This is a genomic window from Helicobacter sp. MIT 05-5294, from assembly GCF_000765675.1.
Classification (GTDB): Bacteria; Campylobacterota; Campylobacteria; order Campylobacterales; family Helicobacteraceae; genus Helicobacter_D.
This window is the reverse complement of record NZ_JRPA02000004.1, coordinates 57,672-114,613: the sequence shown is the minus strand read 5'-3', so window position 1 is coordinate 114,613 and position 56,942 is coordinate 57,672. Positions and strand designations below refer to the sequence as shown.

General features: G+C 38.5%; 61 protein-coding genes (2 of these 61 cut by a window edge). 34 read left to right on the top strand and 27 right to left on the bottom strand.

The window, feature by feature from the left end:
• Both tilS and LS69_RS03560 read left to right on the top strand, forming a co-directional pair.
• A protein-coding gene (gene tilS, locus LS69_RS03565) for a tRNA lysidine(34) synthetase TilS (RefSeq protein ID WP_238699116.1) crosses the window boundary here: on the top strand, window positions 1–233 show its final stretch. Its footprint begins 880 nt before the window's first position; 233 of the gene's 1,113 nt are visible here — the last part of the coding sequence; its start codon lies off the left edge, out of view; the stop codon is at window positions 231–233.
• Complete coding sequence (locus LS69_RS03560) at window positions 230–562, top strand: DsrE family protein (RefSeq protein ID WP_138122158.1); 333 nt, start codon at window positions 230–232, stop codon at window positions 560–562. Before tilS ends, LS69_RS03560 begins: the two co-directional genes overlap by 4 nt.
• Here LS69_RS03560 and LS69_RS03555 read toward each other — a convergent pair.
• The 7 genes from LS69_RS03555 to glyS all read right to left on the bottom strand — a co-directional run bounded on the left by LS69_RS03555 (window position 552) and on the right by glyS (window position 8,241).
• Window positions 552–1,619 (bottom strand): glycosyltransferase family 9 protein, encoded by a 1,068-nt coding sequence (locus LS69_RS03555; protein ID WP_138122156.1) that lies wholly within the window; start codon window positions 1,617–1,619, stop codon window positions 552–554. The two genes, LS69_RS03560 and LS69_RS03555, sit on opposite strands and share 11 nt — an antisense overlap.
• Window positions 1,616–2,548: a lipid A biosynthesis lauroyl acyltransferase gene (locus tag LS69_RS03550; protein WP_138122154.1), complete on the bottom strand. Its 933-nt coding sequence runs from the start codon at window positions 2,546–2,548 to the stop codon at window positions 1,616–1,618. Before LS69_RS03550 ends, LS69_RS03555 begins: the two co-directional genes overlap by 4 nt.
• Window positions 2,545–3,561, bottom strand: a complete 1,017-nt coding sequence (gene waaC, locus LS69_RS03545) for a lipopolysaccharide heptosyltransferase I (protein WP_138122152.1) — start codon at window positions 3,559–3,561, stop codon at window positions 2,545–2,547. Before waaC ends, LS69_RS03550 begins: the two co-directional genes overlap by 4 nt.
• A 4-nt stretch (window positions 3,562–3,565) precedes the next feature.
• Window positions 3,566–5,050, bottom strand: coding sequence for a Ppx/GppA phosphatase family protein (locus tag LS69_RS03540; protein ID WP_138122150.1), 1,485 nt, complete (start codon window positions 5,048–5,050; stop codon window positions 3,566–3,568).
• A 5-nt stretch (window positions 5,051–5,055) separates the two neighbouring features.
• The gene (locus LS69_RS03535; protein ID WP_138122147.1) at window positions 5,056–5,313 is read right to left on the bottom strand and encodes a YfhL family 4Fe-4S dicluster ferredoxin; all 258 of its coding nucleotides are present in this window, start codon (window positions 5,311–5,313) and stop codon (window positions 5,056–5,058) included.
• A gap of 151 nt (window positions 5,314–5,464) precedes the next feature.
• Complete coding sequence (locus LS69_RS03530) at window positions 5,465–6,175, bottom strand: hypothetical protein (protein WP_194145397.1); 711 nt, start codon at window positions 6,173–6,175, stop codon at window positions 5,465–5,467.
• Between the two features lie 8 nt (window positions 6,176–6,183).
• Window positions 6,184–8,241 (bottom strand): glycine--tRNA ligase subunit beta, encoded by a 2,058-nt coding sequence (gene glyS, locus LS69_RS03525; protein WP_138122143.1) that lies wholly within the window; start codon window positions 8,239–8,241, stop codon window positions 6,184–6,186.
• Between the two features lie 127 nt (window positions 8,242–8,368).
• On the opposite strand from glyS, the gene LS69_RS03520 reads away from it, so the two are divergent.
• From LS69_RS03520 to LS69_RS03465, 12 genes are all read left to right on the top strand, one after another.
• Window positions 8,369–9,751, top strand: coding sequence for an ATP-binding protein (locus tag LS69_RS03520; protein WP_238699110.1), 1,383 nt, complete (start codon window positions 8,369–8,371; stop codon window positions 9,749–9,751).
• A 208-nt stretch (window positions 9,752–9,959) separates the two neighbouring features.
• Complete coding sequence (locus LS69_RS03515) at window positions 9,960–11,549, top strand: methyl-accepting chemotaxis protein (protein ID WP_138122141.1); 1,590 nt, start codon at window positions 9,960–9,962, stop codon at window positions 11,547–11,549.
• A gap of 190 nt (window positions 11,550–11,739) precedes the next feature.
• A complete protein-coding gene (locus LS69_RS03510; protein ID WP_138122139.1) occupies window positions 11,740–12,558 on the top strand; it encodes a putative metalloprotease CJM1_0395 family protein in 819 nt (272 codons plus the stop codon).
• 45 nt (window positions 12,559–12,603) lie between these two features.
• Window positions 12,604–13,296, top strand: a complete 693-nt coding sequence (locus LS69_RS03505) for an AzlC family ABC transporter permease (protein WP_238699109.1) — start codon at window positions 12,604–12,606, stop codon at window positions 13,294–13,296.
• A gap of 23 nt (window positions 13,297–13,319) precedes the next feature.
• Window positions 13,320–13,661 (top strand): AzlD domain-containing protein, encoded by a 342-nt coding sequence (locus LS69_RS03500; RefSeq protein ID WP_138122135.1) that lies wholly within the window; start codon window positions 13,320–13,322, stop codon window positions 13,659–13,661.
• 9 nt (window positions 13,662–13,670) lie between these two features.
• Window positions 13,671–14,012 carry a Spx/MgsR family RNA polymerase-binding regulatory protein gene (locus LS69_RS03495; protein ID WP_138122133.1) on the top strand — a complete coding sequence of 114 codons (342 nt, stop codon included), beginning with the start codon at window positions 13,671–13,673 and terminating at the stop codon, window positions 14,010–14,012.
• Entirely contained in the window at window positions 14,006–15,409 is a 1,404-nt protein-coding gene (locus LS69_RS03490; protein ID WP_238699107.1) for an SH3 domain-containing C40 family peptidase, read from the top strand. The genes LS69_RS03495 and LS69_RS03490 overlap by 7 nt, the downstream gene beginning before the upstream one ends.
• Entirely contained in the window at window positions 15,399–16,142 is a 744-nt protein-coding gene (locus tag LS69_RS03485) for a metal ABC transporter ATP-binding protein (RefSeq protein WP_138122219.1), read from the top strand. The genes LS69_RS03490 and LS69_RS03485 overlap by 11 nt, the downstream gene beginning before the upstream one ends.
• An 8-nt stretch (window positions 16,143–16,150) precedes the next feature.
• Entirely contained in the window at window positions 16,151–17,509 is a 1,359-nt protein-coding gene (locus LS69_RS03480) for an FAD-dependent oxidoreductase (RefSeq protein WP_138122131.1), read from the top strand.
• Window positions 17,502–18,317: a metal ABC transporter permease gene (locus LS69_RS03475; protein ID WP_138122217.1), complete on the top strand. Its 816-nt coding sequence runs from the start codon at window positions 17,502–17,504 to the stop codon at window positions 18,315–18,317. The genes LS69_RS03480 and LS69_RS03475 overlap by 8 nt, the downstream gene beginning before the upstream one ends.
• Window positions 18,318–18,327: 10 nt before the next feature.
• Entirely contained in the window at window positions 18,328–18,555 is a 228-nt protein-coding gene (locus LS69_RS03470; protein ID WP_138122129.1) for a DUF5408 family protein, read from the top strand.
• 85 nt (window positions 18,556–18,640) lie between these two features.
• Window positions 18,641–19,561 (top strand): DMT family transporter, encoded by a 921-nt coding sequence (locus tag LS69_RS03465; protein WP_138122127.1) that lies wholly within the window; start codon window positions 18,641–18,643, stop codon window positions 19,559–19,561.
• 52 nt (window positions 19,562–19,613) lie between these two features.
• Here the strand turns inward: LS69_RS03465 and LS69_RS03460 are convergent, their stop codons facing one another.
• The 8 genes from LS69_RS03460 to tatB are packed head-to-tail and all read right to left on the bottom strand — an operon-like array spanning window position 19,614 to window position 25,158.
• Entirely contained in the window at window positions 19,614–20,954 is a 1,341-nt protein-coding gene (locus LS69_RS03460) for a type IV pili methyl-accepting chemotaxis transducer N-terminal domain-containing protein (protein ID WP_138122125.1), read from the bottom strand.
• A 2-nt stretch (window positions 20,955–20,956) separates the two neighbouring features.
• The gene (locus LS69_RS03455) at window positions 20,957–21,613 is read right to left on the bottom strand and encodes a Crp/Fnr family transcriptional regulator (protein WP_238699105.1); all 657 of its coding nucleotides are present in this window, start codon (window positions 21,611–21,613) and stop codon (window positions 20,957–20,959) included.
• Window positions 21,603–21,983, bottom strand: a complete 381-nt coding sequence (locus LS69_RS03450) for a hypothetical protein (protein ID WP_138122123.1) — start codon at window positions 21,981–21,983, stop codon at window positions 21,603–21,605. Before LS69_RS03450 ends, LS69_RS03455 begins: the two co-directional genes overlap by 11 nt.
• A gap of 21 nt (window positions 21,984–22,004) precedes the next feature.
• A complete protein-coding gene (locus LS69_RS03445; RefSeq protein ID WP_138122121.1) occupies window positions 22,005–22,223 on the bottom strand; it encodes a PP0621 family protein in 219 nt (72 codons plus the stop codon).
• Window positions 22,217–22,819, bottom strand: a complete 603-nt coding sequence (gene rsmG / locus LS69_RS03440; protein ID WP_138122119.1) for a 16S rRNA (guanine(527)-N(7))-methyltransferase RsmG — start codon at window positions 22,817–22,819, stop codon at window positions 22,217–22,219. The genes LS69_RS03445 and rsmG overlap by 7 nt, the downstream gene beginning before the upstream one ends.
• Window positions 22,816–23,943 carry a tRNA preQ1(34) S-adenosylmethionine ribosyltransferase-isomerase QueA gene (gene queA, locus LS69_RS03435; protein ID WP_138122117.1) on the bottom strand — a complete coding sequence of 376 codons (1,128 nt, stop codon included), beginning with the start codon at window positions 23,941–23,943 and terminating at the stop codon, window positions 22,816–22,818. The genes rsmG and queA overlap by 4 nt, the downstream gene beginning before the upstream one ends.
• Window positions 23,943–24,686, bottom strand: a complete 744-nt coding sequence (gene tatC / locus LS69_RS03430; RefSeq protein WP_138122115.1) for a twin-arginine translocase subunit TatC — start codon at window positions 24,684–24,686, stop codon at window positions 23,943–23,945. Before tatC ends, queA begins: the two co-directional genes overlap by 1 nt.
• The gene (gene tatB / locus LS69_RS03425; RefSeq protein ID WP_138122113.1) at window positions 24,679–25,158 is read right to left on the bottom strand and encodes a Sec-independent protein translocase protein TatB; all 480 of its coding nucleotides are present in this window, start codon (window positions 25,156–25,158) and stop codon (window positions 24,679–24,681) included. The genes tatC and tatB overlap by 8 nt, the downstream gene beginning before the upstream one ends.
• A 112-nt stretch (window positions 25,159–25,270) precedes the next feature.
• On the opposite strand from tatB, the gene LS69_RS03420 reads away from it, so the two are divergent.
• Window positions 25,271–25,597: a hypothetical protein gene (locus LS69_RS03420; RefSeq protein ID WP_238699103.1), complete on the top strand. Its 327-nt coding sequence runs from the start codon at window positions 25,271–25,273 to the stop codon at window positions 25,595–25,597.
• 121 nt (window positions 25,598–25,718) lie between these two features.
• Here LS69_RS03420 and purU read toward each other — a convergent pair whose 3' ends face one another.
• Window positions 25,719–26,549, bottom strand: coding sequence for a formyltetrahydrofolate deformylase (gene purU, locus LS69_RS03415; RefSeq protein WP_138122111.1), 831 nt, complete (start codon window positions 26,547–26,549; stop codon window positions 25,719–25,721).
• Window positions 26,550–27,443: a signal peptide peptidase SppA gene (sppA, locus tag LS69_RS03410; RefSeq protein ID WP_138122109.1), complete on the bottom strand. Its 894-nt coding sequence runs from the start codon at window positions 27,441–27,443 to the stop codon at window positions 26,550–26,552.
• Window positions 27,444–27,561: 118 nt separating this feature from the next.
• Between sppA and lepA the strand changes: the two genes are divergently transcribed.
• Window positions 27,562–29,352 carry a translation elongation factor 4 gene (lepA, locus tag LS69_RS03405; RefSeq protein WP_138122211.1) on the top strand — a complete coding sequence of 597 codons (1,791 nt, stop codon included), beginning with the start codon at window positions 27,562–27,564 and terminating at the stop codon, window positions 29,350–29,352.
• Window positions 29,353–29,476: 124 nt separating this feature from the next.
• Here lepA and LS69_RS03400 read toward each other — a convergent pair whose 3' ends face one another.
• On the bottom strand, window positions 29,477–31,594 hold the full coding sequence (locus tag LS69_RS03400; protein WP_194145396.1) for a cache domain-containing protein: 2,118 nt from the start codon (window positions 31,592–31,594) through the stop codon (window positions 29,477–29,479).
• Window positions 31,595–31,763: 169 nt separating this feature from the next.
• Window positions 31,764–33,200 (bottom strand): type I glutamate--ammonia ligase, encoded by a 1,437-nt coding sequence (gene glnA, locus LS69_RS03395; protein WP_138122107.1) that lies wholly within the window; start codon window positions 33,198–33,200, stop codon window positions 31,764–31,766.
• A 274-nt stretch (window positions 33,201–33,474) separates the two neighbouring features.
• On the opposite strand from glnA, the gene LS69_RS03390 reads away from it, so the two are divergent.
• The 15 genes from LS69_RS03390 to LS69_RS03330 all read left to right on the top strand — a co-directional run bounded on the left by LS69_RS03390 (window position 33,475) and on the right by LS69_RS03330 (window position 48,829).
• Window positions 33,475–33,843: an HMA2 domain-containing protein gene (locus LS69_RS03390; RefSeq protein WP_138122105.1), complete on the top strand. Its 369-nt coding sequence runs from the start codon at window positions 33,475–33,477 to the stop codon at window positions 33,841–33,843.
• On the top strand, window positions 33,836–34,459 hold the full coding sequence (locus LS69_RS03385; RefSeq protein WP_138122103.1) for a hypothetical protein: 624 nt from the start codon (window positions 33,836–33,838) through the stop codon (window positions 34,457–34,459). The genes LS69_RS03390 and LS69_RS03385 overlap by 8 nt, the downstream gene beginning before the upstream one ends.
• 2 nt (window positions 34,460–34,461) lie before the next feature.
• A complete protein-coding gene (locus tag LS69_RS03380; protein ID WP_138122101.1) occupies window positions 34,462–34,800 on the top strand; it encodes a hypothetical protein in 339 nt (112 codons plus the stop codon).
• Between the two features lie 3 nt (window positions 34,801–34,803).
• Window positions 34,804–35,136, top strand: a complete 333-nt coding sequence (locus tag LS69_RS03375) for a hypothetical protein (RefSeq protein WP_138122099.1) — start codon at window positions 34,804–34,806, stop codon at window positions 35,134–35,136.
• Between the two features lie 22 nt (window positions 35,137–35,158).
• On the top strand, window positions 35,159–35,548 hold the full coding sequence (locus tag LS69_RS03370) for a YtxH domain-containing protein (protein WP_194145395.1): 390 nt from the start codon (window positions 35,159–35,161) through the stop codon (window positions 35,546–35,548).
• Complete coding sequence (locus LS69_RS03365) at window positions 35,493–37,661, top strand: heavy metal translocating P-type ATPase (RefSeq protein ID WP_342747942.1); 2,169 nt, start codon at window positions 35,493–35,495, stop codon at window positions 37,659–37,661. Before LS69_RS03370 ends, LS69_RS03365 begins: the two co-directional genes overlap by 56 nt.
• Window positions 37,662–37,799 carry a hypothetical protein gene (locus tag LS69_RS10355; RefSeq protein WP_194145394.1) on the top strand — a complete coding sequence of 46 codons (138 nt, stop codon included), beginning with the start codon at window positions 37,662–37,664 and terminating at the stop codon, window positions 37,797–37,799.
• Entirely contained in the window at window positions 37,789–38,025 is a 237-nt protein-coding gene (locus LS69_RS03360) for a hypothetical protein (RefSeq protein WP_138122097.1), read from the top strand. Before LS69_RS10355 ends, LS69_RS03360 begins: the two co-directional genes overlap by 11 nt.
• 75 nt (window positions 38,026–38,100) lie before the next feature.
• Window positions 38,101–38,661 carry a DedA family protein gene (locus tag LS69_RS03355; protein ID WP_138122095.1) on the top strand — a complete coding sequence of 187 codons (561 nt, stop codon included), beginning with the start codon at window positions 38,101–38,103 and terminating at the stop codon, window positions 38,659–38,661.
• A 7-nt stretch (window positions 38,662–38,668) separates the two neighbouring features.
• Window positions 38,669–42,142: a homocysteine S-methyltransferase family protein gene (locus LS69_RS03350; protein ID WP_138122205.1), complete on the top strand. Its 3,474-nt coding sequence runs from the start codon at window positions 38,669–38,671 to the stop codon at window positions 42,140–42,142.
• A gap of 169 nt (window positions 42,143–42,311) precedes the next feature.
• On the top strand, window positions 42,312–43,697 hold the full coding sequence (locus LS69_RS03345; protein WP_138122093.1) for a major outer membrane protein: 1,386 nt from the start codon (window positions 42,312–42,314) through the stop codon (window positions 43,695–43,697).
• 141 nt (window positions 43,698–43,838) lie between these two features.
• Entirely contained in the window at window positions 43,839–43,991 is a 153-nt protein-coding gene (locus LS69_RS10350; protein WP_194145393.1) for a hypothetical protein, read from the top strand.
• Between the two features lie 131 nt (window positions 43,992–44,122).
• Window positions 44,123–46,078: a PBP1A family penicillin-binding protein gene (locus tag LS69_RS03340; protein ID WP_238699112.1), complete on the top strand. Its 1,956-nt coding sequence runs from the start codon at window positions 44,123–44,125 to the stop codon at window positions 46,076–46,078.
• A gap of 33 nt (window positions 46,079–46,111) precedes the next feature.
• Window positions 46,112–47,815 carry an ABC transporter ATP-binding protein gene (locus LS69_RS03335; RefSeq protein ID WP_138122091.1) on the top strand — a complete coding sequence of 568 codons (1,704 nt, stop codon included), beginning with the start codon at window positions 46,112–46,114 and terminating at the stop codon, window positions 47,813–47,815.
• A 54-nt stretch (window positions 47,816–47,869) separates the two neighbouring features.
• A complete protein-coding gene (locus tag LS69_RS03330; RefSeq protein ID WP_138122089.1) occupies window positions 47,870–48,829 on the top strand; it encodes a chemotaxis protein in 960 nt (319 codons plus the stop codon).
• An 89-nt stretch (window positions 48,830–48,918) separates the two neighbouring features.
• Here the strand turns inward: LS69_RS03330 and LS69_RS03325 are convergent, their stop codons facing one another.
• The gene (locus LS69_RS03325; RefSeq protein ID WP_138122087.1) at window positions 48,919–50,004 is read right to left on the bottom strand and encodes an ATP-binding protein; all 1,086 of its coding nucleotides are present in this window, start codon (window positions 50,002–50,004) and stop codon (window positions 48,919–48,921) included.
• Window positions 50,005–50,139: 135 nt separating this feature from the next.
• Here LS69_RS03325 and LS69_RS03320 point away from each other — a divergent pair, with 135 nt between their 5' ends.
• The 3 genes from LS69_RS03320 to LS69_RS10345 are packed head-to-tail and all read left to right on the top strand — an operon-like array spanning window position 50,140 to window position 52,301.
• Window positions 50,140–50,805 (top strand): response regulator transcription factor, encoded by a 666-nt coding sequence (locus tag LS69_RS03320; protein ID WP_138122085.1) that lies wholly within the window; start codon window positions 50,140–50,142, stop codon window positions 50,803–50,805.
• 6 nt (window positions 50,806–50,811) lie between these two features.
• Complete coding sequence (locus LS69_RS03315; protein WP_138122083.1) at window positions 50,812–52,119, top strand: HAMP domain-containing sensor histidine kinase; 1,308 nt, start codon at window positions 50,812–50,814, stop codon at window positions 52,117–52,119.
• Between the two features lie 17 nt (window positions 52,120–52,136).
• Window positions 52,137–52,301 carry a hypothetical protein gene (locus LS69_RS10345; RefSeq protein ID WP_194145392.1) on the top strand — a complete coding sequence of 55 codons (165 nt, stop codon included), beginning with the start codon at window positions 52,137–52,139 and terminating at the stop codon, window positions 52,299–52,301.
• A gap of 11 nt (window positions 52,302–52,312) precedes the next feature.
• Here the strand turns inward: LS69_RS10345 and LS69_RS03310 are convergent, their stop codons facing one another.
• The 7 genes in view from LS69_RS03310 to greA are tightly spaced (at most 28 nt apart) and all read right to left on the bottom strand, a layout consistent with a single transcriptional unit that may run on beyond the window.
• Entirely contained in the window at window positions 52,313–53,578 is a 1,266-nt protein-coding gene (locus LS69_RS03310; RefSeq protein WP_138122081.1) for a 3-isopropylmalate dehydratase large subunit, read from the bottom strand.
• An 18-nt stretch (window positions 53,579–53,596) separates the two neighbouring features.
• Window positions 53,597–54,205 (bottom strand): ATP phosphoribosyltransferase, encoded by a 609-nt coding sequence (hisG, locus tag LS69_RS03305; protein WP_138122079.1) that lies wholly within the window; start codon window positions 54,203–54,205, stop codon window positions 53,597–53,599.
• Window positions 54,202–54,840, bottom strand: a complete 639-nt coding sequence (locus LS69_RS03300) for a type III pantothenate kinase (protein ID WP_138122077.1) — start codon at window positions 54,838–54,840, stop codon at window positions 54,202–54,204. The genes hisG and LS69_RS03300 overlap by 4 nt, the downstream gene beginning before the upstream one ends.
• Before the next feature lie 10 nt (window positions 54,841–54,850).
• Entirely contained in the window at window positions 54,851–55,873 is a 1,023-nt protein-coding gene (locus tag LS69_RS03295; RefSeq protein ID WP_138122075.1) for a hypothetical protein, read from the bottom strand.
• Entirely contained in the window at window positions 55,863–56,453 is a 591-nt protein-coding gene (locus tag LS69_RS03290; RefSeq protein WP_138122073.1) for a tetratricopeptide repeat protein, read from the bottom strand. The genes LS69_RS03295 and LS69_RS03290 overlap by 11 nt, the downstream gene beginning before the upstream one ends.
• Window positions 56,454–56,481: 28 nt before the next feature.
• On the bottom strand, window positions 56,482–56,913 hold the full coding sequence (gene dut / locus LS69_RS03285) for a dUTP diphosphatase (protein ID WP_138122071.1): 432 nt from the start codon (window positions 56,911–56,913) through the stop codon (window positions 56,482–56,484).
• A 9-nt stretch (window positions 56,914–56,922) separates the two neighbouring features.
• Window positions 56,923–56,942, bottom strand: partial view of a transcription elongation factor GreA gene (gene greA, locus LS69_RS03280; RefSeq protein ID WP_194145391.1) — the end only. It continues 460 nt past the right edge of the window; 20 of the gene's 480 nt are visible here — the last part of the coding sequence; its start codon lies off the right edge, out of view; it ends in the stop codon at window positions 56,923–56,925.

The following is a 56,942-nucleotide window of genomic DNA, read 5'->3' as shown; positions in this document are numbered from 1 at the left end:
AAGAAGAGTTTTCTTTTGTTTTTCAGGCAAGAATCGCGATAGAAAAACGAAATAATAGAATATTTTTTTCTCCTGATTTGCAAGAATCTTTAGTAATCCCAAAGGCTGTGCGTGAGAAATATCGTAAGCTTTGGATTCCAAAACGATTTAGAATCTTTTTGTTTAAGGCGGCAAATTTAGGATTAGAACAAAAAATTTTAGATAAAATCCCAAAAACAAAGGAGAAAGAATGAATAAAGTTTTGTTGCTTACAAACGATGCAATTGGAGAGAAGGGTGAGCTTGGGCATAAATTGGTGATGAGTTTTTTAAGCACATTGCTTACGACACAAACGCCTTTTGAAGAGATTTATTTGCTTAATCGTGCGGTATTACTTGCGACAACAAACGCGGAGGGGATAGAGGTTTTAAAACGCTTAGAAGAAAAAGGGGTCAAAATCTATGCTTGTCAAACTTGTTTAGGGTATTTTAATGTGTTAGAGAAGCTAAAAGTCGGCAATGTTGGTAATATGCAAGGCACAATCCACGCACTTTTAAACGCGCAAAATGTGGTTAGTTTGTAGGCATTAGTGGGGAGAGAAAATTAGCCAAAGTTTGCAAGGCGCGTTCCTCGTTTAATTTGCTTAGCAGACAATCGCTTTTTTTGCTTCCATTGCAACCATCTCTCCCGCAAGGAATGCAATCTAGGGATTCTTGATAAACGCAGTGTTTGCCCATTTTTTGGATTCCTTTTGTCGCAGTATAACCAGATTCCATTAATGTATTATCCCATGGACCCCAAGTGTTGGGCGCAGAGGGACCAAAGAATGCAAAGGTTGGAATATCATTTGACGCGCTTAAGTGCATAATGCCGGTATCTACGCCGACGAATGCAAGGGCTTTGGAGTTTAGCAAGGAAACTTCAGATAGCGAGAGATTGCCATTAAAGTAAAGTGGCTTTGTGGTGGTGAGTTTTAAGATTGCTTGGAGTTTCTCGCCCTCTCTTGGATCGCTTGAAGCAGTTAGAACGCAAGGGATTTGGTAAGTTTTCCAAATCAAGTCTATTAGCTTAGCGCAAAAATCATCTCCTAAATTTTTAAAAAACCAACTACTAAAACAATGCAAATGAATGAAGTGTTTGGGCAAATTGGCAAATTTATCACAGGATTCCATCCTTGAAGCGGTTACGCGTTTTTCTAGGATTGGAATCCTAAGTGCTTGGAGTGCCAATAAATTATAATCAATTGTATGTTGTCCTCCTTTGGCGGTTAGCGGGTGTGTATAGATGTTTTTTGCCCAAAAGCTGCGAGGAGGAAATCCTACGCGAATCTTTGCACCACTCCAAAGACTTAAAAAAGCAGTGCGTTCCCCACTAGTCAATCCTATGACAAGATCATATCTTTCGTGATAAATTGCACTTAGAAGCGAAATTTCTGTGTAGAGTTTTTGCAAAGGGTTTTTGAGACGCTTTAAGGTATGGATTTTGCGCACAAATTGATGGCTTAAGATTCCTTGTGTGCCATAATTTACAAGCATATCTATTATGCAATCTTCACCAAAATGCGCTTTAAGGTTCGGGAAAAGCGGACTTGTTAGCAAGACATCACCGATTTTATTGAGCTTTATAATCAAGATTTTCATCGCCTCTCCTTATTTTGGTAAATATGTTTGTATTGATTTTTAAATTTTTTGTGGAACCATAGCCATTCTTTGGGATTTTCACGGATTACTTGTTCTAAAATATCGCTTTGGATTTGCGTTAAACTCTGAATATCCGCTTCTAAATCCCCTGTTTCTTGAAATGCAATAGGAGGCAGAATCTTAATGAGGATTTGGCGGTAGTCTTTAGAATAGTGCGCAAAAGCATGGACGATTTTCGCATTGTATTTTAAAGCTAAAATGGAGGCAAAAGGAGTATGGCGGACATTTTTATCAAAAAATTTTACCAAAAGCCCCTCTTTCCTAGCGGTGTTTTGGTCGGTTACCGCCCCGACAACTTTAGTTTTATTCAGTGCCTTGACGATTCCCAGCATTGCGCCTTTTTTGTCTAATATTTTGATTTGAAACCTTGAGCGCGTTTTGGAAAGATAGCTATCAAACAAATCGTTTTTTGTGGGTCTCGCAATTGCAACAATAGGGTGGTTAAAATGGCAAGAAAATGCCGGAGTTGTGTATTCCCAATTCCCATAATGTCCGGTAACAAAAATGATTTTTTCGCCTTTTTGGAGCAAGGATTCAACGATTTCTGGATTTTCAAAGCAAGTCATTTGCACAATATGCTGCTTTTTGCTAACAGAGAGCATAAAAAAGGCAATAGAATTATAAACAAGATTAAGGTAGTTAGTTTTAAGAACCTCGTGTTTTTGCGCTTTGGACAGAGATTCGCCATAGGCAAAATCAAGGTTTGCGAATAAATCAAATTTGCGCCTAGAATCCAACAAATACAAGACAAACGCGATTCCTTTTGCGAGATTAAAACGCAAAAAATGAGGCATATATAAAAAGAAATAGCCCAATAGCTCTAAGCTAGAAAAAAACAGCGTTTTTTTGAGATTTTGTAGAATTTTCATAATGCTTCTTTTGAATCTTGATTGACAAGCAATTCGCAAACAAGCTCATATAAGCTATTTGGCAGAATCTCGCGAATGCTAAAATCATCTTTTTGATAATTCGCCTTTGGGTTTGCACTTAGATAAAGATTATGCGGAGTGTGGAGGTTGAATCTCTGCGGTGGGGTCGCGCCAAATAATGTAATTGAGGGGCGATGCAATGCCCACGCAAGATGTGTAATGCCTGTATCCCCACCAATGACTAAATCCATCTGCGCCACAAGCGTTTTAACACGATTTAGAGTGAGATTGTTAATGCTTTGGAATTGCGCGTTTTTGGGATTTGGAATCTCTAAGCGAAAGCGACTTAAAAAAAGCGGAATCCAACCTTTGGTATTTAAAAGCGAAGCAAGGGCGACGAAAGATTCCAAAGGATAAGTCTTGTTGGGTTTGGAGGTTTCTAGCACGCACAGAATCTTTTTGCCCTGTGGCAATTCAAAGGGTAAAGGCGTGTTTTGGAATCCCAAAAAGCATTGAGGATTTTTTAGGGATTCCAAAGAGGGGGGATTTATTCTAAACGCACCTAATGCCAAAGTGGCATTGCGCAACAAAATATGCTCTTCATAGGAAATGGGAATCTTTTGGTTGTAAAATAGAGTTGCAAGGGATTCTTTGGTTTGTTGGAAGCCTACGATTTTATTCGTCCTTAAGAGTTTGCTAACCAAAGCAGACTTTAGCAAACCCTGCAAGTCTAGCGCGACATCATACGATTCTTGTTTGAGTGTGCGATAAATGCTTCGGAGACATTGGAAATCTTTGGACGCAATTGCGCGTTTGAGTGGCAATGCGATGAGTTTATCAATGCAAGGTGAATCCTCTAAAATCTCACCAAAAATGCTATCAACATACCAATGCAAAGTTACTTCATAGGTTGCTTTTAGGGATTCCAAAAGCAGTGGCAAGACACTTGCACTATGGATAATATCCCCTAATGAGCTCAAACGAATAATAGCGATTTTAAGAGGAGTTTTCATGAGCTCATTTTAAAGGGTTTTGCGACGAAGCAAATATAATTTTTGTGATTGGATTGGGGAGAATCAATTTTGCAATTTGCTCACGCACAAGATAGGAGGGATTGGGGTGTGAGATTTGCAAAGTAAATTCTTGGTTTTTCAAAACAAAATCAAATCCAAATGCTTTGGGGGTTTGGTTTTGGCTTAAAATCTCGCAAAGCCCGACAAAAAAGCTAAGAATCCTAAGGGTTTTTAAATCGGGCAATAAATTGGCATATTCCAAAGAATCCGGAATCTTCTTAGTGGAAAATCGCACAAGAGTAGCAATCAGTAAGCGGTCTTGATGGCTTAAACCATAATTGAGTGCGTGAAATAAAAGGTAATTGCCATGATGACTTTTTTCGTAGAAATTCAGCGCGATTCCGATATTGCACAATTCCGCGCTAATGCCCAAATGCTGATGATAAGAATCGCTAAGGAGTGAATGGGGTTTTTGCGCTTCAAAAAGCCTTAATGCAAGAGTTCTTTGCAAATTGGATTTTTTAAAGTCGCGAATGAAGCGGTCTTTTAGATTCCGCACACTAGGATTGAAATTTGGAGGAAAATGCCCATTTTCGTGGCGTAATAAATCTTCTAAAAACACACCCTCGCGCACCCCAACTCCGCTTGTAACAACGCTTGAAGCTTTAAAACTAAGCAAGGCAAGGTGAAAGATGAGTGCGCCACCTTGTATGGAATCAATCCTATCTTCTTTAATACCTAAACTTAGCAATTCATCGGGCTTTGCAGTGTAGATTTGGCGGAAAAATTCAGTGTGTGCTTGGAAGTCGTATTCAAAAGCGTGTAGAGTATCTAGCGGATAGTCGGTTTTCTTTTGAATCGTTTTGCTTAGTGCTCTTGCAGTGCCTCCGATTCCAAAAATACGCTTATGGCGAAAGTGGGGCGGCATTTGTGCGAGGGTTTGCTGGACAAATGCAATTGCACCCTTTAAATCACCCTTGTCAAAAAATAATTCTTTTAAACGAATTGTTCCGATATTAAGCGAGATTTTGTCAATGACTTTGCAGTTTTCTATCAAAGCGCATTCTGTGCTACCTCCGCCAATATCAATCGTTAGCCCCTCACGATAAGAAAGCAGATTAAGCGCACTTAATGCGCCAAAATACGCTTCTTGCTCTCCTGTAATAACTTTGATTTTTAGCCCGATTTCTCTTGCGAGTTTTAAAAACTCTGCTTTATTGGGCGCATCACGCACTGCCGAAGTTGCGACACATAGAATCTTACGCGCTTTGTGGGATTTGGCAATCCACAAAAAATCCTTTAAAGCACAAATCGCTCGTTCCATTGGTTTAGGTTGTAGATAACCTTGATGTTCGTAAGTGGATTCGGAGATTCGGACTTTGCTTTTAGCTTCATAGAGTAAATGGAATCCCAAATGGCTTGTTTTTTCAAAAATTGCCATTCTTGCGGAGTTTGAGCCAATATCAATGATTGCGGTAATTTTTGCCAATTTCTTTACCTTAAATCTTCTTGATGAAGTTGGGAATGTTTGAATTTTAGCTCTTCTAAGGTTTCCACATTATCAGGGTCGGAAACAATCGCATCTACGGGACAAACAGAGAGACAAGCGGGTTCATCGTAGAATCCATAGCATTCTGTGCAGCGTTCAGGGTCTATGGCGTAGTAAGGATCTCCCTCTTCAATCGCTTCATTTGGGCATTCTTCGCGACAGGCATCACATGCAATACATTCTTCATTGATCATCAAAGACATAGGTTGCTCCATAAATTTAAGTTGATAAAATTCAAAAGGGGCTTTTTAACTAAAAATTTCTAAATAATTACTTAAAAAATATTTTTCTATCTGATTTTACGCCCAAACACTATAAAATATTCCAATGAAGATTTTAATTTCTTTAGTGGTTTTATAACGCCAAGATTCTTGCATCAAGTGCATTTAAAAGGCTTGGTTGTGCGGATTGGGCTAAATCTTCTGGAATCTCACTTAAAAGGATTTTGCCGTTTGGAATGAGCGGGATTAAGGAAAAGTTGGAATCCAAATCCAAAAAATCTGCTTGTGCGAAAATGGATTTTGTCAAATCTTCTTTGGAATCTATGCGAAAGATTCTCTCTAGCCCGATTTTGAGCGCATATTCGCTTAAATCCCTAAGTTCTTTTTGAGTGAAAAATTTTGGGGTTAAAATCACAGCGTCCGCGCCATATACAAGGGATTCTAAGAGTTGATAGGAATCCAAAATAAGAAAATCATAAATCAAAGGAGTTTGAACATAGCGGCGAATAAAGGTCAGAATCTCTAAGGATTCTACTAAAAAGCCTTTTGCGAGATTCTCGTAGTTTTTGGCGATTTGCAAGATAGATTTGGGGTTGGAATCTGTTTGTGCAAGAAAGCTTTGAGAGAAACGATAAAGGCATGGAATGCTAGAATCTCCGCAGTCTTTGGAATCTTGGCAATTTGCCTTAGATTCTGTGGATTCTGCACGATTTAGGCATAAAGTGCGGGGTTGATAGGGTGTATAAGCAAGTGCGCGTCCAAGCCAATCTTGAGGAAAGCTTTGTTTTTTGGATTCTATGGCTTGTTTGATTTTTTCAACTTCAATCTTAGAAAATTCCCGCAAAATCAATCCTAAAGGCTAATTTCTTTAATATCTGCAATTTCCAAGAACGCTTTGTAAATCCTTGCAATAAGGTGTTTGCGATTGTTTTTGAAATCCTCATCGGGGGCATTGACAAGCACTTTGTCAAAGAATCTATCCAAAATCGGATTGAGCGCAAGGAGTGAATTTAAGCGCGTTGTATAGTCATTTTTATCTAGCGCACACGCGTTAAATGCCTGATAGAGTTCTGTTTCTTCTGTGGCGATTAATTTGTCTTCTTTAATATCCAAAGCAGAATTTAAATCCACTTCTTTTGTGATGTTCGCAAGTCGCTTGAAAGTTTGGGACAAGAGATTCTTATCTTGATTCTTAAGTGCGGAATCTAGCGCGGTGAGTTTTTGAAAGATTTGCACCAAATCGCGCTCTCCTGTGGCAAGAACGGAGCGCAAAAGAGAAGTGTTGAAGTCCAGCATAGAATCCAAACGCTCCAAAATGAAGTTTTCTAGTGTTTGGAGTGTAAAGGGCTGATAAAAGGGTGCAAGATTTTCTAAAATCTCTTTTAAATTAAAAGGCAAGTTAAAATGCAAGATAATCTTAATCACTCCATTAGCGGCGCGTCTTAGCGCAAAGGGGTCGCGCGAACCGCTTGGGATTTTGCCAATACTAAAAAGCCCCATAAGATTATCTAGCTTATAAGCGAGTGCAATCACCGCGCTGATGAGATTTGAGGGCATTGCACTTTCTTCGGAGTTTGGCAGATATTGTTCTTGGATTGCAAGTGCTACTCTTTCATCATAGCGCAAGGCTTTAGCATAGTAATATCCCATAATGCCTTGTAATTCGGTAAATTCATAAACCATTTCGCTCATCAAATCCGCCTTGCTAAGCGTTGCGGCTTGGTTGAGGATTTCGCTTAAAAGTGAGGGGTTGGGTTCTAGTGCGGTAAGTTCGCTTTGGAATCTTTGGCTTAAAATTTGGACGATTTGGCATTCGCGATTCGTTTTGTCCCACATAGAGCCTAAGCCCTCTACGAAAGTTACTTCTTTGAGGCGTTCGCGTTGGAATCCTGTTTTTAAGTCATTGTGATAGAAAAACAGCGCGTCTTCTAGTCGTGCACGAAGCACTTTGAGATTCCCCTCTATAATAGCGGAAGAATCCTTTGCTAGGCTATTGGAGACAAGCACGAATCCGCAATAAAGATTCTTATCTTTGTAGGTTGCAAAATAGCGTTGATTGACTTTCATGGAAGTGATGATACAAGGTGCGGGAAGCTCCAAGAAATGTTCGCTAAACTCGCCAAAAAGCGCGGTGGGATATTCGGTAATGCTTACGATTTCATCTAATAATTCTGAATCTATTTCTACTTGGATTCCTTGCGTTTTTTCAATCTGTTTAATCTCGGTTAGAATTTTATCTCTGCGCTTGTTTTGGTCTAAAATAACGCCATTATTAGACAAAATATCAAAGTAATTTGGGATATTTTTTACTTCAAAGGGTTCAAAGCTGACATTGCGATGCACGAAAGTCTGCGCTTGGGATTCTATGCCGTAGAGTTTTAGAGGGACGCGTTTGCTGTCTAATAAACACAAAATCCAAGAAATAGGGCGGATAAAGGAATCCTTAAGGCTGCCCCAACGCATTGTTTTACCAAAATTCAAAGACTCTAAAAATTCTTTGATGATTTCCTCTAATAACTCTACTGCCGGTGCTTGTGGAGCGAGTTTTTGACAATAAAGAATCTCTTTGCCGTCTTTTGTGGTTGTGGTAACTTCTTCTTGTGAGATTCCGCATTTTTTGAAGAATCCTAAAGCCGCTGGAGTGGGCTGATTGTCTTTGTAGGCAATATTTAAAGGTGGTCCAAAAAATTCTAGTGTTTGCGCATTTTGGATTTGTGGGAATTCTAGCGCGATAAAACTTAAGCGACGCGGTGTATAGAAAAAGTCAAATTTGCAAGGAAGACGATGAGATTCTAAAATTTTTTGAAATTTATTCTTGATATTGGGCAATTCAGCCAAAAATGGAAGTGCTGGGAGTTCCTCTGTGCCAATTTCAAGCAAAAAGGGGCTTGTATGGAGTGTAGTTGTCATAATTACCTCATAATTAAAAAATTCTGAAATTGTAACAAAATAAATGCAATAAAAAACTTTAAAATCCATAAAACATTGAATTTTAGGATATAATTAAGGGAAATAGAAATGTTAGGAATCCTTAGCTATGGAATGGTTGGCAGATTGGAATGAGAGCTACTCACTCTCTATTCTGTTTTTTGGGTTGGCAGTTTGCTTCTTTGGAATCATTCTTTATTTGTTTATCAATTATAGAAAGCTTTTAGAAGAGATAAAAACTAAAGAAAAGTTGGAAAATGAGCTTTTAAACAAAAATGCGCAGATTGAAGCTTTGAGCAAAGAATTAGCTAATCAGATTGAATATGAGATTGCCCAAAGGCTTAAAAGCGACTATTCGCACGATTATTTGTTTGAAAATAGTCTGAATGCGATTATTTTGGCGCAAGATGAGAATTTAAACATTATAAGGCGAAACCACGCCGCTTTGAATCTTTTTGGTAAAGAAATCCTAAATCATAATATTTTAGAGTTGTTTAATAATAAAGCGGATAAAAAATCGGTATTTGAAAAAATCACACAACTTAAACAAAGCAAACTGCGCCAAAATTTCCGTTTGGATTTGACGCTAGAGGATTCTACGATTCCTGTTGTTGTTTCTATTCACTTTATGAATTTTGCACAAAAAACCACCCTTTATTTCGCGTTTGTGGATATTTCAGATATTGTGAAATTAGAAAATGAATTGCGCAATAAACGCGTGGAATTAATCCAAAAAAACAAAGAAGAAGCAATGGGGAAGATGTTGGGCAATATCGCACATCAATGGAAGCAGCCGCTTAATTCTTTGTCGCTTTTATGTCAGAATCTCAAAGAGATGAATCAATATGGCGAATTAGATAATGATAATTTTGAAAAATACACCCAAATGATGACGAAGCAAATTCGCTTTATGTCGCGGACGATTGACGCATTTAGGGAGTTTTATAATCCAAGTAAAAACAAAGAAACATTTGAAGTTTATGGCGCAATCAAAGAGGTTTTGGAGCTGTTTTATCAATTAGTGGATAAGAAAATTATGCTTAAAATGCAGCCTTGCAAACACAAAAAACAACTCAAAGTTTATGCTAATAAAAATGAATTGCAACAAGTGATGATTGTCTTGCTAGATAATGCGATTGAAGCGACAAAAGCGCGTTTAAGCGACGGGAAAATCAAAGAGGGCAGAATCTTAATAGATTGTTCAATGGAGCAAAATATCGCAGGAAGCCAAATGTGCGTGATTCGTGTGTTGGATAATGGGGGAGGAATCAGCCCGGAGATTGGACAGCAAATCTTTGAAGCGTTTTTTACAACCAAAGGAAATGGTAGTGGAATGGGCTTGGCAATGGCGCAAATGATTCTGGATAAAATGGAGGGGAGAATTTTCGCCTGCAATGAAAAAGATGGAGTGGAATTTAAAGTAGAATTGCCTATGGCAAATGAGGATTTATTTAAAAAGCCTAAAAAATCAAAAAATAGTGAAATATTGTAACGCATTTTAATATGGGATTCTTTAAGGAATCTTTGAAGTTGATTCGGTAGTTTGGGCTGATAGGGTTGGCGTGTAAGTGCTTTGTGTTTTAATACAAGGATAGATTGGAATAGGGTGAAATTTAATGATTTTTTTATCCCTACATTTGTATAATAGCACAAATACTGATAAAGCTTGAAATTTGGGCTTTGTCGCTGAAAGAGACTTTATGCTAAAGACAATCCGAGCCAAAATCATTGTGATGATTGTTGTGTTTTTGTTAACCCTTTTGGGAATGGTCCATTATAATTTGCTAAATGGTTTTGATGATATTGCTAAAAGTAGCTCTACCAACGAGCTTCATCAGCTTAACGCAATGCTTTTTGAAGGGCTAAAAGTCGCAATGAATACGGGAGACCCAGAGATTATCGGAGGTTTTATTGCGGGTTCTAAAAAAGTCCCAGGTATTACAAATATGGAGGTTTTTCCTTCAGAGGCAATCATTGAATTAATGGGCTTAAGCAAAACCTACACGACGATTCCAGAAATTTTGGAAGTCTTTAAAACCAAAAAAGAATTTATCAGAATCTACAAAACAGAGAATGATCAGGGCTATTTAATGGCAAAACCTATCATCGCAGAAGAATCGTGTTTAATGTGCCACGCAACTTCGCAGACAGGGGAGGTTTTGGGAGTGGCTGAAATGCAAATCTCCACCCAAGAATTAATGAATCGTTCGCAAGAGATTCAATTCAAGATTCTCTTTGCGATGATTGGGGTGGGCATTGTTGCGCTGTTGATTTTGTTTTTCCTCTTTAATCGTTGGGTATTTAATCCGATTCTAAACCTTACCAATGTGGCTTATGAGCTTTCACAAGGTGATGGGGATTTAACGAAGCGGTTGCCTATCAAAAATGAAGATGAAATCGCAAAAGCAAGTTCTTATATCAATGATTTTATTCAAAAGATTGACGATACCGTGGCAAATGCAAAAGACGCAAGTCATCAAAACATTTTGCAATCCACGCAGCTTTCTACCGCGTCAAAAGAGATTGATGAGCGCATTGAATGTTTGGTGCAAATTGTCAAACGAAGCACGAATCTTGGTAACAACATTGAATTGATGCTAAACGATTCTATGTCTTTGGTGCAAAAAAGTGCGCATGATATTCAAGATTCTGCAAATCAACTTGCGAAAACCAAAGCACTTTTGCTGAAAGTAATTAATGAAGTGCAAGGAAATGTCAGCACCGAACGCGATATAGCCGAAAGACTTTCGCAAACAGCGCAAGAAACCGATAAGATTAAAGATGTTTTGTCTATTATTGCAGAGATTGCCGACCAAACTAGTTTGTTGGCACTTAATGCTAACATAGAAGCGGCAAGGGCGGGAGAAGCAGGAAGAGGATTTGCAGTTGTCGCTGATGAGGTGCGAAAGCTATCAGAACGCACACAAAAAAGCCTAAGTGAGATTAATGCGGTAGTCAATACAATCATTCAATCTGTTTCTGACGCAAATAATGCGATGGGAGCGAATGTCCAAAACACCGTTAGTATCGCAGACGCCTCTATTGAAAGCACGGAGGATCTAGAAACAAGCGTAAAATCCCTAGAAGATGCCGTGGAAGCTTCTTCGCAATCGCTGCAAAAAACCAATGAGCTTTTCGCAGCAGTGAATGATATTTTGAAACAAGTAAGCGAAGTGCAAAGACTCACAGATGAGAATAGTAAAGCGGTGCACTTGATTGACGGAATCTCTAAGGAGATTTCACAAAAAGCAAGTGCTTTAAATAGTCAATTAGATTCGTTTAAGGTTTAGTTGCATATTCAATGCGTTTGGGATTCTTTGGAATCTTAAGCGTTTGGAATTTAAGCGAACATTGATAGGAATTCTCTTGAATTTTTTGTGGATTTTGAATGAATTTTACATTTAAAAATTAAATGAGTTTATGAATTGTTTTTCTAAATTTCGTTATAATTTAATAAGATTTTAAATCAAGGAGGCGCAAATGCAAGTTGGAACAAATGCTTATTTTAATTTGCAAAATTACTCCAATAATTTTAAAACACAAGATTCTCAACCAACCTTTGGAGAAGTAGAATCCCAAAATACGCCTTTTAGCGAAGCAATAGCCCAACAAGAATCCGAGCAAAATACGGATATTATTGCACCAGAATCCCCAAGCGGAGAGAAGCTAGACGAAAGCGAACAGCAATATGTGCGCGAATTAGCCGCGATAGACGCGAATGTGCGTGCGCACGAAGCTGCGCATATCGGAGCAGGAGCAGGTGTCGTAAGCGGAGGTGCTAGTTTTGGCTACACACGCGGACCTGATGGCAAAATGTATGCGACTTCAGGAGAAGTGCCTATCACAATGAAAGAGGGAAGAACGCCAGAAGAAACCATTAGCAACGCGCGTCAGATTATCTCCGCTGCAATGGCTCCAGCAGACCCCAGCCCTCAAGACTATAAAGTCGCTGCAAACGCCGCGCAAATGGAATCTCGCGCTAGAAGCGAACAAGCACAAGAAAGAGCAGAAGAAATAAAAGAACAGCTTAATGATTCAAAAGAATCGCAAGATTCTATAGAATCCTCTAATGCTTTGGCGAATCCCACCAATGCCACAAACACATCGGATTCCAAAAGACAAGTGGATTTCACAGCTCAAAATTCCAATGGAGAATCTAAAAATCTCTTCAATAATATGCAACAAAAAAAGCCATCTTATGGGACAAATGAAGAAGGGCTTGTTGCCTATGCAATTAGAAGCTATACTGCTAATGCGACGAATGATTCTTATATTCCAAGACTTGAAATTGCGGGTTAGCAATGAAGTTTTGTTGTTTAGGTTTGTATGATTTTTAGGAGTTTTGTGCAGAGTTTGCCTGTATTTATGGGTTATTTGCCTCTTGGAATTGCGTTTGGGATTCTGTTTTCTAAATTGCATTTGGCTTGGTATTTTGGAATCTTAAGTGCGATTTTGATTTTCACAGGAGCAGGGCAGTTTTTGCTGATTTCCTTACTCGCAATCCACGCGGGATTCTTTCAAATCGCCATTGCTTCTTTCTTGCTAAATATTCGCCATATGTTTTATTCTTTGGCAATCACAGATGAGATTAAGAATTTTGGCATTGGCAAATACTACATTCTTTTTGGGCTTACAGATGAAACATTTGCAGTGCTAAAAACCAACAAAGAGACCTTGAAGCTTACCCCAAAAGAAATGGAGAAAAGCTATCTTTATATCACCTTTTTTGACCATATTTATTGGGTTTTGGGCTGTGGAATCGGAATCTTTTTGGGCGAACAATTAGGATTCCAGCCCAAAGGCGTGGAGTTCGCGCTAACTGCCCTTTTTAGTGTGCTTACACTTGCTTTATTAAGAAATTCTACCAATAAAATCCCTTTTTATATCGCCTTAGCACTTGGAGTGATAGGGCTTATCGTCTTCCCTAGTGATGAATTTTTGATTTTAAGTATGGTTTGTGGAATCTTGATTTTGCTATTTTTTAGGCGATGGATAGGCAGTGGTAAAGCAATGCGGAATCCGCCACCACAAGCTTAGAGTTCATTAAAAGGGGCGTAAAAATGGAAACGCAAATCAATGAGGATTTAAGTAGTCTTTATATTCTTTGGGCGATTCTTGCTGCGTCTTTTGGAACTGCTTTGACGCGTTTTTTGCCATTTTTTGCGCTTAAAAATGCAACTAATAATGCGTGGTTGCGTTATTTGCGAGATACTATGCCATTATTGATTATGACGCTTTTAGTATTCTTTAGCCTTAAAGATACTCCTTGGAGTGAGACTTATGGGCTTTATGAGGTTTTTGGGATTTTTTGTGCGAGTTTATGCTTTGTGTTATCTAAAAACTCTGTGTTAAGCATATTTGCAGGAATTATTTTTTATATTTTTGCGCTGAATTTGTTGTAAAGGAATCTAATGGTAAAAATTTATGGAATTAAAAATTGCGGAAGCGTCAAAAAAGCATTGAATTTTTTAGAATCACAGGGAATCCCCTATGAATTTGTGGATTTCAAAACAACGCCACCAACAAGCAAGAATTTAGAGTTTTGGCTACAATTTGTTGGCATAGAAGTGCTTTTGAATAAAAAAGGCACAACTTATAAAAGATTGAATTTAAAAGACAAGAACCTTACCCTAGCAGAGGCAAAAGAATGGCTCATCAAAGAACCTATGCTCATCAAGCGACCCGTTATTGAAGTTAAGAATCGCGTGATTGTGGGATTCTGTGAAGAATCTTATCAACAGGTGCAATGGTAGTGATGAAAAAAATGTGGAATCTATCAAGCGGAATCAAAAGAGATTCTATTGTTTGGATTGCAAGTTTGGTTTTGTGGCTATTTTGTGGCTGCGCGAGATTAGAAAAGTCCGATGATATTGCACTTCCTTTGCCTACACAGGATATACAAGATTTCATTAAGGATTCTAAAACCCTAAATCCCGCCAAAAAGGCTATGCTAAAAAAAGAATATTTAGAGCATTTTTTTGCCCCCTTTGATAGGCAGCCCCAACACAGCGCAGAAGAATTGCAATGGGGCTTGAACCAAGCTTATGCGAATCTAGGTTTTGGGGAGAATCTGCTTCCTTATATAAAGCAAGAAATTGAAGCATTGGAGTTTGAAGCAAACTTACAAACTTATCCGAGCGTGAAAAAACCTGCGATTGTTACGCGAAACTCTAATCTGCGCGTTTTGCCCACCAATAAACCGCGATTCTACAATCCTAAACTTGCAGGAGAAGGATTCCCTTTTGATTATTGGCAAAATTCCTCTATTTATGTCGGCACACCGGTGCTCATCACGCATTATTCGCGCTCCAAAAAATGGGCATTTGTAGAAAGTGGATTCGTCAGCGGGTGGATTTTGAGTTTGGATATTGGAATCCTTAATGATAATCAGATTTTGGAATTAAAGAAAAATCAAGATTTTTTGGTGGTTACTCACGACTTCACACCGATAAAGAATGTCCATCAAGAATATTTGGAATCCGCGCGAATTGGAATGCTTTTACCTTTGCTTGGTAGCACAAAAAACAAGTATGAAAGTCAGATTTTCATACGAGATTCTCGCGGGTATGCTTATGCGCGTAGAGTGATTTTAGAACGCGATTCTTTTGCTAAATTTCCGATGAATTTTTCTGCCCAAGCAGTGGCGCATTTGGCACAAGGAATCGTGGGAGAAAAATATGGCTGGGGAGGAATGTTTGGAAATCGGGATTGTTCTATGTTTTTGCACGATATTTTAGGTAATTTTGGATTTTATTTGCTAAGAAATTCACAGGCGCAAATGCGTCAAAAAAATGCAGAATCGGGGCAAGATTCTTTGTATTTTGATGTGAGTTCATTCAATGAAGAGCAGAAAAAAGAGCAGATTTTGCAAAATGCGATTCCATTTGGCGCATTACTTGGAATGCGTGGGCATATTATGCTTTATCTTGGAGAATTGGATGGACAAATTTATATCTTGCACGACATTTGGGGATTAAGAACGCTACAAAATGAAACACAAGAGGGAAGAAAAATTATTGGCAAAATCGCAATTACTCCGCTTGATATTGGCAAAAATATTCAAGGAATAAATCAAGAAAAGCTACTAATTAAGCGCATTTATGGCATACGAAATTTATTTGCAAAAAGTGAATTTGATGATGCAAGATAAGAATATCAAAAAAATTATTGATTGCAAAAATGTTAAATTTTATTTTACCAAAGAGCGAATTTTGTATAATGTGAATTGGACGATTTGTGAAGGTGATTTTTGGGCAGTCATTGGACCAAATGGCGGTGGAAAAAGCACATTGGCGCGTTTGTTGGTTGGATTATTGCAGCCAACAAGTGGTGAAATTATCAAAGATAAGAGTTTGCGCATTGGCTATGTGCCGCAAAATACTTTTTTGAATCGTCATTTTCCTATTACAACGATTGAGGTTGTGATGATGGGATTTTTAAAGCCAAAGCTTTTTGGTGGATTCTTGCCAAAAAATGCAAAAGAGATTGCGATGGAAAGATTAGCCGAGTTTCATATGGAATCTTACGCGCATAAAAAAATTGGCGAACTCTCTGGAGGGCAGCGTCAAAGAGTGTTGATTGCGCGTGCATTGTGTGGGAATCCAAATCTTTTGATTTTAGATGAGCCTACGGCGAGTATTGATCAAAAGAATCAAAAAGAAATTTATGAATTGTTGCGAAAAATCAACCAAGAAAAGACTATAATAATGATTAGTCATGATGTATCGGTTTTGTTGGGTTGCGCAAAAAAAGTTTTATATGTCAATAAGGAAGTTACGACACATGACTTGCCAAGCAATATGAGGATTCCTTGCGATTCTGATATTAAGGAACACTTTTGCGAAGTTGAGCTTATGGGGTTGTGGAATAATTCTAAAATTTAGGAGAAAAGATGAATAATACTTATGATGTGGCGATAATTGGAGCTGGGATTTCTGGAAGTGCATTATTCTATGTTTTGACACATTACACAGACTTAAAGAGAGTAATTCTGTTAGAAAAGTATTCTGAACCAGCAACGCTAAGTTCAAGCGGTAATAACAATTCCCAAACGATTCACGCAGGGGATATTGAAACAAATTATACTTTTGAAAAGGCGAAAAAGGTTGCAAGGTCAGCGAAAATGCTAGTTTCTTACGCTTTGTTTCACGAATTGCAAAATAAAAGCATCTTTGAATACCAAAAAATGGCGATTGGTGTGGGCGATAAAGAAGTGGAGTTTATCCAAAAAAGACACGAAGAGTTTAAGGAAATTTATCCGGAATTAGAATTTTTCACCAAAGAGGATATTAAAGAGATTGAACCCAACATTATCAAACTAGCAGATGGAAGCGATAGGGCGGAAAATGTAGTAGCTTCAGGGACACGCAAAAGCTTCTGTGCAATGGATTTTTGTTCTGTGGCACATCATATGGTAGAAAAAAGTGTGTTTGGCGAACATGAGGTGAAATTTAATTATCAAGTCAAAGATATTATTAAGCAAGGAGATGGTAAATACACGCTTCGTGCGAATAATCAAGAACCTGTTACTGCGTCTTTTGTGCTTGTTAATGCAGGGGCGCATTCCTTGTTTTTGGCACAAAGTATGGGATTTGGCTTGGAGCTTGGTTGTTTACCTGTTGCAGGAAGTTTTTTCTTTATCCCGGGTGATAAACTAAGGGGCAAAGTCTATACGGTGCAACACCCAAAATTGCCCTTTGCGGCAATTCATGGAGATCCTGATGTGGTTGCACATGGTAAAAACCGCTTAGGACCAACTGCTCTTTCTTTGCCAAAATTAGAACGATTCAAAAGTGGGACTTATTTAGACTTTTTCAAAACTTCAGGATTTGGAGAAGCCTCTACGACAAAAATTATGTGGGATTTGTTATCTGATAGTGAAATCCGCAATTATATTTTACGAAACTTTTTGTATGAAGTGCCGGGCATTGGTAAAAAATTCTTCATCAAAGAAGCGCAGAAAATCATTCCGTCTTTGACTTTAGAAGACTTAACTTATGCAAAGGGCTTTGGAGGAATCCGCCCACAAGTGCTTGATAAGCAACAGAAAAAATTAGTTTTGGGTGAGAAAAAGATTAAAAGTGGCGAGGGCATTACCTTTAATATGACGCCAAGCCCGGGTGCGACAAGTTGTATCCGAAATGCTTTGATTGATATGCTTGAAATCACAAGCTATTTGAATGCAAATATTAAAATGGACCTTATTAAAGCAGAGCTTAACGAGGAAAGCTTGGAGTGGCTCGTTGATTGATGTTTTGGGATATGCGTTTGTGCAAAATGCTCTTTGGGGTGCGCTTTGCACGAGCGTGATTTGCGGAATCATCGGCACACTTGTTGTAACCAATCGTATGGTTTTTGTCGCAGGTGGAATCGCACATAGCGTTTATGGCGGAGTTGGAATCGCGGCATTTTTTGGACTGCCAATCTTGGTTGGTGCGATGGGTTTTAGTGTTTTGTGCGCTGTGATTTTGGCTTATATGTTGTTGTTTGCAAAAGAGCGTTTGGATTCTTTGATTGGCTCGTTATGGGCATTTGGTATGGCGTTGGGTATTATTTTGGTTGAGCTTACTCCGGGATATAACAAAGACTTTATGGGATATTTGTTTGGGAGTATTTTGAGCATTACAGAAAATGATATTTACCTTATGTTAAGTTTTGGATTCTTTTTGCTTCTTTTTGTGGGGCTGAATTATCGCATTATCTTAGGAATCTCTTATGATAGCGAATTTACACGATTGCAAGGCGTGAATACAAGAATTTTTAGCGTTGTTTTAATGGTTTTGATTGCGTTAGGAATCGTGATTTCTATGCGTTCAGTTGGAATTATTCTCATCGTCGCACTCTTAAGCATTCCTGCTTATTGTAGCGAGATTTTTACCAATTCCTTAGCTAAAATGATGTTGGGAGCAAGTTTGATTTCTTTGCTTAGTATGTTGTGCGGAATTGCAGTCGCGTATTTTTATGATTTACAAGCTGGGGCGAGTATCGTGATGGTTTTAGCTGTTTTTTCATTTATCTTAGCATTTGTTCATTATTTTAAAAAACTTCAAACTATTTAAAAGGATTCCTATGCAAACAACACAAAACAACTCAAACAATCACGCCCAAACAACAGCGACTAAGGCTATTAAAATCACACTCATTTCTTGTGTGATTGTGATTATTTTTGCCGCACTTAGTCTTTGGATTCTGCTAAATCAAATCACTGCGACTGCGAATCTCGTCAAAAAACAAAAAGAATATGAAATACGCCTCGAAAAACTAGAAGAGAATCTTAAGCCATCAACAAAAGAATAAATGAAGAAATTTTTGTAAAATTTTTTTAAATATTAATATTTTAGAATTTTGCCATTGGTTTGTTGATTTTAGCAAAAGGCAAGAGATGAAAAATAGTGTTTTTTATATTTTGCTCGTGATAGCAATGTCGTTTTGGGGTGCTTCGTGGGCTGCTAGTAAGGTTTTGGTGGAATACGCAAGTGCAGATGTGGTTACTTTTTGGCGTTTTTTCTTTGCCTTGATTGCTTCAATTCCTATTGTGATTTTGCTTAAGATTCCTTTACGGATTGACAAAAATGCGTTTAAATTTCTCTTTTTAGCGGCAATTTGTAATTGTTTGTATTCGCTTTTATACTTTGTGGCACTTAGATTTGGCAGTGCGGGGAAAGGTGGAGTGCTTGTAACTACGCTGATTCCGGTGTTTGCTTATCTTTTAACTTTTGGGTTTTATAAATTTAAAAAAGATTCCACACAAAAGATGAAACCTAATGAGATTTTAGGATTATTGTTGGGAATCGTTGCAGGAGGTTGTCTGCTGAATCTAGGAAGTATGCAACAACTCTTTGGTAAATTTAATACCTTTTTTGTCCTCTGTGCGCTTGATTGGGCGGTTTTAACCTTGATTTGTCGCAACCTTAGAATCCACCCTGTGGCAATTAATCTGTATATTACGCTTTTTAGCGTCTTGTTGTTTTCTCCTATTTTTGCCTTTGAACCGACAATGTTTAGTGTGTTTGAATTTGAATTTAGATTTTGGCTAATGCTATTTGTCGTGGCTGTGCTATCTACGGCTGTTGGGACGAGCATTTATTATCTAGGTGTTGCGCGTGTAGGGGCAACACAAGCAAGTTCGTTTAATTTGCTTGTTCCTGCGACTGCACTTTTGAGTAGTTTTGTGATTTTAGGAGAGATTCCAAGTGTCTTAACGCTTGTTGGGGGAAGTATCGCGGTTTTTGCGACTTATTTAATTAACCTCTATCAACCTAAGCATTTCAAAGTCCTTAGCCAACTTTGGCATAAACGATAGAATCTATTTGCTGCAGTCCTTATAAGAATTAATGCGATTCCACGCTGCAAAGTTATTCGCAACAATCTTCAATTTCCTTTAAGATTCTATGCAGTCTATCTAGTAATCTTGCAGCAATGATGAGCTGTTCGCTAGATTGGATTGCAATATCTTCGCTTAAGCTGATAGAATTTTCTATGCTTTTGCGTCTTTCTTCACTGATTTTTGCGAATGCAAGTTTATGTAAAATTTCCTCGCTAATATTTGTAATCTCTTCGTTAATGTGTTCGCTTAGTTCAATGGCTTGTTTGGAAGTTTCTTTGGTGGATTCTATGCGCTTGAGAAACAAAGAAAGATTCTGTGAGGCTTGAGAGAGTTCGCTTTCTCCCTCTAGTTTAATAATTTCTGCGAGATTGTTATCTAGCTTTCCGCTTGAGAGTAATTGCGTCTTGTGCAAAAAATCTCCCAAATGCGCTTTGATACGCAAAAGATTGTAAATAGAATAAAGTGCCAAAAGAATCATAATAAAAGCCGCGACATATTGGAATTTCTCCAAATAAGCGCGTAAATGAATTGAAAGGTCTGAATAAAGATTCACCGTCCAATCAATTTCATTAAGAATCGTAGCGTTTTGCGCCGTGATTTGCTTCAAATCCTCTACAATGCGTTCTTGCAGATTCAGCACATTATCAATGTGTTGGGAATAAGTCTGCCAAAACGCATAGGCTTCTTGGATAGACTTTGTAAGTTTTGGATTCTTGCCATAAAGTGGGTTTTGGTGAAAATCCGTAATAATCGTATCATAGAGATTATAGCTATCTTGAAATGCGTGATAGGATTTAGAATCCCAGATTTGGGAATGGCGCATCATTAGGTATGCCATGCGTTGCGTGAGCATTCGTTGGCGTCCAGAATCATCAATGGCTTTGGCAGGCATTTGGGATTCCACCATCATTTTGACAATATTATCTGACAAAATTAGCATTTTTGTGTTGTTTTCTTCTAAAAACTTTCGGTCTTCATAGAGTTTGCTTGAAGTGCGTTTAAAATCCTCCACAATCACTTTAAACTGATTCCATTGTGCGTGGATTGCTTCAAGTTTGGCAATAATGGTCGCCTTTGAGGGAGGATTGACATTTTTTGCTTCATTGCCAAATCGCAAAGTGTGCAGATTATTTTCAAACTCTTCTAAAGCGAGATTGAGGGTCGCATAATCTTGGCTGTTTTGGGAATGAATGATAAAAATTTCTTTGGTGATTTTTTGTGTAAGCATGCGTTCTTTACCTGCAATGTTGATGATATAACCATCTTGGATTCCTAATTGGTTGATGAAAATCACAGAAAGAATCATCACGGCAACGCAAAAGGTCGTGAGAATCCCAAGTATAATAAGGCGCGTTACGATTTTTGTCATTTTTAATCCTGTTTGAAAATATTATAAAGTTTTTGAAGGTTTAGAATTTCAATTTTCCCTTGTTTGTTGGTGGTTAGAATATTCTCACGATGAAGTTTTGTTAGGGTTCTTGAAAGGGTTTCGGGTTGGATATTGAGAAAACTCGCATTTTCTGATTTTTTGTGCGCGTTAAAATTATCCAAATGAAAATAAAGAGTATAGGCAATCTTGGCGGTGCTATCAAAAACTAGATTCTTTTGGATTACTTCTTCAAAAAGATTGAGCTTTTTTGTTGTTTCTTTGAAAAACAAAGCCAAAATGCGAGGATTGGAATGCAAAAGTGCGTGGAGATTTTCTCCATTGATTTGCGCGATAATGCAATCTTGCAAGGCTTCAATGTTGGCAAAAGAGACGAAGTTCCCTTGTGTGTCGTCCAAATTCAAATCCAACAACAAGCCATTTTCTAGGATTCCTAAAAAAATTTCGTTTTCAAAGCGATTGACTTTATAGAGTTTCAATAAACCTTCACACAAAAAGTAAAGCATATTGCTTTGGGTGTTTTCATAAAGCACGATTTCTTTGGCGACAAAGGTTTTGAAAGTCGTAATGGAGCTTAATGCTTGTAAATCTCCGCTTTCTAGGCGATTAAAAGGCGCGAAAGATTCTAAATTATGCAACAAAAATCACCCCATCAATGCCATATTGCGCGACTTCTTCAATCCTCTCTTCTTCTTGGATACAAAGTAGGATTTTCGCGTCAAAAAGGTAAGTTTCTGCAAGTTTCTGCAAGTTTTGAGCAAGAGGAATTGTGCAAGAGAGCAAGAATCGCACATTGAGATTGACAAGCAATAATGCTTCTTTGAGACTTGAAACTTGACTTGCATAAGGGATTCCATTTTCTTTACAAAAACGCGCAAGTGCTAAGGTTTGGGAAAAATCCCCACAGGAAAGAATCAAAAAATCCGTAGGCAATGTGTCGGCAATTTGTTCTTTGTTGGTGATAAACACGAGGTTTAAGGATTCAATGGAGGGGTGGTTTAGGATTAACATCAATCTCCTTTGTTTGAGATTCTACTGAAGATTTGCGCATTCTTTGGAGCAATAATACTTGCCATTTTTGATGATGACTTCTTCGCTAGAAACATAAGTGCCACATTGTGCGCATTCAAGCATAACGGAATCTTGCGGGGTTTTGGGATTCTTAGGGTTTTTATGCGTGGGCGTATTTTTGCGAAAAAACAAAAGATAAACACCTACAAGTAATAAAATTAACAAAAACCATTTTAGCATTTTAAATCCTTTCCCAAAATGGCGATGTAATGTAGCAAGCCATTTTGAAAATGCGTATATTTCAAGCCTTGCGGAATCTCTCTAGTGAAATTTGAGCCTTTATAAAGTAGGATTGTCGTCTCTATCCCGATTTGCCTTTGGCATTTTTCAAGAAATTCCTGTATGCCAAAAGTCGCTCTTGAAGTGATGAGATTTGGCTTTTTTTCTAACTCTAACGATTCTACCTTTTCGCGTTTAATTGTAAAATTTTTTAGGTTTAAATTCGCTTTAATATTTTGCAAAAAAGCCGCCTTTTTGGCATTGGGTTCGCAAAGAATCGTAGGAATCTCCAAAGCGATTCCAAGCGGAATGCTTGGGAATCCATTGCCACTTCCCACATCTAAAAGGTTTGTTTTTATGTGCATGTTAAGCATTTCGTATTGTAAAGGAAAAAGGGAATCTTGAATGTTTTTTTGAATGCTTTGCAAGTCTTTTGCGCCACTTAGGCTGTGGATAGCATTCCAACGCAAAAGCAAGTTGGCATAAGAATCCAACAGCGCAATTTGCGAATCTTTGAGTGTGTTTGTGAAATAGGGAAAATTTGGATTTGTTCTCATAGAATCAACATTCCATCTCCATAGGAATAAAAGCGATAGTTTTGGGCAATCGCTTCCTCATAAAGTTGCTTGGTTTTATCTAGCCCGATAAATGAAGCGACAAGCATTAAAAGCGTTGTTTTGGGTAGATGGAAGTTTGTAAGAATCGCTTGGGTTTTGAGGGGTTTGTTTTGAGGGTGCAAAAACAAATCACATTCCCCACTTAGTGCGCCATTTCTCGCAAACTCTTCAATCACGCGCACAGCAGTCGTGCCAATGGCTGTAATATGGGAAGCATTTTGGATTTTGTTTGCGGAATCTTGAGTGAGGAAAAATTGCTCTTTGTGCATTTTGTGTTCTAAAATGTTTTCTGCATTCACTCCGATAAAAGTCCCTGCGCCCACATGGAGGGTGATTTCTGTGCTATCAAAACGATTTTTTAAATCGTGATAGGATTCTTCGCTAAAATGCAAAGACGCAGTAGGTGCGGCAATCGCGCCTAAGTGTTTAGCAAAGACGCTTTGATAGTCGTTTTTATCTTCTTGCGTGTCCTTTCTTTTGAGATAAGGAGGCAAAGGAATATGCCCAAAATGTTCTAAAAATTCAAAAAACTCTTTGCGACTTAGCGGGGATTCTAAGGAATCTTGCGGGAAACTTTGGGAAGATTTGGTTTGTGGCTGTGAAACTCTAAAAAACTCTGCTTCTTTAAATCCTACGCCTTGTGTATCGGGGTTTTGCGATTCTATCTGTTGGCTTTTAAGGATTCTCGCGAAGATTCCTTGACCAAAAGAAACTAAATGTCCGACTTTCAAGCGTCCTTTGAATTGCATTAAATAAACATTGGGAGAAATTTCTTTATGAAAAAGTGCTTCAATCTTCGCTCCGCTTGTTTGTGTTTGAGCTTTAGAATCTTGAATTACTTTTGTGCCATAAAGTCTTGCGGGGAGGACTTTGGTGTTGTTGAAAACAAGTAAGGTGTCTGGTGGAAGAAACTTGGAGAAATCCTTAAAAGTCGCGTGTGTGATTTTATCTTGTGCGCGTTCATACACTAGGAGCTTCGCGGCTTCTTTTGGGAAAATAGGGTGTGTGGCAATCTGAACTTTAGGGAGAAAATAATCATAACTTGCAAGTTGTAATTCGCGCATTAGTCGTCTGTCTCCTCGTCTATTTTTTGGGCTTTATAGGGATTGACGATTTTAGCAATCATAATAGACAAACCATAAAGCAAAATCAGTGGAATCGCCATTAAAAACTGCGAAAGCACATCTGGAGGCGTGAGGATTGCCGCGAGGACAAAAATAAAGACAATGCCATATTTGAAATAATCTTTGAGTGTTTTGTCAGTGATAAGTCCGATTTTGGCTAGAAAAAATGTAATGACGGGCAATTCAAAAGAGATTCCAAAACCAATCATTAATTTAGCAAAGAAGCTTACATATTCTCCGATGCTTGGAAGTGCGGTAAAGAGTTGTGAACCGAAGTTAATCAGATAGCCAAAACCAATAGGAAATGCGATATAATAGGCAAAGGCACAGCCACACAAAAAGAAAAAAGTCCCAAAAATCACAAAAGGCAACACGAGCCTCTTTTCATTATCATATAATCCCGGCGCGACAAATGCCCAAATTTGCCAAAAAATCACAGGCAAAGCAAAGATGAATCCGCTAAAAAACGCGACTTTAAGAGCGGTGAAAAACGCTTCTCCTACTTGTGTGAAAATAACGCTTTCACGCCCATTGGGAAGCGCAACACTAAGAGGTGCTACCATCCAATCTAAGATAAATTCCCAAAAATAAAAAGAAGCAATAAAAGTAACTAAAAGTGCCAAAGAAATGCGAATGAGGCATTTACGCAAATCCTGAATATGAGGCTTTAAGTCTTCAAACATCTTTATTCCTTGTTTCTTGTGTGGAATCGGATTCTGCGTTTTTTGTGGATTCCTCTTGTGGTAAATTTGCACCGAAGCTTAAAGTTGTTTTATGGGATTCTTTGGGTTTGATTTCTCTTGAGGAGTTAGAATTTCCAGAGGGGTTGAAATCTTGGTTTGGGATTTGGTTTTGTGTTGTTTTTGGGGATTGCAAATTGTCGTTAAAATCCAAATTCAACTCTTTAAGTTCTAAATCCTTGCTAAGCGTCTGCACACCTTGTGTGAGGCTGTTTTTATAAGCGAGTGCTTCTTCTTTGATTTGGCTTAGATTCACCTCGCGTTCAATGCTTTCTTTAGCGTCGTCCATTGTTTTTTTGACAGCTTTAAAGAACTTCGCCATATCCACTAATGCTTTGGGTAGTTTTTCGGGTCCTAAAAAAATAATCGCCACCACCCCAATCATTAAAATTTCAAAAAATCCCATTCCAAACATCGCTAAATTTTGCCTTTTATCATGTTTTTTATTTGAAGTTTGCGATTCTATCCAATTTTGGAATAAAGTGTGCTTAGAGAAGTGTAGATTCTCTTTAAAGAAAGGCAAATAAATGAAACAAAAAGCCATTAAAAAGTTATGTATCTTGGGCTATCTCGCGTGTGTGGCAATGTTGTTTGGCGGGTGCATTTCTCCCAAAACAGATGCGTTTTTGTTGGGAGCGGGTATTGGAGCGGGTGTTACTGCGTATTTTATGAAAGGTGGCACGATTGCCGGATATAGTGCGCGTTCGTTGAAAAGTGCAGGAGATAGTAGCCTAAGTGCGCAGTCTTTGCCTGATTCTTCCATACCATCAGATTTGGAATGGTATTATTTGGAGCAAGAAATTTTTTCTGATATACAATTACAACACCAAAGCCAAAGCATTAGTTTATTTTAGGGATTCTAAACATTCTGAATCTCTTTGTTTTGTCGTGGCGATTGCTTAGTGTTTATAGTGTTGAACCCCGCTAAGATTCCGCACTCCAAGCTTTAATGTGGATTTTGCACATTGTAGAATCCTAAAAAACAATGGTTTTATTGTTATAAACAAAGATTTTTTCTTCTAAAGCGAGATTGAGTGCTTTTGCTAATACAATCTTTTCTACATCGCGTCCGCTTTTTTGCATATCTTTCCAACTCATTGCGTGATTGACTTTAGTAATGTCTTGATAGATAATAGGTCCTTCATCAAGCGCGTTATTGACGAAATGCGCCGTAGCTCCGATGATTTTAACACCGCGTTCATAGGCTTGTTTGTAAGGATTCGCACCGATAAATGCAGGGAGGAAGCTATGGTGGATATTGATGATTTTGCCTTCAAATTTTTGAACGAAAGCCGGGCTTAGGATTCGCATATATTTTGCAAGGATAATGTAATCATTTGGGAATCCCTCTAGCACTTCTAGCACTTTTGCTTCGTGCTCTTCTCTTGAAAGATTCTCGCTAGGAATGCAAACAAAAGGCAAATTAAACTTTTGACATAAAGGCTCTAAAAGCGCGTAATTAGAAATAACCGCCAAAATATCCGCATTTAGCTCACCGCTATCATAACGAATCAGTAAATCACCTAGACAATGATTTTCTTTAGTGCAAAGAATCACGATTTTTTTGCGTTTGGATTCAAAAATTTCTATGTTTGCTTGTGGGGAAAGCAAGGTGCAAAGGCGGTTTTTCAATGATTGGATTTCGCAAACCCCCTCTATTTCAGAACGCATAAAGAAAAGATTATTTTCTTTATCTACAAATTCATCGTTTTTGAGAATATTTAAGTTAAATTCAAAAATAATGCGTGTAATTTCTGCAATCAAGCCTTTTTGGTCGGGTGTTTGAATCTTTAAAATAATTTGCATTTAATTGCCTTTCATCTGAATTTTGGAGAGTTGTTCTATGGTAGTTGCGATTCCATTTTGCACTCCAAGTGCGAGATTATCTCCCAAAATTTTTTCCAAATAAACCTCTATTTTATCTTTTTCTTCTTTATACCATTGCGGGTTTGTGATGTTTGCTTTTTGGAATAATAAATTTTGTGCATCATAAAGATTACCTACTTTGTCAATCAGCCCAAACTCTAACGCACTCTTAGCACTTAGGATTTTGCCTTGTGCGAAATGGGATTCATTATGCTGTGGAATCCCTCTAGCATTCGCGACAACTTCTACAAACATTTGATATTGCTCATAAACCAAGTTTTCAAGCATTGCTTCTTCTTCAGCAGTCCAAGGGCGCATAAAAGTCCCCGCTTCTTTGTAGATTCCAGCCTTTATGGTTTGGGGTTTGATTCCTAACTTTTGGGCAAGTTCGCTAATATCTGCACCATTGATAATCACGCCAATAGAACCCAAAAGTGCGCCACGATTAGCGACGATAGAATCCGCCCAAACACCAGCAAGATAGCTTCCACTTGCCATTGCGCCTTGCGCATAAGCAACAATGGGGGTTTTGACATTGATACGCTTAATAGCTTCAGAAATCTCCACGCTTGGCGCGATGGCTCCACCGGGAGAATCAATAACAAGCAAGATTCCTTGAATGTTTTTGTTTTTCTCTAATTTTTCCAACTCTTCTAAGAATGAATCGCTTTGCAAAATTGCGCCATAGAGGTTAATACGCGCGACATTTGCTTCTTGTTGCAAGGATTCCTCTTGAGGTGTGAAAATCAAAACAACAATAAGTAAGAATACAAGTGCTTTGAAGTATTTGGTGATAAAATCCAAAGGCTTAGTAATCCAATCAAAGATTCTCATAAAATCCCTTTAGTAAAGAAAATAAAGCCTAAATTATAGCATAGCCAAAAATATTAAGTGTAAATTTGCTAAGATTTTGGCTTTAAATTGATTTAAGGGTTTGGAATTTATGGAAGAGATGCAAAAGATTCGCAATTTTTCAATTATCGCTCATATTGATCATGGTAAATCCACTCTAGCAGATTGCCTAATACAGGCGTGTGGCGCGATTAGTGCGCGGGAGATGAGTGCGCAAGTGATGGATACTATGGAGATTGAAAAAGAACGCGGAATCACGATTAAAGCCCAAAGTGTGCGCTTGAATTATCATTATCAAGGCGAAGATTATATCTTGAATCTGATTGACACGCCCGGACATGTGGATTTTAGCTATGAAGTTTCGCGCTCCCTTGCGTCAAGTGATGGCGCATTGCTCGTTGTTGATGCAAGTCAAGGCGTGGAAGCGCAGACGATTGCGAATGTTTATATTGCATTAGAAAACAATCTTGAAATTATCCCTGTGTTAAACAAGATTGATTTACCCGCTGCAAATGTGGAGCGCGTAACAAATGAGATTGAGCAAACCATCGGGCTAGATTGTTCGCATAGTTTGCAAGTGAGTGCTAAGGCGAATCTTGGAATCACAGAGTTGCTAAACACAATCGTAGAAAGAATCCCTGCACCCAAAGGCAATCCAGATGCACCCACAAAAGCCCTAATTTATGATTCGTGGTTTGATAATTATTTGGGCGCACTTGCACTCGTGCGCGTGTTTGATGGAAGCATTCACAAGGGGCAGAATCTCTATATTATGGGGAGTGGCAAGAATCACGAAGTGCTAGGATTAATGTATCCGCACCCTTTGCGTCAAGAAAAAACTCAAGTGATTCGCAGCGGAGAGATTGGAATCGTAATTTTGGGGCTAAAGAATGTAACAGATATTGCAGTGGGCGATACAATGACAGATTTTAAAGTGCGCACAAAAGAGCCTGTAGAAGGGTTTGAACCCGCAAAACCTTTTGTGTTTGCCGGAATCTATCCGATTGATACGGATAAATTTGAAGATTTGCGCGATGCGCTTGATAAGCTAAAGCTTAATGATTCTAGCCTTACTTATGAGCCTGAAACTTCAGTTGCTTTGGGCTTTGGATTCCGTATCGGGTTTTTGGGGCTTTTGCATATGGAAGTGGTCAAAGAGAGATTGGAGCGTGAGTTTGGGCTAGATTTGATTGCGACTGCGCCCACGGTGGTTTATGAAGTAAGTCAAACCGATGGGGAGATTGTTTGGATTCAAAATCCTAGCGAGTTGCCACCAGAGCAAAAAATCGCCAAAATCAAAGAGCCTTATGTGCGTGCGACGATTATCGTTCCTAGCGAGTTTTTAGGCAATATCATCACGCTTTTAAATAAAAGGCGCGGAATCCAAAAGAAAATGGAATATTTGCAAGAAACGCGCGTTTTGCTGGAATATTGGATTCCTACCAATGAGATTGTGATGGATTTTTATGATAAACTCAAATCTTGCACGAAAGGTTATGCAAGCTTTGATTATGAACCTATTGACTATCAAGAGGGTGATTTGGTGAAGCTAGATATTCGCGTAGCAAATGAAATCGTTGATGCGCTAAGTATCATCGTCCCAAAATCTAAGGCTTATGAGCGTGGCAAGGAGCTAGTGGAGGCGATGAAAGAAATTATCCCACGGCAGTTGTTTGAAGTGGCGATTCAAGCGAGTATTGGTAACAAAGTGATTGCGCGTGAAACCGTGAAATCTATGGGGAAAAATGTTACTGCAAAATGTTATGGTGGAGATATTACGCGGAAGCGCAAATTGCTAGAAAAGCAAAAAGAGGGCAAAAAGCGTATGAAAGCTATTGGGAAAGTCGCATTGCCACAGGAGGCTTTCTTGGCGGTCTTGAAAATTGACTAGGTTTGTGGAATCTTGCATTGTAAAATAGGGTTGGAATCCTAAGATTTATTTTGAATGTTTGGATATTCCGCCCACTCGTGCAAGTTTATGAACTTGCAGACGAAGCGGTTTTAAATTTCTGAATCTAGCTATTGGAATCTTTTGTAGAATCTTTGGAAGTTTCTATCGCTGCTTCTTGTAGGTATTCTTCAACTTCTTCTCTTTTGACTGCGACAAAAATCATTACATAAAGCGAACGCTTAGTGTATTCTGTAAAAGTGCTTTGGGTAGGATTGCAAACCTCGCTACAAATCAAATAATGCTCATTCCCAATTTGAATGATTTTTTTGAAGCTTTTTAGGGTTTTGAAATCAAACTTTTCGCTTAAGTTATAGCTTTCAAAGCTGAAATCTTCTTTTGTGGTTGCTAGAATGTTTTTTTGGCTATCAAATGCGACACTGAAAATCTCGCTTTTATCAGATAGAATCGCGGAATCTTTGGGCAAAGAATTGCTTAAAAAGTCTTTAATCTTTTCCAAATCCAAAACATAGAGTAAGCCTCCCAAGAAACGATTGTCGTCCCCTTTGACTGCATTATAGAAAAGAATAGTTTTTTTATCCTCATAAAAAGCAGTTGGCTCATAGTTTGAAACGATGAGATTCTCAATGTTGCTTCCATTGAATCTATCAACAATTCCAAGCTTTTTCGCATTTAAAGGTATGCTATCTAGCGCATTTTGGAGAGTGTTTCCGTCTTTATCAAAAAGGACAATGTTATAAAAATTACTGAAATTTGCTTTTAAACGCGCAAGAAGAGCTTTCGTGTTTGTGAGTGTTTCAGAGGAAATGTTGCCTTGTGCGTGTTCTCTTAAATAATCCTTAAATTCTATTTCGTTTTTTATCCAACTAGAATCTTTAACGCATTCCCTAAAGAGGCTATCAGTGATTAGCGCGGAGTATTGGGAATAATAGCCAATCACATTAAAGAGGGCATTATAGATTCCTCTTTGTAATTCTTCGGTGGATTGAACGCAAAGCAAATTCATCTCTTCGCTTAGAATCCTGATGTTGTTTAGGATTGGATTGAGCGCGTAAGAATGGCTTTTTGAAGCAATAATTTCACCATTGATTACGACATCTCCTAATTCGTCATTAATGTTTTCGCTCTCTTCAATCACAATATCCAAATCTTTAGTGATGAGCAAGGAATTTTCTAGCAACGAAGGGTCAATCTTGTAATCAATTTGTTTTTTAGCGTCAAAAGCAATGTAAAGCGGCACGATTCTGCACAAACGCCATTGTTCTGTAATGCTCGTAAAGCCATGAATATTACCAATTTTTCTTAAAGCAACCATGCAAACTTTGGAACGATACTCCAAGAAAGTATAGTCTTTATGCTCGTTGAGGCTTAATAGTTGTCCGCTTGGAAACATTCGCGCATTATCAGAGAATAAAATATGATTTTTTGCATTAATCACTACAAGATTGGATTGTGGGAGGCGGTAAGGGAAACGCTCCAAAATCGCTTTAAATTCGCTTTGCACATTCATTACGAAAACTGCTACCATAGAGGGAACTTGTTCTTTGCTTTGACGCAGAGGAACGACGAAGAAAAATTCGGTTTTGTCTTCTTGTTCTCTTTCTTTAGTGTTGTAAAAATCTACTTTTTGGTGAAATTCCCCATAATTTTCTATTTTACCCGCTTCAAGAATCGGGTTTAATTTGGTTTTGTAAGCCACTGCATAATCTTGTCCTAAATCAATGGCTTGTAAAAGTGTGCCGTCATTTGTGTAAAGCATAATATCTTTATAAACCGCGCTACTAGAGCCGAATTTCTTAAGATATGCGACAATGGAATCTAAAGCGGATTTGGATTTTTCTTTATCCTTGTCCTTGTTGGATTCAAACTCCAAGCAAAGATCTATTAAGAATTTGCTTTTTGAGAGTGTTGAGATGTCTTCGTGGCGGTTATGAAAATAAAGATTGAAGATTTCAGAAATGATTTTAACGGAGGTGTCCGCTTCTTCGTAGGAATTTAAAAAATTTTGTTCCAAGATAGTTTCGATGAGCTTTTCTTGAAGATTCTCGAATTTTTCTTGCGTTTTTTCCATATAATCAAAGAGATTTTCTGCAATCTCTAACGAGCTGATTTTCCCTGTTAGCGTTGTTTTGCCAAGCAAGGTATTAAAAGAAGCAAATTGCGACCTATAACGCTGCACCATTGGCATATAATTACTTAAAAGGTTGGTTGTTGAAGACTCCATAGTTTAATCCCTAAAATTAAAATGATAGATTTTATTATAGCAAATTTTTAGCGATTTTTGGGACAAATCAATCTTTCAAAGAAAAAGAATTGAAAAATTATTGTAAAAAACGCAAAAACTAAGAGATTTTGAAACTTAGTTTCTGCGTTAATATGCAGACTTATTTTGCTTAGCAACTATAAGTGGTGATAAATTCAAAAGGATGTGGGCGTCCTTCCCAAGGCCAAATTTCAGTTTCAAACTTGTAATCTTTATAGATTTGGATAAATTCCTCGCTAAATACTCCACCTTTTTTGTAAAACTCTCTATCCAATAGCATTTCTTCCATAGCACTTCTTAGGGTATGCGGGAGTTGTTTAATGCCTCTTTCGCGCACTTCATTAAGTGTGAGTTCAAAGAGATTAATTTCCATAGGTTCGCCCGGGTCAATCTGATTTTCGATTCCATCTAGTCCGCTCATTAAAAGCGCAGTAAAGGCTAAATAGGGATTGCTAGAGCTATCGGGGAAGCGAAATTCCATTCGCTTTGCTTTTTCCCCATTGTTGTATGGAATCCTAATACTCGCGCTGCGGTTTTGCGCAGAATATGCAAGAATACTTGGTGCTTCAAAGCCCGGAATAAGTCGTTTGTAGGAGTTTGTAGAAGCGTTTGTGAAAGCCGCGATGCTTCTGCCATGCTTTAAAACACCGCCTAAAAAGTGCATCGCCATTTTGCTTAATCCCTCGTAAGAATCCCCTGCGAAGAGATTTTTGCCATTTTTCCAAATGCTAATGTGTGTGTGCATTCCGCTCCCATTGTCGCCATAAAGCGGTTTTGGCATAAAAGTCGCTGTTTTACCATTTAAATGCGCTACCATTTTAACGACATATTTGAGCTTTTGGACATTATCTGCAGCTTCTAGCATATCGCCAAACTTAATACCCACTTCGCCTTGTCCTTGCGCAACTTCGTGATGCACGATAAAGGTTTCTAGTCCCACTTGATTTAGCACTTTGACGATTTCTGCGCGTAAATCCACCATAGAATCCACAGGGGATACAGGGAAATAGCCGCCTTTTGTCCCGGGGCGATGTCCGAGATTAACCCCCTCGTATTCTTTGGAGCGATTCCATTCGCCTTCTTCGGTATCAATTTCGTAATATTGGCAATTTACCGAATCCCTCATCTTGATAGAATCAAAAATGAAAAATTCATTTTCAGGACCAAAGTAAGCGACATCACCGATTCCACTTTCTTGTAAATATTTCATTGCGCGCTTTACAATGCTACGAGGGCATTTTTCGTAGGGTTCGTTTTTGTAAATATCCCACACATCACAAAAAACAATTGCCGTCGTATCTGCGGTAAAAGGATCAATAAAATAACGCACAGGGTCTGGAATTAAAACCATATCGGATTTATCCACAGGCTGCCATGCAGGTAAAGAACTGCCATCAAATGGAATCCCCTCAAAGCTACTTTCATCAACGGCATTTGCGCTGAAAGAAAAATGATGCCAAACGCCTTTAATGTCTGTAAAGCGGAAGTCAATAAACTCTACTTCATTTTCTTTGCAAAAATCAAAAAACTCCTTAATCGCCTTTTTATCAACTGCCGGTCTTTCCATAATGATGAATCCTTAAGAGAAAAAATTTCGCGCAATTCTACAAAGTTTTTGTTTAATCTTGATTTAAGTTTGTTAAAGGTTGATGAAAATATTTTTTCAATTATCATTTTAAGGTTTATTTTCTAATATTAATTTGTTTTATATTCCCTATTTATCATTGTTTTATTGCTTTTATTAAAAATCATTATTTTTTCATTATTAAGTTGATATTAATTTTTTTTCCTTATAATTTCGCCTTAAAATCTCTTAATTATTTTTAAAGAACACCAAAGATATGAAAAAATTAGACTTAAAAGATTCCAAAGTTTTACAAGATTTGCAGATTACGCCAAAGGATTTGCAGGTTTTTTGTGAATATTTTTCTATTATCCATCACACAAAAGGCAGAATCCGTTTGCGTGTGAGCTCCAAGCTTAAAAGTTATGTAGAAAATAGCACGATAGATTTTCAGTCATTTTTGGATATTTTGGAGCGAACCCCGCTTATTTCAAGCATTAAACTCAATGCTTTAATCGGCTCTCTTACGATTTGTTATGATTCTAAATTGTTGAATCCAAAAGTGTTTGAACAGCTGATTGTCGGTGAGAATTTAGAAGAGATTGCAGAAACGATAAATCATCATTTAAAGGAACTTTATGTCTAGTTGGAATCTACTTTTAGCATTAGAAGATGAATATAAAGCCTATGGTTTTTATAGTGCTGCAATCCCTTATGGGCAAATTTTTGCGAATCTCCAAAGCGCGGAAGCAACGCATATTCAAGCCTTACAACAGCATTTGCAGAATCTTGGAGTTGCGATTCCGGAGAATCCTTATTTGGAACAAACGCGTTTGCCTACAAATCTGCAAGAGATTCTCACCACAGCACTTGCAAATGAAAATGCAAATGTGGAGTTATATAATCGTTTAATCGCTAATGAAAGCGACGAAAATGTTTTAGATACTTTTTATCGTTTGCAAGCTGCGAGTTTTAATCATCATATTCCAGCACTTCAGTATGCACTCAATCAAGCCAATACAAACCAAACCAGTGGGGATTCTATGCAGAATCTGCAAAATGCCATTAAAGCTTTAAATGATGGTAAAGAGCTTCTTAATGAAACAGGTGAGATGATTGCCAAAATGCAAAACGGAAGTTTAAGCCAAATGGAGTTGGAGGGGTTTTTGAATAAGCTCAATTATTCTTTGATTGGTGGTTTGATTGTTGGGGCGTTAGGGGCGAATTTGCTAAATGAATTTTTAAATCAAAACAAGGAGTAAATATGGCATTACCATTTATTGCAGGATTGGCAGTTGGAGCAGGAGTTGCATTGCTTTTTACTAAGCAAAAGCAAATTAAAGAAACTTTAATGAAGAATCCTCTTAGTGCAAACCTAAGTGAGAATCTGCAAAAAGGATTCAACGAAGGGGTAAATCAAAGCAAAAAAGTTACCAATAAGGCATTACAAGCAATGCAAAATGGGCTTGAAAAAACCTCACAAGCATTAAAGAAGTTAGAATCCAAACAAGAAGTTGCGCTTGATGCAAAAGATAGTCCTGTAGTCCCTAAAATGCGAAAAACGAGAGCAAAAAAAGCAAAACAAGAACCCAAAAAGGATTAAACAATGATTTTTAATACCGGAACGCCACGCTCTATCGCAGGACACGCATTAAGTGGGGGCATTATCGCTTTTATGGTCAGTGGAGCTTATGAGTATTCTAAAGTCAAACAAGGCGCAATCACGCAAAAGGAAGCCATTAAAAATGCAGCAGTTGCTACAATAGAGGGCGGAGTGATTACTGCGTGTGGAATCGCAGCGGCTAATGCGCTAGGAAGCACACAATCACCGTTTAAAAATGTTTTAGAAGCTGCGGCTTTAGTCGGCATTGGTTTAGCAAGTGTGTATGGAATCCAAGCACTTGCAAACCCCAAAAATAGTTTGAATCCAAAATCTTAAATCTAACAAACAAGGAGTTTTTATGTCTCAACCCAATCCAAATAATCCCTACATTTATCAAAATGCACAAAACAATGCAAGCTTTGGGAATAATAATGCGCAAAATAACGCACAATATGGAATCCCAAATCAGCAGAATACTGCAAATAATAATGCAAATCAAGGTATTTTTTCACAAAACTTCAATGGTCTTTTAGGCGGCGATAATGCACAAAAAGACTTTTTAAAAGGCGCACTTATTGGCGCAGTAGCGACTTTTATTTTGACCAATGAAAACGCCCAAAGAGCGATTTTTAAAGGATTTGCGAAAGTAAGTAGCTTGTTTGAAAGCGGAATAGAAGAGTTAAAAGAGCGTTATGAAGACGCCAAAGCAGAAGTTAGTGATGGCGAATTTGACGCGCAAGAATCTTAAAAACACAATGCAACTCCAATTATTGCATACAACCAAAACAAGAGCGCGTTTTAAATACATCAGCGAATCGGGATTCAAAATCAATCCTTTGCATTTGCGCCTCTTGCTTGAAGTGTTGCCTAGCGTTTTAGAAGTCCGTATTAATGCGATTTTGCAGAACATTATTGTTGTCTTTAAAGGAGATTTAGAAGAGCTAACTGCACAAATTCAAAGCACATTAGAACAAGCAAAAATGGAATCTCAAAACAACAAGCACGAAGAGAGCTATTTGGCTTTGCGTGATGAGATTCCAAGCTCGGCAGAAGTGGCAAGAGCTGGAAGTGCTTTGGTGATTTCTCCCTTTTTGCGAAGCCCTAAGCTCCAATTAGGATTCTCTAGCATAGCCTCCGCTCCTTTGCTTTTTAGCGGGATTAAAGAAACTCTAGCTAATGGAATCAACTCCCGCACATTAGAAGCTATGGCGGTTGCGATTTCTTTGTATCTACAAGATTTCAAAACCGCAAATTCTACGAATTTTATGCTTGCGCTTGGAGAATACATTGAAGAAATGACAATGTATAAAAGCGATGATTTGCTCAAAGAACTTGCAAAGCAAAAAGGCGGCGAAGCTTGGGTAGAGAAAGTGGAGCAGGGCAAAAGCATTTTAGTGCAAGTTCCAAGCGAACAGCTTAAAGTTGGTGATATTGTCGTGATTGGCGCGGGAGATACAATTCTAGTTGATGGGCATATCACGCAAGGAGAAGCACTTGTCAATCAAATTTCTATGACGGGTGAAGCAACGCCAATGCAGAAAAAGCACGGAGATAAAGTGCTTTCTGGCACGATTGTGCAAGAGGGCAAGATTAAAGTTTGGGCGGAATCCGTAGGGGAACAAACCGCAATGGCGCGGATTAAAACTTACATTGAAGAAACGCTTATACAAAAGTCTTCGCAAGAGCTGAATGCCTCTAAAATGGCGGATTCTCTCGTGCCTATTACACTTGGGCTTTCTATCCTTTCTTATCTTTTTACGCAGGATTTAATGCGAAGTGCTAGTGTGCTACAAGCGGATTATTCTTGCGCTTTGAAGCTTACAACGCCCGTTGCATTTAAATCTGCGATTTCAAACGCAGGAAAGGAGGGGATTATTATCAAAGGCGCGAAAAGTTTGGAATCCCTGCAACTTAGCGAAGTTTTTGTATTTGACAAAACAGGCACTCTAACCAAAGGAGATTTGGAAGTGCTTGATGTCTATTCTTTTGATGAAGAATGGGACAAGGAGGCGGTGTTGAATCTCGCTGCAAGTATTGAAGAGCATTATTTCCACCCTGTGGCAAAGGCAGTCGTTAAAGCCGCTAAGGAAAAGCATTTTAGGCATTTTCATCACGATGAAGTAACCTTCATTGTTGCGCATGGGGTGAAAAGTGAGATTGGTGGCAAGTGTGTTGTGATTGGCTCACGGCATTTTTTAGAAGACGATGAGGAAATTTCGTTTGCTTCTTATGAGCCAAGAATCCAAAAGATTCTAAAAAGTGGTGAAATGCCTTTGTTTATTGGTTATGGAAAGAAACTTTTGGGAGTAATTTTGCTGAAAGATACTTTAAGAGAAAACGCCAAAGACGCCTTAGCGCGTTTGCGTCAAAATGGTGTCAAAGAAATCATTATGCTCACAGGGGATACTTATCAAAAAGCCGAACAAATTGCCAAAGAATTAGGGATTGACCGCTATTATGCGGAATTATTACCTACACAAAAAGCGGAGATTTTGGATAAAATTATGCAAGAGGGTAAAAAGGTCGCCTTTGTCGGAGATGGGATTAATGACGCACCCGCGCTGATTCGCGCAGATGTTGGAATCGGTATGCACAAAGGAGCGGATATTGCTAAGGCAAGTGCGGATATTGTGCTATTGCGCGATGATATTGAAGTAGTGGCAGAAGCAAGAGAACTTGCTGTAAAATGCCTCAATAAAGTGCATAGAGGATTCAAAATCGCAGTGAGTGTAAATTCACTGATTTTGATTTTGGCAAGTCTTGGCAAATTAAGCCCGATTCAAACGGCTTTTATGCACAATGGCACGACAATCGCACTTTTGCTCAACGCATTACAAAGAATCCAAATCAAAAGGAAGTAAATGCAAGTTTTATTAATGTTGGCTACTCTTGCAAGTGGAATCTTAGCTGCTAAAACCCTAAGGCATACGCAAATAAAATACAAAAAGCACCAACAACGCAAGAATAGAACACAAATAAAGGAATCCAATGCGAACTAAAAAACTACAAAAAAACGAATCCATAGCAGTTGCCATAAAACACGAAAAGAATACTTTAGAAGCTAAACGCGAAATGGTAAAAATCGGTATGGCAACAAGTTTGTTTTTGACAAGCACAAGTGCGTTATTTATGGACAACAAAACAGCAAAAGCCGTGCATATTGGGGCGGGGATTGCTTTGGTTGGGTTTTGCCTTTGGCACGCTTCGCTTTATCCGAAATCTTAAAAGATTCTGTGGAATCTTAAAGCAAGAATCTGTTAAAGTTTTGCTTTTAAATCCATTAGAATTTTAAGGAAAATAATGCAAGAAACAATAGACTTGATTGCGAAATATGGCTATGCGATTTTATTTCTTTATTCTTTAGGGGGAGGATTCGTCGCACTTGTTGGCGCGAGTATTTTAAGCTTCGCGGGAAAAATGGATTTAACCCTTAGTATTCTAGTCGCGGCTGTGGCGAATTTTTTGGGTGATTGGTTATTGTTTTATCTTGCGCGTTACCAAAAGGCAATGATGCAGCCTTACCTCGCAAAACATCGGCGCAAACTCGCCTTGGTGCATTTGTTAATGCGCAGATATGGTTCTGTGATTTTGATTGTCAAAAAATACATTTATGGATTCAAGACTCTCGTTCCTCTTGCGATTGCTCTTACTTCTTATTCTTTGGTGAAATTCAATCTCTATAATGCGGTAGGTGCAATCCTGTGGAGTGTGAGCATTGGAATCCTAGGATATTTTTCGGGCGGGATTCTAATCAAAGGTTTTGAAATATTGGGGGATTATCCAGCCCTTGCGCCTTTGTTTGTCCTCTTTTTGATAGGTGGGCTATGGCTATGGCTAAGTCGTGCGACAAAAAGGCGTTAGAGTGAGCATTAGTGAATTATTAAAACAGCAAGTTTTAATCCTTGATGGGGCAATGGGGACAGAGATTCAAAAAAGAGAGATTCCTAGTTGGGGAGAAAATTCCAAAGGAGAGAAGCTAGAGGGCTGTTCTGAAGCACTCAATCTTCACGCGCCTAGTGTGATTTGCGATATTCATACAAGCTATTTACAAGCGGGAGCAAATATCCTTAAAACAAATACTTTTGGCGTAATGCCGTGGGTATTGGCAGAATATGGATTGGAATCCCAATGCAGGGAAATTGCGAGTTTGGGTGTCAATCTCGCGAAATCCTGCATAGAATCGCACCGCAAAAATGTGCTAGAAAATCAACAAAATGCACTTTTTGTGGCGGCTTCTTTGGGTCCGGGAACGAAATTGCCAAGCCTAGGGCATATTGACTATCAAAGTATGTTTGAAGGATATTGTGAGTGCGTGGGGGGTTTTAAGACTGCAGGAGCGGATATTATTTTGCTAGAAACTGCACAAGATCCTTTGCAGATTAAAGCCGCTTTGCACGCATGTGAGGCGATTGCTCCGGAGATTCCAATTATGGTTTCTGTTACGATTGAAACCAATGGCTCTATGCTGATTGGCACAGATATTGCGACGCTTTTTCATATTTTAGAGCCTTTTTCTCTCCTTTCTTTAGGAATGAATTGCGGACTTGGACCGGATTTAGCGCGGAAGCATTTAGTTGCTTTGAGTGAAGTTTGTAAGTTTCCTATCTCTATTCATACCAACGCAGGATTGCCACAGAATCGCGGCGGAGTAACTTTCTATCCTATGGAAGCAGAGGAATTTAGCACGATTGAAAAGGACTTCTTGGAGATTCCTGGTGTCGCGCTGCTTGGAGGCTGTTGTGGGACGACGCCAGAACACATTAGGCAACTTGTCCAAAAAACAAAAAATGCGATTCCATTGCCACCAAAAGGCGATTTTAAGCCTTGCATTGCTTCTCTCTTTAGTGTGTTGGAATTGCAACAACAACCCGCGCCCTTGTTGATTGGTGAGCGTTCTAACGCCACAGGCTCTAAGGCATTTCGTGAATTGCTCCTTACAGAGGATTATGAGGGGGCATTGGGGGTAGGAAATGCGCAAGTGCGCAGTGGAGCGCATTGTTTAGATGTGAGTGTGGCGTTTGCAGGAAGAGATGAAAGCCATGATATGCAGGAGCTTATTTCACACTATGCTACGAAAATTCCTTTGCCTTTGATGCCCGATTCTACGCAAGTCAATGCGCTAGAGATTGCATTAAAATTAATCGGAGGACGCCCGATTATCAATTCTGCCAATTTAGAAGATGGCGTGGAAAAATTTGACAAAGTCGCAGCTTTAGCGAAAAAATTTGGCGCGGTGCTTGTCTGTCTAAGTATTGATGAACAAGGAATGTGTAAGACTTATGAGCGCAAAGTAGAATGCGCTAAAAGAATGATGGAACGCGCGAAAATCACGCATAAATTGCGCGAGGAAGATATTATCTTTGATACGCTTACCTTTACGATTGGTAGCGGAGATGAGGAGTATTTTACCGCGGGGATTGAAACGCTTAAGGCTATCAAGGAATTGCGCAAACTCTATCCCAAAGCTGGAAGCACTTTGGGACTTTCAAATATTTCTTTTGGACTTAGCAAAGAGGGGAGAATCTGCCTTAATTCTGTGTTTTTGCACCACGCGGTTTTAGAGGGCTTAAGCACTGCAATCGTGAATGTCGCACATTTGATTCCTTACGCGCAAATGAATGCAGAAGATATTAAAGTTTGCGAAGACTTGATTTTTAATTATGACAAGACAAGTGCGCCTCTTTATGCGTTTATCAAGCATTTTGAATCCAAAGCGGGAATGCAGTTACAAAATAATCAAGAAAAAGAGAATCTAAGTGAGGAGGAGAGAATCCAAAAATACCTTATCAATGGGGATTTGGGCGCAATGCAAAAGTTGCTTCCAACTGCAAAAGATAAAATCAATCCCGAAAAGATTATCAATGAGATTCTAATTGACGCGATGAAAATCGTGGGTGAGCGGTTTGGAAATGGAGAAATGCAGCTACCTTTTGTGCTACAAAGTGCGGAAGTGATGAAAAAAAGCGTGGATTATCTCAATGAGTTTTTACCCAAAAAACAGAGTGCGCATAAAACAACTATTGTGCTTGGAACGGTGAAAGGCGATGTGCATGATGTAGGTAAGAATCTTGTGGATATTATTTTAACCAATAATGGTTTTGAAGTGGTCAATATCGGGATTAAGGCGGAATTGGAGCGGTTTTTAGAAGTCATAGAATCCCAAAAAGTAGATTGTATTGGAATGAGCGGTTTGCTTGTCAAATCTACTTTGGTGATGAAAGAAAACTTAGAGGAGTTAAAAAGGCGTGGAATCACGATTCCTATTATGCTTGGTGGTGCGGCATTAAATCGTAACTTCGTAGAGGAGTTTTGCAAACCAAATTATGATGGAATCATTTTTTATTGCAAAGACGCATTTGATAGTGTCGCGGCAATGCAAATCATTCAAAGCGGGGATTTTAGCGATTTGACGCTACCAAGTCAAAAGGCAAGTTTAGCAAGGCAAGAGTGTGCAGAGGAAGAATCCAAAGAAGAGGTTGCCAAGCGCAAGGAATCGCGTTTGGCGGTAAAACTTGCTAAGACAATAGCGCGAGATTCTACGCCTAAACCGACAAAATGCGAGTTAAACTTCCAATATCCAACCCACAAACCACCATTTTTTGGGCGTAAATCTTTAACGCTTAATGCGCAAGAGATAGAGCAAGTATTTGGTTTGTTAGATAAAGACTTGCTTTTTAAGCATCGTTGGGGTTATAGTAAGCTTAAAAAAGAGGAATATTTGGAGTTAAAGGTGCGGGAGCTAGAACCAATGCTAGAATCGCTAAAGCTTGAACTAATAGAGTGTGGAATCTTCGCTCCTATCGTGCTTTATGGGTATTTTCACACGCGCACAAAAGAGCCTAAGAATTTAGAGGAGGGCTTGATTTTGGAGTTAAGTGCGGATTGTGATTTTAGGGATTCTGAAGAGTTTTTATTCCCACGAAGTCGCAAGAAGCCCTATCTATGCCTTAGCGATTATTTTAATCCGCAAGGAGATGTTTGCGCCCTGCATTTGGTATCTAGCGGACATCATCTCGCGCCTTTTGAACAGCAATTATACAAAGATTCCCAATACCATAAATACTATTTGGTCCATGCTTTGGGTATGGATTTAGCTGAAGCGTTGGCAGATTTCGTGCATTCGCGCGTGAGGGAGGAGCTTAGATTAGATTGCAAATGTGGTGCGCGTTATTCCTTTGGCTATCCTGCGTGTCCGGATTTGGCTTTAAGTGAGGGATTATTTAGGTTGCTAAATCCCCAAGAGTTTGGAATCCATTTAAGCCAAATCTATCAAATGACGCCAGAAGCGACGACTTCGGCTTTGATTGTGCCACACATTGAGGCGAAATACTTTTCTATTTAGGATTGGATTCTGTTACGCCATTGCGCAAAGCGTTGCGACAAAGCAATCCAAATTAAAGAATCTCGCAATGACGCAGTGGCGATTCTATCGCATTTTCGTGTATAATTTAAGTATAATTTAAGTATAATTTAAGTATAAATCCGACTTTTACAAAAGTAAGGAGATTAAAATGAAATTTGTAAAACTTAGTTTAGCAGCCTGTGTTGCAGTGTGTGGAATCACAAGCACCGCAAGTGCGCAGGATTTAGAGGAGGCTATTAGGGGTGTAGATGTTAGCGGTATGCTTCGCTATCGTTACAGAGATGATAGATACACTGATAGAAATTATGTAAAAGATAATTCTGATAGAGGTGCAGCAAGACACCAATGGCGTGCGGAAGCTTTGTTTAAAGCTCCTGTCGATGATTGGATTGCGATGAATCTAAGTGTGCGCTACCACAACCCAGAGCAAAATGTAAATCACGGAAATGACTTTCCCGGCTTAGGTAAGGGCTTAGGTTCAGGCAAAGATTCAAGCTTTGGCGTGGGTGAGTTTAATGCAGTAATTACACCAGATTTCACAAATACCACGATTAAAGCGGGTAAAATGATTCTAACAACCCCGCTTAATGACCCATTAGATGATAGAGGGACAGGGATTTTGGCACTAAACTCTGATATTAATCATTGGACATTTGTCGCAGGTGCATTTGACTCATGGAGTATTGATGATTTCCAAGCGGGTTATGTTGGAGCTGCTACAGGAAACAACACAGGTGGTTCTATCACTAAGCCTCTTTATACTCTAGCGGCAATCGGTAACTATGACTTTGATGTGGGTAATGTCGGATTGCAAGTTTGGGGATTTAAGATTGATGATATTTTAGATAGCGGAATGTTTATGCAACTAGGGTTTAGCAATAGCCTCTTCCATATTACAGGACAATATGCGTTTGCAAATTTAGATAATGATAGAGACCATATTCTTGCTAATCCTGCGGTATATGGTGAGAGAATCCGTGGTGGAGCAGACCTCTATACACTAGAAGCGGGAGTGAAATTCCATGATTATGATGTGCCATTGGCATTGAAAATCGGCTATATGGGTAATACAAAAGATTCTTATGCAGTTTCTTTGGATAATGAGGGTTCGTTTAACAAAGTTGGGCAAATTTGGTTTGAAAACAACGCAACAGGCGTGAGCATTTCCACACTGCCAATTGAAGGACAATCCATGCCGGGTGTGTTGCAGGGCAACTCACTTAGTGTGTTCTATGGTAGCTTGTATTATGATGTGCTAGAGAATCTATCGGTTGGAATTGATTATGTCAATGGGACAAATGAGCTAACATACGCGAGACTTAACAGAGGTGATATTGACTTCCAAGAAATTACCCCAACAATTATTTGGCAATACAATAAAAACCTAAGACTAAGCGCGTATTATGCAATGCTAACCACAGATAGGGATAAAAATGTCGCTCCAAAACAAGCTGGAACTGCTCCTATACCTGCAACAGAAACAGATTCCGAAGATAGGAATCGTTTGCAAATCGAAGTGCGCTATACTTTCTAATTTACCATAATTTTATTCCAATGGGCAGTTGCTAACGCAACGCGCCCTTGCGGTGCGGATTCCGCATTGCTCACAAGACTTTCTTTCTATTATTGCACTGCGTAGCGTTTGCTCACACTTGCAAATTCATAATGTTGGACAATGGAAAGTTACCTACTGCGTTATTGCGAGAAGTCGTCTGACTTCGTGGCAATTCATAATGAAGAATCTCGCCTTAAGGATTCCATTTTAGAATCTTTTGATGTTTTGCATTATAGATTGCCACGAAAATTTTTCAAATTTGTGCAAGTATGAGCAAATTGCTACGCAATGTGCCTCGCAATGACAGGTTTGTTTTTTGTCATTGCAGGGAACAAAAAGCTAAACTTTAAAATTTCTATGCTAAAATCCAAAACTTTATTATTTGATTTGGATTTGAGTGATTGATGGGTTTTATAACAAGTTTTATTAAGATTTTTTTTAGAATTTCTATTGTTGTTGGGATTGTTCTTACGATTGGGATTGGAATCTTTGTTGTGCAAATTTATTCTGCAATTCGTAATGATACTGATAAAATCATTCATTATCAGCCACGCATTGCGACACAGATTTTTGATAGACAAGAACGATTGGTTGCGAATCTTTTTGACGAAGAGTTTAGATTCTACGCGTCTTTTGAAGAGATTCCACCGCGCATTGTAGAGGCTCTTTTGGCGATTGAAGATACTTTGTATTTTGAACACCCCGGCGTGAATATTGACGCCATCATACGCGCAATGCTAAAAAATATTAAAAATGCGCGTTATGCGGAGGGTGGAAGCACGATTACACAGCAGCTTATTAAGAATCTTGCTTTAACGCGTGAGAAAACAATTGAGCGCAAAATCAAAGAATTTCTGTTGGCATTGCGTTTAGAGACGATTCTAACTAAGGAAAAAATCTTAGAAATTTATTTAAACCATACTTATTTTGGGCATGGATTCTATGGAATCAAAACCGCCTCACTTGGATATTTCCGCAAAGATATGGAGGATTTAACGCTTAAAGAAATTGCGATGTTGGTTTCTTTGCCTCGCGCACCAAGTTTTTATGATCCCACCAAAAATTACGATTTTTCATTGGGAAGAGCCAATAATGTTTTGCAAAGAATGTATGAAATAGGTTGGATTTCTCAAGAAGTGCTAGAAGCGGGGTTAAGTGAGAAGCCAAAAGTCTATAACGATACTTTGACGAAAAATGTCGCTCCTTATGTTGTTGATGAAGTGCAGCGACAATTGGCGAGTTTGGAAGACCTCAAAACAGGGGGTTACAAGATTTATCTAAATATTGATTTGGATTATCAAGAGATTGCACAAGAGGCATTGTATTTTGGCTATGAACAAATCCTATCACGGCACAAAGATAACGAATCTCTAAAAGAAAAGCTTAATGGTGCTTTTGTGGTGCTAGAGAACAAAACAGGCAAGATTCTAGCACTTGTTGGGGGGGTGGATTATGAAAAGAGCAGTTTTTCTCGTGCCACACAAAGCAAAAGGCAAATCGGAAGTAGCGTGAAGCCTTTTTTGTATCTAAGTGCGATTAATTCGGGCTTGGCGCAGAATTATCAGATTCCTGATATTGCGCGGACTTATGAATACAAAGTAGGCAATGTGCGCAAAAAATGGCAACCTAAGAATTATGGGAGCAATTTAAGTGGCTTTATTTCGCTTAAATCTGCTTTGACAAAATCGCTCAATCTTGCCACGATTAATCTTGTCGAAGAAGTGGGATTTGATAGAATCTATAATGAGATTTTGGGATATGGTTTTGAAAGAGTGCCAAAGGATTTAACGATTTCTTTGGGGAGTTTTGGAGCTTCTCCGTTAGAAATGGCAAAAAACTTTATGGTTTTTTCTAATTATGGCAAAGTCATCACTCCAATGTTAGTGGATAGAATCGTGGATTCAAGAGGAGATATTGCCTATTTTAGTGGTGAAGAGCGTGAGCTAAGTAAGCCTAAGCAGAGTTTTTTGATTGTAGATATTTTGCGCAATGCTGTGAATGCAGGGACGGGCAAACGCGCTAAAGTGGAGGGGATTGAATTAGCAGGTAAAACAGGCACGACGAATGATAATGTAGATGCGTGGTTTTGTGGATTCTCACCCAGCATTGAAGCGATCGTTTGGTATGGCAAAGATGATAATACGCCTATGGGATATAGTGAGACGGGAGGAGTTGCTCCTGCACCTGCCTTTGCTTACTTTTTTGATAAAATCCTAAGTATTGATCCCGGATTGGAGCGCAAGTTTGTGATTCCAAAAGGTGTGCAAAGTCGCATAGTAGATGGTGAAAGGGTTTATTATACCGACGAATCGCCTATCAAATATCAGCCAAAAGTCAATCAAGATACGATTATTTTTTAGTTTTTAGAGAAAAATTAAAGCAAAAGGAATCCTTTGAAACAATTTTTTAAACGCCTATCTCCTTATATTAAACAGCATAAAATATACTTTTTTTACTCCATTGTTGGCACGATTCTCGTTGCGGCTGCGAGTGGAGCGAGTGCCTATCTCGTCAAGCCTGTTTTGGACGATATTTTTATCGCAAAAGATTTGGAATTGCTCCATATTTTGCCTTTTGCGATTACTTTAGCGTATTTTGCCAAAGGTTTGGGTGCGTATATCCAAAGCTATTTTATGAGTTTTGTGGGGCAAGACATTACGCGCCAAATCAAAGAAACGCTTTTGGATAAGTTTCTAACTTTTGAAATGGATTTTTTCAACCGCTACCGCAAAGGTGAGTTGTATTCTCGTATTTTAGGCGATGTTGGCGTCATACAAAATGCAGTTTCTAATTATATCGTTACAGGCATTAAAGAGTTTTTGACGATTCTAGCACTTGTGGGTGTGGTGATTTACCAAAGTCCAGAATTGGCATTTTATGGGCTTGTTGTGATGCCTTTGGCACTTTATCCTATCTCACGAATCGCAAAAAGTATGCGGAAAAATTCTAAAAAATTGCAAGAAAAAAGCGCGGATTTGTCCTCCAAACTTGCAGAGATTTTTAATAATATGGAGATTATTAAAGCAAGTGCGGGTGAGAAAATGGAGTGTAGGGAGTTTGCAGCCCAAAACAAAGAGATTTTTAAAATCACAATGAAAACCGTGAGGGTTTCCGAGCTTACCTCGCCTCTCATGGAGACTTTAGGAGCGATTGCGATTGCGATTGTTGTGATAGTTGGTGGGCATAAGGTGATTAGTGATGAGATTACTGCAGGTGCGTTTTTTTCTTTTACTACCGCGCTTTTTATGCTTTATACGCCCTTTAAAACCCTTAATAGTCTTTATAGTAAGGTGCAACAAGCCTTTGCCGCAAGTGATAGAATCTTTGAAATGCTAGACAGACGCGCCAAGATTGTAGATGGCGCAAAAGAATTAAAAGAAACAATCCAAAAAGTTGCTTTCAAAAATGTAGATTTGTTTTATCAAGAAGAACAGGCTTTGAATAATATCAACTTAGAGATTCGGCGCGGTGAGAGTATCGCGTTTGTCGGTAGTAGTGGTGGCGGGAAAAGTTCGTTAGTGAATTTGCTTTTGCGTCTTTATGATCCAAGTCATGGGGAAGTTTGCATTAATGATGAGAATATTCAGGATTTCACGCAAAAAAGTTTGCGTTCTAAAATCGCGATTGTAACGCAGAGAATTTTTATTTTTAATGATAGCATCGCTCAAAATATCGCTTATGGGAGCGAAATGAACGAAGAGAGGGTAAGGGCTGCTTTGGAAAAAGCAAGGATTTTGGAATATGTAGAATCTTTGCCCAATGGAATCCATACAATGCTAGAGGAATCAGGCGCGAATTTAAGCGGAGGTCAGCGTCAAAGAATCGCAATTGCCCGTGCGCTTTATAAGAATCCAGAAATTTTGATTTTAGATGAAGCGACAAGTGCGCTAGATAATAAAACCGAAGAAGAGTTCAGAGAGGCTTTGAAAGACTTGCTTGTCGGAAGAATCGTAATTATTATTGCGCATAGATTCTCCACGGTTTCACTAGCGCAAAAAATTTATTTTTTCCAAAAAGGCAGAATCATTGCAAATGGGACGCAAGAAGAATTGTTTGAAAAATGCGAATCCTTTAGAGAATATTACAAAAGTGTTTAAAACTTTATGTGCTTTATGTTATAATAAGAGAAATTTTAGATTTAAGGTTTGGAAATGTCAAATTTGTCCAATGTTGATCAAATAACCAATTTGCACAGAAATAATGAATTGCAGCTTTTGTGCTTTAGGCTTGAAAAAGATAAAGATTTGTATGCGGTCAATGTGTTTAAGATTCGTGAAGTTGTCAAATATCGTGGAGAAATCACCGTGGTTTCTCACGAGGGAAGCTCGCTTGTAGAGGGCTTGATTACGATTCGTGAGCTTACGATTCCTTTGATTGATTTGCGCAAGTGGTTTTATTATGATTCTCGTGATAAAACAAAGAATCTTGAACCTTATGCTATCACGCGTAACCCGGGCGATGATGAAGTGATTATGATATGCGAGTTTTCTAAATGGACGGTTGGAGTTAGAATCTATGAAGCGGATAGGATTTTAAATAAAAAATGGACAGAAATTGAGCAAAGTGCAGGGATTGGAAATTCGGGATTAAATAGCAAGTTGGTGAGTAGAACGCGTTATTTTGATGGGCGTTTGGTGCAGGTAGTGGATATTGAAAAAATGCTTGTTGATGTGTTCCCGTGGATTGAAACAGAAAAAAATGACGAAATGAATAAAATCAAACAAATCATCACAAGCAAGGAAGTTTTACTTGCAGATGATTCTCCAAGTGTAATTAAAACCATGCAAAATATTCTTAAAAAACTTGGTGTTGCTCATAAAACCTTTGTGAATGGGCAAAAGTTGCTAGATTATGTTTTTGCCGAGGGGACAGATGTTGCGAATATTGGAATTGTGATTACCGACTTAGAAATGCCTGAAGCAAGTGGATTTGAAGTCATTAAGCAAATCAAAGCGAATCCGCTGACTTCCAAGATTCCTGTTGTGGTCAATTCTTCAATGAGTGGGAGTAGCAACGAAGATATGGCGCGTTCTTTAAATGCTGATGAATTTATCTCTAAATCTAATCCGGTAGAAGTAGAAGATGCCCTAAGACGCTTTATGTTGAAATAACCCTTATGTTTGCTATTGCAAGAATCTCTTGTGATAGCAAATCACTATCCCACAAATTTAAATCAAAATATCCAATAAATTTAGTTCGTTTAAACCAAAGAATCCATTAAAGCAAATTCTTCAAAAGGTAGAATCTTATAAGGCATTCCTAAGTTTTCACCTGTTTTTTTGTGGTTTAATGAGAGGATTAAAAAAGAATCGCAAAACTCGCGTTCCTTCGTGATTTTGTGTAAGCGTTCCTCCAAGATAGAGCTTTGGATAAAAGGGGCGCAAAGAATCCCAAGCGAGAGATTAGGCAGATAGAAATCTAGTTTATCAGTGTAATAAACTTCTTCTTGGAAACGATAGAGTAATTCTAAAAAAATCATATTTTCAAACAATAGCCCGAAATTTCTTTGGTATGAAATTGTGTTTTTGAGTGTGAAATCCCAAAAATACAATTTTTTCGGCGCGGATTCGTGTTCAAATTTGGTAAGCCAAAAAAGCATTTTGCTCTCATTCAAAGCCTTGCAATACTCATAAAATCTATCTTTGGAGAGTTTGCCCTCTTTTTTGAGTTTGGTAAAGATTTGGTGGAGGGAGACTTTTTGTCCTAAATGCAAAATGAGGTTTTGCAGAATCCAAAAATTCGTAGAATCTCCCGCAAGGATTCTTAAAAAATCTCCTTTTTTATATTCGTTTAAGGATTCTGCTTCAAGGAGATTGCCAAACTTCAAATAGAGATTCAAGCTCTCATCAAGCGAGGTTTTATGGATTTTTGTAAATTCTTGGAAAATAATGGGAGGCATTTCAAATAAAGTATAAGCATTTAAGGCAAAGGGAAATTGCGAAATTATCGTAATTTGTGGCGTATTTGCAATGGAATCCAAAATGGTAATAGGAAAAACAGAGGGATTAAAATGATCTAAAATCAAAATATCAATGTCGTTTTCTTGCAAAAATTCAGGCAGAGATTCCAAGATTCTATAAGAGCAAAGGTGTGAATCCCTAAGATTGAGATACATTTTTTTGTATGGATTCCATTCGGTTTTTGCATAATAGCTTAGGACAGCTTCGGTTTTTCCGATTCCACTTGCTCCATATATGCAAGTTTTTTTGTCTAAATGCAAGGCAATATTGCGGTGAATTTTGCCAAAATGTTTAGGATAGGATTCTAATATTTTTTCTAATTCCATAGTTTTAGCCTCTTTAGTTTGAATCAAATTATAGCGCAACAAGGTTGAATCCGATGAAATTCCAAGAAAATTAACCTTAGCAAACAAGCAAAGAGAGCTTGGCTTGTGGTATAATCTACCTATAAAAGGAAAGAGATGAAAGCGAGAATTTTGCTACTTGAAGATGATATGGTGTTGCAAGAAATCATTGCCGAGTGCCTAGAAGAAGAGGGATATGAGGTTGTGTGTTGTAGTGATGGCGTGGAGGCGACGCACAAAGCTTATGAAGAAAATTTTGATATTTTATTGTTTGATGTGATGGTTACAGGACAAAGTGGCTTTGAATCCTTGCACACACTGCGCGAAAGTGGCAAGGAAACACCAGCGATTTTTATCACCGCTTTGGATTCTCTTAAAGACCTTGAAATTGGCTTTAAGAGCGGCTGTGATGATTATTTGCGCAAACCTTTTGAGCTTTCAGAATTGTTGCTTCGGGTGGAGGCGCAGTTAAAACGCGCGAAAAAATTAGAAGTTTTTGAGCTTGGAAATGGATATTGCTTTGATTGTGCGGAGGGGATTTTGTATCATCAAGGAGAAATCGTAGGGATTCCGGCAAAACAGAGAGAATTGCTAAAAATGCTATTGCAAAATAAGGGGCATTTTTTAAGTTTGGAGCGGATTTATTCAAAGCTTTGGGGTTACGATGAAACGCCAAGTGAGCTTAGTTTGCGCGTGTATATTAAGAATCTGCGTCAAATACTTGGCAAAGAAAATATCCTCACAAGGCGCGGTGAGGGATATTGCTACAAACCAACAAAGTAGCAAAGTATGGAAGCAAGACAAACAGCGTTAAAAATTTTGGCTTTGTATATTCTCACGAGTTGCGTGTTTTTGGGCATTGTTTTTTGGGGTTGGTATCGGCAAGAAAGGGTTGCGATTGTAGAATCCAAAGCGGTAACACTACGCGAAAATATGCACACACTGACAATTCATCTGCAAGAAAAGTTACAAACACAAGCTGATGATATGCAAAATCTCCTTTCGGAAGTTGCAGAGGAAATTCAGATTCCTTTTATGATTATCACACGCGAGGGGGAAGTGGTTTTTAGCGCACTTGATGAGAATCAAGAGGAGATAGAAAGGGTTTTTTATGCGCAAAAAGATTCTTTGAATTTTGGGCAAAATGATAGAGTGATTCTTGGAGATACGATGTATCTAATCACTCAACGCATAGGAGGGCGAATCTTTTGGGCTTTTTTGAATCAAAGATTGCAAGAAAATGAGAGTATGAAATCCACACAACATAGACACCACGATTTTAGGTATTCGCAAGGCAATTTTTATTTTGTGCTTTGTGCGAGTGGAATCCAAGCAGAGATTCATAAGCTTTGGGGATTGATGTTGGGGAGTTTTTTGCTAGTCTTAGCGGCGATTAGTGTGATTGCGTATTTTTTGGTATCACTTTCTTTGAATCCTTTGCGGACGAAGATTCAAGCCTTAAATGCGTTTATTAAGGATTCTACACACGAGATTAATACTCCTTTGAGCGCGATTTTAATGAGTATTGAGAGAATTAAGCCTGAGGAATTGACCGCTTCGCAATACAAAAAGTTTGAACGCATTGTGTTTGCTGCAAAAACGCTAGAGCAAATCTATCAAGATTTGTTGTTTTATAATTTTGAAGAAGCAAGAGAGCTAAAGCTTGAAAAAGTTGAAATGCCACGATTGGTAAAGGAGCGCGTTTCTTATTTTCAGCCATTTTTCAAAAAGAAAAAAATTGAGATTCTTGTCGCAATAGAATCAGAAAATGAGACAAAAACCAATCTTTTAGCGAATTATAGTCGGATTGCAAGAGTGGTGGATAATCTGCTGGATAATGCGTTAAAATACACTGCGGAGGGCGGGAAGATTCAAGTGCGATTGGGAGCGAAGAGCTTGAGTATCCAAGATAATGGTTGTGGAATCAAAAAAGAAAATTTAGATAAGATTTTTAAACGCTATTATCGTAGCAATTCCAATCAAGGCGGTTTTGGTATTGGACTTGCGCTTGTGAAGCAAATTTGCCAAATCTATAATCTTCAAATTACTTGCATGAGTGAAGAAGGCAAAGGTAGTGAGTTTGTTTTGAGTTGGTAGGAATCTTGGGGAGTTTTGTGCAAGATTCCAAAGAATGCAGGAGTTGCTTCCTTATCATCGTAGGGAAAGGGCTGAAGTTTGGGATTCTGATATTATTTTTAGATTCCGCACTTGGGGATTTCACGCTTTTTATAATGTGTAGTTGGAATCCCAAAACTCCAAATAATACGCAAATAGCGTAGTTTGGAATCCTCTAATTGCGTGGGTCGGCGATTTTTCCTATGATTGCACTTTTTGCAGCGACTGCGGAATTTGCAAGATAGACTTCAGAATTTCGCGCCCCCATTCTACCGACGAAATTACGATTCGTTGTAGAAACACATCTTTCTTTGTCTCCCAAAATCCCCATATATCCGCCAAGACACGCGCCACAGGTCGGGTTGGAGATGAGCGCACCAGCTTCTAATAAAATATCAATATAGCCTAATTTATGTGCCTCTTTGTAGATTTGTTGCGTTCCGGGAGTGATGATGAGGCGAACATCAGAATGCACTCTTTTGCCCTTTAGAATCTCACTTGCGATTTTTAAGTCGCTTAAGCGTCCATTGGTGCAACTTCCGATGAAAACTTGGTCAATCTTCAAATCATCACGCACCGCTTGAGAAATGCTTTTGCCATTGCTTGGAAGATAAGGATAGGCAACAACAGGTTCTAGGTTGCTCACATCAATTGTGATTGTGCGCGTGTAATGCGCATCTGCATCAGAGAAGAATTCTTTTGGCTTTGTGCGCAGACTTGGGCGACTTGCTAAAAATTCTCGCGTAATCAAATCGGGCGCGATGATTCCATTTTTTGCTCCTGCTTCGATTGCCATATTGCAAAGCGAGAATCTATCGTCCATGCTAAGGTGTGCGATTCCCTCTCCGCAAAATTCAAGTGTTTGATAGAGTGCGCCATCTACGCCGATTTGGCGGATAATCTCTAGGATTAAATCTTTGCCATAAATATGTTGTGCAGGTTTGCCGATAAATTCAACTTTGATTGCGCTAGGGACTTTAAACCAATTTTTGCCTGTAATCATCGCATAAGCCAAATCCGTGCTTCCTATCCCTGTGCTAAATGCTCCTAAAGCCCCGTGTGTGCAGGTGTGAGAATCTGCCCCAATAATCACATCTCCGCTGACAACCAAGCCTTTTTCGGGCAATAATGCGTGTTCAATCCCCATATCTTTTTCATCAAAGAAATATTTAAGCTGGTGCTTTTTGGCGAAATCACGACTGATTCGCGCTTGATTGGCACTTGCAATGTCTTTTGCAGGAATGAAGTGGTCCATAACAATGCAGAATCCATCGGGGTTTGCGAGTTTTTGCGCTCCACTTTCTTCATAAGCTTTAATAGAAAGTGGCGTTGTAATATCGTTGCCAATAATCATATCAATAGGAGAATCAACAATTTCTCCCGCATAAACAGCTTTGCCAACATGGTCTGAAAAGATTTTCTCTGTGATGGTTTGTCCCATTCTAACTCCTTTTTAAGATTAAACTTGCGTTTTGAAATAGTCTTGAATCTTTAGAATCTCTGATTTTTGGGCATAGAAACTATTAGGATTCGCAACTAAATAAGCACTAATTTCCATAATGATTTCATCAATTTTAAGATTGTTTTGGCGCATAGTATCTCCGGTTTCTACCAAATCCACAATCGCATCTGCCATTCCCACGAGCGGGGCTAATTCAATAGAGCCATAAAGCTTTATGATTTCTACGCTAATGGCTTTTTGAGCAAAGAAGTTTTTGGTGATATTAACCATTTTTGTTGCGATTTTTAAATGAGGATTAGAAAAATCCAGCGTGTAGTGGTTTGGAGAGCCGATTGCAACTTTGCATTTGCCAAATCCCAAATCCAACAAACGCACGAGCGAACTTTGTTGCTCCTCTAAAACATCTAATCCAACCACGCCAATATCCGCTGCTCCGCGTTCTACATAGGCGGGAACATCTTGATTGCGCACGAGCATAAATTCAAAATCGTTTTTTGTTAAAATCAGTTTGCGGTCTTCAAAATGCAAGGATTCGCCGATGAAATTTTCAAAAATCTTGAGTGTTTTTTCTGCGATTCTGCCTTTTGGCAATGCGACTTTTATCATACATAAATTCCTTGCGAAGTGAAGTTTTCGTTAATGGCTTTTTGCATTCCTTTAAAAACTAGCAAATCATCATAGAAGCAATCTTTAAAGAATCTTGAGAGAAATTTGCCATCTCCACCGGTGAAATGAATTTTTTTGTTTTTGGAAGTGTTTTGCAGCATTAAGATGATGGATTTTAGCATACCATAACTCACAGCATCACGCGTGTTTTGTGGAAAAGTATCCAAATCTACTCCTAAATTCATTTCACAATCTAGCACAGAAATGCTACCGAACATTTTGCGATATTGTGCGATTCCGGGCATGATGAATCCTCCTAAGTGAATGCCTTGGTGCATTACATCTATTGTAAGCGCACTTCCGGCATCTACAATTACGCCATCATTGATTGCCTTACAAGCCGCGATTCTATCAACCCCTAAGCCTTTGTAGTTTGTGTCAATATTGATATAAGGCGTCAAATCAAAACAGCGAGGGTGCGCATAAAGTAGCGCGTTAGTGGAATCCTCATTGACGCTAATATACATAATGAGTTCTTTGGAATCTTTAGGCGTTAATTTGTGCTTCTCTTCTTTCCAAATTCTGCCGCGATAATAAAAATGCAAAAAAGTATTGCCAATATCACAGAGAATCATTTATTTCCCTCTATTCCACTTTTAAGATTCTATTGCCAATAAAAATTTGACGCATACCCGAAAATGTAGGAGAAGTAATTGCATCAGGCAAAGCGAAAATTGCACTGCTTTGCAATTCATCATCTAATGCAATCAAGTAGCCTTGTGTCTCTAAAATCACGATATTTCTCCCATGATTTGCTGCGGTGAAATGCGCGAAAGGAAATTTAACTCTTTTCTTTTCGTTCAAATCTTGGTCTGTTAAAATCACTTCTCCCTCATTGGTAAAAATAAAGATTCTATCTTCAAAGAAAAGAATGTCTTTGACATTCGCATTAAAAGTGCTAATCACATTTGGACTGACTGAAATAATGCGCTTGGGAGTGGCTGCAACCATACGATTGCCAATCGCCTCTAAGAAAATAACATTGTTGAAATATTTATCGCCATTAACAACAATATTACGAATCATTTGCATATTATTTTTATCTACAATCACGAGCTTCCCATCTAATGTTGGCACAATCACAATATCACTTAAAAAGTAAGGCGCAGCAATCAAAGTATTGTTTGTGGGGGCTAGAGTGCTGTCTTGCTTGTAAGTAACGCGACCTTGGTTTAAATCATACAATACAAAGGAATTATCATCAAAGATAATCGCAATCAATGCCCCATTCATAGATGCGCTAATGGGAGTATTGTCAAAGGAAATTGAAGTTTGCGTGTTGCTTTCTTTATCAATCAATAAAAGGGTTTGGTAAGCACCTGCAAGATAATAATCTTCTGTTTGATTGAGATATTGTGTGTTTTGTGGCAAATAAACATCAGGAATCTCGGAATATTTTGTGATGAATTGCCCGTTTTTTAGGGTTGCTCCATCGCGCAATATAGAGACGATAGGGGAGGGAAGGGAACTACTAAAGGAGACTTTACCTTTAATCTCTTCAGCTTTTGGTTCAAAGTAATATTTGGAGCCACAACTGCTTAATATTAAAGCAAATAATAAAAAGCAAAGTAGTGAAGTGATAGTTTTTTTCAAAGAGTTATTGGGCATTTTTGACTCCTTGAATGCTTAGATGTTCTAATGCGTTGGCAAAATCTCTAACGGAAGAATCGTTTTGGATTTTGGACAAAATCACCTTAGCTTCTTGAATCTTACCTGCTTGAATCTCCAAAAATGCGGCTTGCAAATAACCAAAATCGCCAGAAACCTGCGAATCAAGAGTGCTTAAGTCGTGGTTTAAAGATGCATTTTGTGCTTTTGCAAATTGGGCAATCACAGGGTCTTTGGAAGATTCCAAAGCCTTTAACTCTTCTAAATTGTTTCCTTTAAGTGCATTTTGGAAAAGATATAAGTCATAAAGTCGGCTTTTAGAATCTTTGAGGAGGGCAATCGCCTCTTCATCGCCTTTTAGCGATTCTGTATAGAGGGCGGAAATTTCTTGTTGCTTCTTTTCTTGGTAATAATTGTTGCCCATATAGCCTAGAGATAATAGGACGATTCCAACTGCTAAGGCAATCAAAGGAATCTTATAACGCTTAAACCAGCCTTCAAAGCGGATAAGCCCCTCTAACATTTTTTCATCATTGCTCATTTCTTCTTTGATAAAATCTACATTTTGTTTTAAGCTCAAAGTTTCTCCTTAAAATTTTGGGGATAATTTATTTTCCGGTGCTTCCAAAGCCACTTTCGCCGCGCTTGGTTGTATCAAGGGCTTTGACGATTTTAATTTTTGCTTGTTTGATTTTACAAAGCACGGCTTGTGCGATTCTATCTCCAGCGTTGATTGTGAAATCCTCTTCGCCTAAATTAATAACGATGATTTTGATTTCTCCGCGATAGTCTGAATCAATCGTGCCGGGAGAGTTTAGCAGGGTAATGCCGTGCTTTAACGCCAATCCGCTTCTTGGACGCAGCTGCACTTCGTAGTTTTTAGGGAAGCTGAAGCTAAGCCCTGTTGGAATCAATGCCCATTTGCCTTTTTTTACCAATTTCCCTTCACTTGCGCAAAGGTCAAATCCCGCAGCTTCCTTGCTTTGGTATTGTGGAATCACTGCGTTGGGAATGAGTTTTTTTATCTTAAGTGTCGCCATAGAATCTCCCTAAAACTGAATGGGTTTAT

Coding starts and splice junctions, on each gene's coding strand:
- LS69_RS03560 (WP_138122158.1), top strand. CDS start 230: ATGAATAAAGTTTTGTTGCTTACAAACGATGCAATTGGAGAGAAGGGT.
- LS69_RS03555 (WP_138122156.1), bottom strand. CDS start 1,619: ATGAAAATCTTGATTATAAAGCTCAATAAAATCGGTGATGTCTTGCTA.
- LS69_RS03550 (WP_138122154.1), bottom strand. CDS start 2,548: ATGAAAATTCTACAAAATCTCAAAAAAACGCTGTTTTTTTCTAGCTTA.
- waaC (WP_138122152.1), bottom strand. CDS start 3,561: ATGAAAACTCCTCTTAAAATCGCTATTATTCGTTTGAGCTCATTAGGG.
- LS69_RS03535 (WP_138122147.1), bottom strand. CDS start 5,313: ATGTCTTTGATGATCAATGAAGAATGTATTGCATGTGATGCCTGTCGC.
- glyS (WP_138122143.1), bottom strand. CDS start 8,241: ATGACAACTACACTCCATACAAGCCCCTTTTTGCTTGAAATTGGCACA.
- LS69_RS03520 (WP_238699110.1), top strand. CDS start 8,369: ATGGAATGGTTGGCAGATTGGAATGAGAGCTACTCACTCTCTATTCTG.
- LS69_RS03515 (WP_138122141.1), top strand. CDS start 9,960: ATGCTAAAGACAATCCGAGCCAAAATCATTGTGATGATTGTTGTGTTT.
- LS69_RS03510 (WP_138122139.1), top strand. CDS start 11,740: ATGCAAGTTGGAACAAATGCTTATTTTAATTTGCAAAATTACTCCAAT.
- LS69_RS03500 (WP_138122135.1), top strand. CDS start 13,320: ATGGAAACGCAAATCAATGAGGATTTAAGTAGTCTTTATATTCTTTGG.
- LS69_RS03495 (WP_138122133.1), top strand. CDS start 13,671: ATGGTAAAAATTTATGGAATTAAAAATTGCGGAAGCGTCAAAAAAGCA.
- LS69_RS03490 (WP_238699107.1), top strand. CDS start 14,006: ATGGTAGTGATGAAAAAAATGTGGAATCTATCAAGCGGAATCAAAAGA.
- LS69_RS03485 (WP_138122219.1), top strand. CDS start 15,399: ATGCAAGATAAGAATATCAAAAAAATTATTGATTGCAAAAATGTTAAA.
- LS69_RS03480 (WP_138122131.1), top strand. CDS start 16,151: ATGAATAATACTTATGATGTGGCGATAATTGGAGCTGGGATTTCTGGA.
- LS69_RS03470 (WP_138122129.1), top strand. CDS start 18,328: ATGCAAACAACACAAAACAACTCAAACAATCACGCCCAAACAACAGCG.
- LS69_RS03465 (WP_138122127.1), top strand. CDS start 18,641: ATGAAAAATAGTGTTTTTTATATTTTGCTCGTGATAGCAATGTCGTTT.
- LS69_RS03460 (WP_138122125.1), bottom strand. CDS start 20,954: ATGACAAAAATCGTAACGCGCCTTATTATACTTGGGATTCTCACGACC.
- LS69_RS03450 (WP_138122123.1), bottom strand. CDS start 21,983: ATGTTAATCCTAAACCACCCCTCCATTGAATCCTTAAACCTCGTGTTT.
- LS69_RS03445 (WP_138122121.1), bottom strand. CDS start 22,223: ATGCTAAAATGGTTTTTGTTAATTTTATTACTTGTAGGTGTTTATCTT.
- rsmG (WP_138122119.1), bottom strand. CDS start 22,819: ATGAGAACAAATCCAAATTTTCCCTATTTCACAAACACACTCAAAGAT.
- queA (WP_138122117.1), bottom strand. CDS start 23,943: ATGCGCGAATTACAACTTGCAAGTTATGATTATTTTCTCCCTAAAGTT.
- tatC (WP_138122115.1), bottom strand. CDS start 24,686: ATGTTTGAAGACTTAAAGCCTCATATTCAGGATTTGCGTAAATGCCTC.
- tatB (WP_138122113.1), bottom strand. CDS start 25,158: ATGTTTGGAATGGGATTTTTTGAAATTTTAATGATTGGGGTGGTGGCG.
- LS69_RS03420 (WP_238699103.1), top strand. CDS start 25,271: ATGAAACAAAAAGCCATTAAAAAGTTATGTATCTTGGGCTATCTCGCG.
- purU (WP_138122111.1), bottom strand. CDS start 26,549: ATGCAAATTATTTTAAAGATTCAAACACCCGACCAAAAAGGCTTGATT.
- sppA (WP_138122109.1), bottom strand. CDS start 27,443: ATGAGAATCTTTGATTGGATTACTAAGCCTTTGGATTTTATCACCAAA.
- lepA (WP_138122211.1), top strand. CDS start 27,562: ATGCAAAAGATTCGCAATTTTTCAATTATCGCTCATATTGATCATGGT.
- LS69_RS03400 (WP_194145396.1), bottom strand. CDS start 31,594: ATGGAGTCTTCAACAACCAACCTTTTAAGTAATTATATGCCAATGGTG.
- glnA (WP_138122107.1), bottom strand. CDS start 33,200: ATGGAAAGACCGGCAGTTGATAAAAAGGCGATTAAGGAGTTTTTTGAT.
- LS69_RS03390 (WP_138122105.1), top strand. CDS start 33,475: ATGAAAAAATTAGACTTAAAAGATTCCAAAGTTTTACAAGATTTGCAG.
- LS69_RS03385 (WP_138122103.1), top strand. CDS start 33,836: ATGTCTAGTTGGAATCTACTTTTAGCATTAGAAGATGAATATAAAGCC.
- LS69_RS03380 (WP_138122101.1), top strand. CDS start 34,462: ATGGCATTACCATTTATTGCAGGATTGGCAGTTGGAGCAGGAGTTGCA.
- LS69_RS03375 (WP_138122099.1), top strand. CDS start 34,804: ATGATTTTTAATACCGGAACGCCACGCTCTATCGCAGGACACGCATTA.
- LS69_RS03370 (WP_194145395.1), top strand. CDS start 35,159: ATGTCTCAACCCAATCCAAATAATCCCTACATTTATCAAAATGCACAA.
- LS69_RS03365 (WP_342747942.1), top strand. CDS start 35,493: ATGAAGACGCCAAAGCAGAAGTTAGTGATGGCGAATTTGACGCGCAAG.
- LS69_RS10355 (WP_194145394.1), top strand. CDS start 37,662: ATGCAAGTTTTATTAATGTTGGCTACTCTTGCAAGTGGAATCTTAGCT.
- LS69_RS03360 (WP_138122097.1), top strand. CDS start 37,789: ATGCGAACTAAAAAACTACAAAAAAACGAATCCATAGCAGTTGCCATA.
- LS69_RS03355 (WP_138122095.1), top strand. CDS start 38,101: ATGCAAGAAACAATAGACTTGATTGCGAAATATGGCTATGCGATTTTA.
- LS69_RS03345 (WP_138122093.1), top strand. CDS start 42,312: ATGAAATTTGTAAAACTTAGTTTAGCAGCCTGTGTTGCAGTGTGTGGA.
- LS69_RS10350 (WP_194145393.1), top strand. CDS start 43,839: ATGGAAAGTTACCTACTGCGTTATTGCGAGAAGTCGTCTGACTTCGTG.
- LS69_RS03340 (WP_238699112.1), top strand. CDS start 44,123: ATGGGTTTTATAACAAGTTTTATTAAGATTTTTTTTAGAATTTCTATT.
- LS69_RS03330 (WP_138122089.1), top strand. CDS start 47,870: ATGTCAAATTTGTCCAATGTTGATCAAATAACCAATTTGCACAGAAAT.
- LS69_RS03325 (WP_138122087.1), bottom strand. CDS start 50,004: ATGGAATTAGAAAAAATATTAGAATCCTATCCTAAACATTTTGGCAAA.
- LS69_RS03320 (WP_138122085.1), top strand. CDS start 50,140: ATGAAAGCGAGAATTTTGCTACTTGAAGATGATATGGTGTTGCAAGAA.
- LS69_RS03315 (WP_138122083.1), top strand. CDS start 50,812: ATGGAAGCAAGACAAACAGCGTTAAAAATTTTGGCTTTGTATATTCTC.
- LS69_RS03310 (WP_138122081.1), bottom strand. CDS start 53,578: ATGGGACAAACCATCACAGAGAAAATCTTTTCAGACCATGTTGGCAAA.
- hisG (WP_138122079.1), bottom strand. CDS start 54,205: ATGATAAAAGTCGCATTGCCAAAAGGCAGAATCGCAGAAAAAACACTC.
- LS69_RS03300 (WP_138122077.1), bottom strand. CDS start 54,840: ATGATTCTCTGTGATATTGGCAATACTTTTTTGCATTTTTATTATCGC.
- LS69_RS03295 (WP_138122075.1), bottom strand. CDS start 55,873: ATGCCCAATAACTCTTTGAAAAAAACTATCACTTCACTACTTTGCTTT.
- dut (WP_138122071.1), bottom strand. CDS start 56,913: ATGGCGACACTTAAGATAAAAAAACTCATTCCCAACGCAGTGATTCCA.